Origin of the sequence: Pseudomonas frederiksbergensis (assembly GCF_001874645.1) — a bacterium.
Classification (GTDB): Bacteria; Pseudomonadota; Gammaproteobacteria; order Pseudomonadales; family Pseudomonadaceae; genus Aquipseudomonas; species Aquipseudomonas frederiksbergensis_B.
This window is the reverse complement of sequence record NZ_CP017886.1, coordinates 505,745-560,488: the sequence shown is the minus strand read 5'-3', so window position 1 is coordinate 560,488 and position 54,744 is coordinate 505,745. Positions and strand designations below refer to the sequence as shown.

The 54,744-nt window shown below is 57.9% G+C and carries 59 protein-coding genes, 1 tRNA gene and 1 pseudogene (2 of these 61 only partly in view); 27 read left to right on the top strand and 34 right to left on the bottom strand.

The features are described from left to right. A protein-coding gene (locus BLL42_RS02800) for an NADP-dependent isocitrate dehydrogenase (protein ID WP_071550692.1) crosses the window boundary here: on the bottom strand, window positions 1–1,036 show its beginning. Its footprint begins 1,190 nt before the window's first position; the window shows 1,036 of its 2,226 coding nt (coding positions 1–1,036); the start codon lies at window positions 1,034–1,036; its stop codon lies off the left edge, out of view. A gap of 504 nt (window positions 1,037–1,540) precedes the next feature. On the opposite strand from BLL42_RS02800, the gene icd reads away from it, so the two are divergent. Both icd and BLL42_RS02785 read left to right on the top strand, forming a co-directional pair. Beyond that, on the top strand, window positions 1,541–2,797 hold the full coding sequence (icd, locus tag BLL42_RS02790) for an NADP-dependent isocitrate dehydrogenase (RefSeq protein ID WP_071550691.1): 1,257 nt from the start codon (window positions 1,541–1,543) through the stop codon (window positions 2,795–2,797). 128 nt (window positions 2,798–2,925) lie between these two features. After that, window positions 2,926–3,951 (top strand): IS110 family RNA-guided transposase, encoded by a 1,026-nt coding sequence (locus BLL42_RS02785; protein ID WP_071550690.1) that lies wholly within the window; start codon window positions 2,926–2,928, stop codon window positions 3,949–3,951. 283 nt (window positions 3,952–4,234) lie between these two features. Here the strand turns inward: BLL42_RS02785 and cspD are convergent, their stop codons facing one another. Continuing rightward, window positions 4,235–4,498, bottom strand: a complete 264-nt coding sequence (gene cspD / locus BLL42_RS02780) for a cold shock domain-containing protein CspD (RefSeq protein ID WP_071555685.1) — start codon at window positions 4,496–4,498, stop codon at window positions 4,235–4,237. Between the two features lie 226 nt (window positions 4,499–4,724). Between cspD and clpS the strand changes: the two genes are divergently transcribed. Both clpS and clpA read left to right on the top strand, forming a co-directional pair. Beyond that, the gene (clpS, locus tag BLL42_RS02770; RefSeq protein WP_071550688.1) at window positions 4,725–5,108 is read left to right on the top strand and encodes an ATP-dependent Clp protease adapter ClpS; all 384 of its coding nucleotides are present in this window, start codon (window positions 4,725–4,727) and stop codon (window positions 5,106–5,108) included. Between the two features lie 29 nt (window positions 5,109–5,137). Then, window positions 5,138–7,408 carry an ATP-dependent Clp protease ATP-binding subunit ClpA gene (gene clpA, locus BLL42_RS02765; protein ID WP_071550687.1) on the top strand — a complete coding sequence of 757 codons (2,271 nt, stop codon included), beginning with the start codon at window positions 5,138–5,140 and terminating at the stop codon, window positions 7,406–7,408. Between the two features lie 921 nt (window positions 7,409–8,329). Here the strand turns inward: clpA and infA are convergent. From infA to trxB, 4 genes are all read right to left on the bottom strand, one after another. Further along, window positions 8,330–8,548 carry a translation initiation factor IF-1 gene (gene infA, locus BLL42_RS02760; protein ID WP_002553999.1) on the bottom strand — a complete coding sequence of 73 codons (219 nt, stop codon included), beginning with the start codon at window positions 8,546–8,548 and terminating at the stop codon, window positions 8,330–8,332. A gap of 111 nt (window positions 8,549–8,659) precedes the next feature. Continuing rightward, the gene (locus BLL42_RS02755; RefSeq protein WP_071550686.1) at window positions 8,660–9,367 is read right to left on the bottom strand and encodes an arginyltransferase; all 708 of its coding nucleotides are present in this window, start codon (window positions 9,365–9,367) and stop codon (window positions 8,660–8,662) included. Window positions 9,368–9,425: 58 nt separating this feature from the next. After that, window positions 9,426–10,106, bottom strand: coding sequence for a leucyl/phenylalanyl-tRNA--protein transferase (gene aat / locus BLL42_RS02750; protein ID WP_071550685.1), 681 nt, complete (start codon window positions 10,104–10,106; stop codon window positions 9,426–9,428). A gap of 64 nt (window positions 10,107–10,170) precedes the next feature. Further along, a complete protein-coding gene (gene trxB / locus BLL42_RS02745) occupies window positions 10,171–11,121 on the bottom strand; it encodes a thioredoxin-disulfide reductase (protein ID WP_071550684.1) in 951 nt (316 codons plus the stop codon). A gap of 343 nt (window positions 11,122–11,464) precedes the next feature. On the opposite strand from trxB, the gene ftsK reads away from it, so the two are divergent. Genes ftsK through cysG form a run of 6 tightly spaced genes read left to right on the top strand, consistent with a single transcriptional unit; the run spans window position 11,465 to window position 18,974 of the window. Continuing rightward, window positions 11,465–13,870 (top strand): DNA translocase FtsK, encoded by a 2,406-nt coding sequence (gene ftsK / locus BLL42_RS02740; protein ID WP_071550683.1) that lies wholly within the window; start codon window positions 11,465–11,467, stop codon window positions 13,868–13,870. 58 nt (window positions 13,871–13,928) lie between these two features. After that, the gene (gene lolA / locus BLL42_RS02735) at window positions 13,929–14,552 is read left to right on the top strand and encodes an outer membrane lipoprotein periplasmic chaperone LolA (protein WP_019689841.1); all 624 of its coding nucleotides are present in this window, start codon (window positions 13,929–13,931) and stop codon (window positions 14,550–14,552) included. A 33-nt stretch (window positions 14,553–14,585) separates the two neighbouring features. Next, entirely contained in the window at window positions 14,586–15,908 is a 1,323-nt protein-coding gene (locus BLL42_RS02730; RefSeq protein ID WP_071550682.1) for a replication-associated recombination protein A, read from the top strand. Beyond that, window positions 15,908–16,282 carry a fluoride efflux transporter CrcB gene (crcB, locus tag BLL42_RS02725; protein ID WP_071550681.1) on the top strand — a complete coding sequence of 125 codons (375 nt, stop codon included), beginning with the start codon at window positions 15,908–15,910 and terminating at the stop codon, window positions 16,280–16,282. Before BLL42_RS02730 ends, crcB begins: the two co-directional genes overlap by 1 nt. A 16-nt stretch (window positions 16,283–16,298) precedes the next feature. Beyond that, the gene (serS, locus tag BLL42_RS02720; protein ID WP_071550680.1) at window positions 16,299–17,579 is read left to right on the top strand and encodes a serine--tRNA ligase; all 1,281 of its coding nucleotides are present in this window, start codon (window positions 16,299–16,301) and stop codon (window positions 17,577–17,579) included. Beyond that, the gene (gene cysG / locus BLL42_RS02715) at window positions 17,580–18,974 is read left to right on the top strand and encodes a siroheme synthase CysG (RefSeq protein ID WP_071550679.1); all 1,395 of its coding nucleotides are present in this window, start codon (window positions 17,580–17,582) and stop codon (window positions 18,972–18,974) included. A 102-nt stretch (window positions 18,975–19,076) separates the two neighbouring features. Here cysG and BLL42_RS02710 read toward each other — a convergent pair whose 3' ends face one another. The 9 genes from BLL42_RS02710 to BLL42_RS02670 form a co-directional block, all read right to left on the bottom strand. Then, complete coding sequence (locus BLL42_RS02710) at window positions 19,077–20,078, bottom strand: glutathione S-transferase family protein (RefSeq protein WP_071550678.1); 1,002 nt, start codon at window positions 20,076–20,078, stop codon at window positions 19,077–19,079. 88 nt (window positions 20,079–20,166) lie between these two features. After that, the gene (locus BLL42_RS02705) at window positions 20,167–21,150 is read right to left on the bottom strand and encodes a glycosyl transferase family protein (protein ID WP_174553346.1); all 984 of its coding nucleotides are present in this window, start codon (window positions 21,148–21,150) and stop codon (window positions 20,167–20,169) included. A gap of 14 nt (window positions 21,151–21,164) precedes the next feature. After that, window positions 21,165–21,500, bottom strand: a complete 336-nt coding sequence (locus BLL42_RS02700) for a TusE/DsrC/DsvC family sulfur relay protein (protein ID WP_071550676.1) — start codon at window positions 21,498–21,500, stop codon at window positions 21,165–21,167. Continuing rightward, the gene (gene tusB / locus BLL42_RS02695) at window positions 21,497–21,796 is read right to left on the bottom strand and encodes a sulfurtransferase complex subunit TusB (protein WP_071550675.1); all 300 of its coding nucleotides are present in this window, start codon (window positions 21,794–21,796) and stop codon (window positions 21,497–21,499) included. Before tusB ends, BLL42_RS02700 begins: the two co-directional genes overlap by 4 nt. Beyond that, entirely contained in the window at window positions 21,796–22,158 is a 363-nt protein-coding gene (gene tusC, locus BLL42_RS02690; protein ID WP_071550674.1) for a sulfurtransferase complex subunit TusC, read from the bottom strand. Before tusC ends, tusB begins: the two co-directional genes overlap by 1 nt. A gap of 3 nt (window positions 22,159–22,161) precedes the next feature. Continuing rightward, window positions 22,162–22,554, bottom strand: coding sequence for a sulfurtransferase complex subunit TusD (tusD, locus tag BLL42_RS02685; protein ID WP_071555684.1), 393 nt, complete (start codon window positions 22,552–22,554; stop codon window positions 22,162–22,164). A 65-nt stretch (window positions 22,555–22,619) separates the two neighbouring features. Beyond that, window positions 22,620–23,324 (bottom strand): YoaK family protein, encoded by a 705-nt coding sequence (locus tag BLL42_RS02680; protein WP_071550673.1) that lies wholly within the window; start codon window positions 23,322–23,324, stop codon window positions 22,620–22,622. A 3-nt stretch (window positions 23,325–23,327) separates the two neighbouring features. Then, a complete protein-coding gene (locus BLL42_RS02675; protein ID WP_071550672.1) occupies window positions 23,328–23,657 on the bottom strand; it encodes a DUF6388 family protein in 330 nt (109 codons plus the stop codon). A gap of 59 nt (window positions 23,658–23,716) precedes the next feature. After that, window positions 23,717–23,965 (bottom strand): hypothetical protein, encoded by a 249-nt coding sequence (locus BLL42_RS02670; protein WP_019689854.1) that lies wholly within the window; start codon window positions 23,963–23,965, stop codon window positions 23,717–23,719. 209 nt (window positions 23,966–24,174) lie between these two features. On the opposite strand from BLL42_RS02670, the gene BLL42_RS02665 reads away from it, so the two are divergent. Further along, complete coding sequence (locus BLL42_RS02665; protein ID WP_071550671.1) at window positions 24,175–24,513, top strand: hypothetical protein; 339 nt, start codon at window positions 24,175–24,177, stop codon at window positions 24,511–24,513. A gap of 11 nt (window positions 24,514–24,524) precedes the next feature. Here BLL42_RS02665 and BLL42_RS02660 read toward each other — a convergent pair whose 3' ends face one another. Further along, on the bottom strand, window positions 24,525–24,968 hold the full coding sequence (locus BLL42_RS02660; protein ID WP_071550670.1) for a GNAT family N-acetyltransferase: 444 nt from the start codon (window positions 24,966–24,968) through the stop codon (window positions 24,525–24,527). Between the two features lie 312 nt (window positions 24,969–25,280). On the opposite strand from BLL42_RS02660, the gene BLL42_RS02655 reads away from it, so the two are divergent. Continuing rightward, complete coding sequence (locus tag BLL42_RS02655; protein WP_071550669.1) at window positions 25,281–25,916, top strand: lytic polysaccharide monooxygenase auxiliary activity family 9 protein; 636 nt, start codon at window positions 25,281–25,283, stop codon at window positions 25,914–25,916. 153 nt (window positions 25,917–26,069) lie between these two features. Further along, window positions 26,070–26,663, top strand: coding sequence for an NUDIX domain-containing protein (locus BLL42_RS02650; protein ID WP_071550668.1), 594 nt, complete (start codon window positions 26,070–26,072; stop codon window positions 26,661–26,663). Window positions 26,664–26,923: 260 nt separating this feature from the next. Here BLL42_RS02650 and BLL42_RS02645 read toward each other — a convergent pair whose 3' ends face one another. The 5 genes from BLL42_RS02645 to BLL42_RS02625 all read right to left on the bottom strand — a co-directional run bounded on the left by BLL42_RS02645 (window position 26,924) and on the right by BLL42_RS02625 (window position 31,704). Next, complete coding sequence (locus tag BLL42_RS02645; RefSeq protein WP_071555683.1) at window positions 26,924–27,130, bottom strand: hypothetical protein; 207 nt, start codon at window positions 27,128–27,130, stop codon at window positions 26,924–26,926. Between the two features lie 91 nt (window positions 27,131–27,221). Next, a complete protein-coding gene (locus tag BLL42_RS02640; protein ID WP_071550667.1) occupies window positions 27,222–27,935 on the bottom strand; it encodes an SOS response-associated peptidase family protein in 714 nt (237 codons plus the stop codon). A 74-nt stretch (window positions 27,936–28,009) separates the two neighbouring features. Next, a complete protein-coding gene (locus BLL42_RS02635; RefSeq protein WP_071550666.1) occupies window positions 28,010–29,044 on the bottom strand; it encodes a DUF2955 domain-containing protein in 1,035 nt (344 codons plus the stop codon). Beyond that, entirely contained in the window at window positions 29,034–30,173 is a 1,140-nt protein-coding gene (locus BLL42_RS02630) for an HlyD family secretion protein (RefSeq protein WP_071550665.1), read from the bottom strand. Before BLL42_RS02630 ends, BLL42_RS02635 begins: the two co-directional genes overlap by 11 nt. After that, window positions 30,166–31,704 carry an efflux transporter outer membrane subunit gene (locus BLL42_RS02625; RefSeq protein ID WP_071555682.1) on the bottom strand — a complete coding sequence of 513 codons (1,539 nt, stop codon included), beginning with the start codon at window positions 31,702–31,704 and terminating at the stop codon, window positions 30,166–30,168. The genes BLL42_RS02630 and BLL42_RS02625 overlap by 8 nt, the downstream gene beginning before the upstream one ends. Window positions 31,705–31,930: 226 nt before the next feature. Between BLL42_RS02625 and BLL42_RS02620 the strand changes: the two genes are divergently transcribed. Then, window positions 31,931–32,455: a transporter suffix domain-containing protein gene (locus BLL42_RS02620; RefSeq protein ID WP_071550664.1), complete on the top strand. Its 525-nt coding sequence runs from the start codon at window positions 31,931–31,933 to the stop codon at window positions 32,453–32,455. 27 nt (window positions 32,456–32,482) lie between these two features. Here the strand turns inward: BLL42_RS02620 and BLL42_RS02615 are convergent, their stop codons facing one another. From BLL42_RS02615 to BLL42_RS02605, 3 genes are read right to left on the bottom strand one after another with little or no spacing between them, the layout of a single operon-like run. Further along, a complete protein-coding gene (locus BLL42_RS02615) occupies window positions 32,483–33,103 on the bottom strand; it encodes a TetR/AcrR family transcriptional regulator (RefSeq protein WP_071555681.1) in 621 nt (206 codons plus the stop codon). Beyond that, a complete protein-coding gene (locus BLL42_RS02610; RefSeq protein ID WP_071550663.1) occupies window positions 33,090–33,941 on the bottom strand; it encodes a 3-hydroxybutyryl-CoA dehydrogenase in 852 nt (283 codons plus the stop codon). Before BLL42_RS02610 ends, BLL42_RS02615 begins: the two co-directional genes overlap by 14 nt. 16 nt (window positions 33,942–33,957) lie before the next feature. Then, a complete protein-coding gene (locus BLL42_RS02605; protein ID WP_071550662.1) occupies window positions 33,958–35,142 on the bottom strand; it encodes an acetyl-CoA C-acyltransferase family protein in 1,185 nt (394 codons plus the stop codon). A 133-nt stretch (window positions 35,143–35,275) separates the two neighbouring features. Between BLL42_RS02605 and BLL42_RS02600 the strand changes: the two genes are divergently transcribed. Beyond that, the gene (locus BLL42_RS02600) at window positions 35,276–36,298 is read left to right on the top strand and encodes an AraC family transcriptional regulator (RefSeq protein ID WP_071550661.1); all 1,023 of its coding nucleotides are present in this window, start codon (window positions 35,276–35,278) and stop codon (window positions 36,296–36,298) included. A gap of 90 nt (window positions 36,299–36,388) precedes the next feature. Here BLL42_RS02600 and BLL42_RS02595 read toward each other — a convergent pair whose 3' ends face one another. The 6 genes from BLL42_RS02595 to BLL42_RS02570 form a co-directional block, all read right to left on the bottom strand. Beyond that, the gene (locus BLL42_RS02595; RefSeq protein WP_071550660.1) at window positions 36,389–36,802 is read right to left on the bottom strand and encodes a VOC family protein; all 414 of its coding nucleotides are present in this window, start codon (window positions 36,800–36,802) and stop codon (window positions 36,389–36,391) included. Window positions 36,803–36,903: 101 nt separating this feature from the next. After that, the gene (locus BLL42_RS02590; protein ID WP_071550659.1) at window positions 36,904–38,367 is read right to left on the bottom strand and encodes a GDL motif peptide-associated radical SAM/SPASM maturase; all 1,464 of its coding nucleotides are present in this window, start codon (window positions 38,365–38,367) and stop codon (window positions 36,904–36,906) included. A gap of 152 nt (window positions 38,368–38,519) precedes the next feature. Then, the gene (locus tag BLL42_RS02585) at window positions 38,520–39,110 is read right to left on the bottom strand and encodes a DUF1842 domain-containing protein (protein ID WP_071550658.1); all 591 of its coding nucleotides are present in this window, start codon (window positions 39,108–39,110) and stop codon (window positions 38,520–38,522) included. Window positions 39,111–39,164: 54 nt separating this feature from the next. Then, entirely contained in the window at window positions 39,165–39,797 is a 633-nt protein-coding gene (locus BLL42_RS02580) for a DUF1842 domain-containing protein (RefSeq protein WP_071550657.1), read from the bottom strand. A 38-nt stretch (window positions 39,798–39,835) separates the two neighbouring features. Continuing rightward, window positions 39,836–40,024, bottom strand: coding sequence for a DUF1843 domain-containing protein (locus BLL42_RS02575; protein WP_071550656.1), 189 nt, complete (start codon window positions 40,022–40,024; stop codon window positions 39,836–39,838). 301 nt (window positions 40,025–40,325) lie between these two features. Continuing rightward, a complete protein-coding gene (locus BLL42_RS02570; RefSeq protein WP_071550655.1) occupies window positions 40,326–41,867 on the bottom strand; it encodes an FAD-dependent oxidoreductase in 1,542 nt (513 codons plus the stop codon). 210 nt (window positions 41,868–42,077) lie between these two features. On the opposite strand from BLL42_RS02570, the gene BLL42_RS02565 reads away from it, so the two are divergent. The 4 genes from BLL42_RS02565 (at window position 42,078) to BLL42_RS02550 (ending at window position 46,047) form a co-directional block, all read left to right on the top strand. Beyond that, complete coding sequence (locus BLL42_RS02565) at window positions 42,078–42,602, top strand: cupin domain-containing protein (protein WP_071555680.1); 525 nt, start codon at window positions 42,078–42,080, stop codon at window positions 42,600–42,602. A gap of 202 nt (window positions 42,603–42,804) precedes the next feature. Beyond that, entirely contained in the window at window positions 42,805–44,094 is a 1,290-nt protein-coding gene (locus BLL42_RS02560) for an NAD(P)/FAD-dependent oxidoreductase (protein WP_071550654.1), read from the top strand. Between the two features lie 25 nt (window positions 44,095–44,119). Further along, the gene (locus BLL42_RS02555) at window positions 44,120–44,677 is read left to right on the top strand and encodes a helix-turn-helix domain-containing protein (protein ID WP_071550653.1); all 558 of its coding nucleotides are present in this window, start codon (window positions 44,120–44,122) and stop codon (window positions 44,675–44,677) included. Between the two features lie 23 nt (window positions 44,678–44,700). Next, window positions 44,701–46,047 (top strand): glutamine synthetase family protein, encoded by a 1,347-nt coding sequence (locus BLL42_RS02550; RefSeq protein ID WP_071555679.1) that lies wholly within the window; start codon window positions 44,701–44,703, stop codon window positions 46,045–46,047. Window positions 46,048–46,095: 48 nt separating this feature from the next. Here the strand turns inward: BLL42_RS02550 and BLL42_RS02545 are convergent, their stop codons facing one another. Together BLL42_RS02545 and BLL42_RS02540 are read right to left on the bottom strand one after the other, a co-directional pair. Further along, window positions 46,096–46,770, bottom strand: coding sequence for a DUF3313 domain-containing protein (locus tag BLL42_RS02545; protein ID WP_071550652.1), 675 nt, complete (start codon window positions 46,768–46,770; stop codon window positions 46,096–46,098). A 118-nt stretch (window positions 46,771–46,888) separates the two neighbouring features. Further along, complete coding sequence (locus BLL42_RS02540; RefSeq protein WP_071550651.1) at window positions 46,889–47,098, bottom strand: hypothetical protein; 210 nt, start codon at window positions 47,096–47,098, stop codon at window positions 46,889–46,891. Window positions 47,099–47,218: 120 nt separating this feature from the next. Between BLL42_RS02540 and BLL42_RS02535 the strand changes: the two genes are divergently transcribed. From BLL42_RS02535 to BLL42_RS02525, 3 genes are all read left to right on the top strand, one after another. Then, a tRNA-Cys gene (locus BLL42_RS02535) sits at window positions 47,219–47,292 on the top strand. A gap of 259 nt (window positions 47,293–47,551) precedes the next feature. Next, entirely contained in the window at window positions 47,552–48,076 is a 525-nt protein-coding gene (locus BLL42_RS02530; RefSeq protein WP_071550650.1) for a GIY-YIG nuclease family protein, read from the top strand. A 294-nt stretch (window positions 48,077–48,370) separates the two neighbouring features. Then, window positions 48,371–49,252, top strand: coding sequence for an AbiTii domain-containing protein (locus BLL42_RS02525; RefSeq protein WP_071550649.1), 882 nt, complete (start codon window positions 48,371–48,373; stop codon window positions 49,250–49,252). 103 nt (window positions 49,253–49,355) lie between these two features. On the opposite strand, the gene BLL42_RS02520 is transcribed toward BLL42_RS02525, so the two are convergent. Then, entirely contained in the window at window positions 49,356–50,378 is a 1,023-nt protein-coding gene (locus BLL42_RS02520) for a site-specific integrase (protein ID WP_071550648.1), read from the bottom strand. Between the two features lie 64 nt (window positions 50,379–50,442). On the opposite strand from BLL42_RS02520, the gene BLL42_RS02515 reads away from it, so the two are divergent. Continuing rightward, entirely contained in the window at window positions 50,443–50,985 is a 543-nt protein-coding gene (locus tag BLL42_RS02515; RefSeq protein WP_071550647.1) for a lysis protein, read from the top strand. A gap of 60 nt (window positions 50,986–51,045) precedes the next feature. Here BLL42_RS02515 and BLL42_RS02510 read toward each other — a convergent pair whose 3' ends face one another. After that, window positions 51,046–51,447, bottom strand: coding sequence for a hypothetical protein (locus BLL42_RS02510; protein ID WP_071550646.1), 402 nt, complete (start codon window positions 51,445–51,447; stop codon window positions 51,046–51,048). 453 nt (window positions 51,448–51,900) lie between these two features. Between BLL42_RS02510 and BLL42_RS30380 the strand changes: the two are divergent. The 4 genes and pseudogenes from BLL42_RS30380 to BLL42_RS02490 form a co-directional block, all read left to right on the top strand. Beyond that, window positions 51,901–51,987, top strand: a pseudogene (locus BLL42_RS30380) (lysis protein); the annotation flags it as partial. A 628-nt stretch (window positions 51,988–52,615) separates the two neighbouring features. After that, entirely contained in the window at window positions 52,616–53,347 is a 732-nt protein-coding gene (locus BLL42_RS02500; protein ID WP_071550644.1) for a hypothetical protein, read from the top strand. Further along, window positions 53,344–53,985, top strand: coding sequence for a hypothetical protein (locus tag BLL42_RS02495; protein ID WP_071550643.1), 642 nt, complete (start codon window positions 53,344–53,346; stop codon window positions 53,983–53,985). Before BLL42_RS02500 ends, BLL42_RS02495 begins: the two co-directional genes overlap by 4 nt. Before the next feature lie 52 nt (window positions 53,986–54,037). After that, window positions 54,038–54,744 carry the 5' portion of a hypothetical protein gene (locus BLL42_RS02490; RefSeq protein ID WP_071550642.1) on the top strand. The gene runs 472 nt beyond the window's last position, so the window shows 707 of its 1,179 coding nt (coding positions 1–707); it begins with the start codon at window positions 54,038–54,040; the stop codon falls past the right edge of the window.

The following is a 54,744-nucleotide window of genomic DNA, read 5'->3' as shown; positions in this document are numbered from 1 at the left end:
CGCTCGGCACGTGCAGGTTGGTGATGCCTTTGTCGGAGTTGACCATCGCCAGCGACGGACGAGCGGCGTAGACCGCCTGAATATCGGCTTCGATCTGCACTTGCTGCTCGGCTGGCAGGGCCTTGATGCGGGCGTACAGGTCGCCGATGCCGTTGTTCAGGTTGAAGCCGATCTGTGCCAGCACGTCAGCGTGTTTGGTCAGGGCGTCTTTATAGAACTCGGCAACGATCTGGCCGAACATGATCGGGTCGGAGACCTTCATCATGGTGGCTTTCAGGTGAACCGACAGCAGTACGCCTTTTTGCTTGGCGTCTTCGATTTCAGCGGCGATGAAGCTGCGCAGGGCGTTTTTGCTCATCACGGCGCAATCGAGGATCTCACCGGCTTGCACGGTGGTTTTTTCTTTCAGGACGGTGGTGCTGCCATCCCGAGCGATCAGTTCGATTTTCACGGCGTCAGCGGCGTCGATCAGGGCGGCTTTTTCGCTGCCGTAGAAATCGCCGGTGCTCATGTGAGCGACGTGAGACTTGGAGTCTTTTGCCCAGGCACCCATTTTGTGCGGGTGCTTGCGAGCGTAGTTCTTGACCGACAACGGCGCGCGACGATCGGAGTTGCCTTCACGCAGAACCGGGTTTACCGCGCTGCCCTTGATCTTGTCATAACGGGACTTGGCGTCCTTGTCAGCGTCGCTGGTGATGGTTTCCGGGTAGTCCGGCAGTGCATAGCCCTGGGCTTGCAGCTCTTTGATCGCGGCCTGCAGTTGCGGAACCGAGGCGCTGATGTTCGGCAGCTTGATGATGTTGGCTTCAGGCGTGACGGCCAGGGCGCCCAGTTCGGCGAGGTGGTCGGCTACGGCTTTGTTACCCAATTGCTCGGGGAAGCTGGCCAGGATGCGCCCTGCAAGAGAGATATCGCGGGTTTCCACGGCGATATCAGCGGAGGCGGTGAAGGCCTCTACGATAGGCAACAGTGAATAGGTGGCGAGGGCTGGGGCTTCGTCGGTGAAGGTATAGATGATCTTCGAGCGGTTGGGCATATTCGGATTAACTCTCTTCTTTGCTAAAGCGTGCGCAGAAACTCGAGGGGCGCCGGGTAAGCGCGTTCGTTCAAAGTCATCCATGAGCCGAATGTCGAGGTTTCTTCGCGGTGATGTTGGGTGCATCAGTCGAGCGTCAAGCGGGTGGACTGCGGTAACAGTCCGGCTTATCGGGCGGAAAATCTCGTTGCTATTTATCTAGGAGCAGGAGGTCAGCCGTCGTGACCCTGTGGTCAGCGGCGGCATTATACATAGGTGGCTGGCAATCTGCCGATGGTTCATAGGCAACGATTCTCGTCCATTGGTCTAAAGGTCGCAGGAGGGTGTTGGGGCGTAGAGTTGTTCGCCGTGCTTGAGTTTGGCGCTTTTCCCTTTGCTTTCAGGCTTGTACGTCGCGAACTGTGCAGCTTTGCGGCAGATGGATGGAACATAGGGTTTGCCTGCCGATTTAACTGGGGTACGCTCGGACGAGCCAGATGTTCAATCCAAACAATGGAGTTCAGCATGGGATACAAGAAGATTCAGGTTCCAGCAGTCGGCGACAAAATCACCGTCAATGCGGACCATTCTCTCAATGTTCCTAACAACCCGATCATCCCTTTCATTGAAGGTGATGGTATTGGCGTTGATATCAGCCCGGTCATGATCAAGGTTGTCGATGCTGCTGTTAAGAAGGCTTACGGCGGTGAACGCAAAATTTCCTGGATGGAAGTCTACGCCGGGGAAAAAGCGACTCAGGTTTACGATCAGGACACCTGGCTGCCTCAGGAAACTCTGGATGCAGTCAAGGATTACGTGGTTTCCATCAAGGGCCCGCTGACCACGCCGGTCGGTGGCGGTATCCGTTCCCTCAACGTAGCGCTGCGTCAGCAACTCGACCTTTATGTGTGTCTGCGTCCCGTGCGCTGGTTCGAAGGCGTGCCTAGCCCGGTGAAGAAGCCTGGCGACGTCGACATGACGATCTTCCGCGAGAACTCGGAAGACATCTACGCGGGTATCGAGTGGAAGGCCGGTTCGCCGGAGGCGACCAAGGTCATCAAGTTCCTGAAAGAAGAAATGGGCGTCACCAAGATCCGTTTCGACCAGAACTGCGGTATCGGCGTCAAGCCGGTTTCCCTGGAAGGCACCAAGCGTCTGGCGCGCAAGGCGCTGCAATACGTTGTCGATAATGATCGCGATTCGCTGACCATCGTCCACAAAGGCAACATCATGAAGTTCACCGAAGGTGCCTTCAAAGAGTGGGCCTACGAAGTGGCCGCTGAAGAATTCGGCGCAACCCTGCTCGACGGTGGCCCGTGGATGCAGTTCAAGAACCCGAAAACCGGCAAGAACGTCATCGTCAAGGATGCCATCGCCGACGCCATGCTCCAGCAGATCCTGCTGCGCCCGGCTGAGTACGATGTGATCGCGACCCTGAACCTCAACGGTGACTACCTGTCCGATGCCCTGGCGGCTGAAGTCGGTGGTATCGGTATCGCGCCAGGCGCCAACCTGTCCGACACCGTGGCGATGTTCGAAGCGACCCACGGCACTGCACCGAAGTACGCCGGCAAGGACCAGGTAAACCCGGGTTCGCTGATTCTGTCTGCTGAAATGATGCTGCGTCACATGGGCTGGACCGAAGCGGCCGACCTGATCATCAAAGGCACCAACGGCGCAATCTCGGCCAAGACCGTGACCTATGACTTCGAGCGTCTGATGGAAGGCGCCAAGCTGCTGTCTTCTTCCGCGTTCGGCGATGCGCTGATCTCGCACATGTAAGCGGATTTGCGTTAAATAAAAAACCGGCCAACTCAAATGATGAGTCGGCCGGTTTAATGAGATGGTCACCCCCACACCCTGCGAGGGCTACGCTTTCGCAGGGTGTTTTGTTTTCGGAGGCCATCATCATGAGCGAGTCAGCGCTGATCGGAATCGATCTCGGTAAACACAGTTTCCATCTGCACGGCCAGGACAAATCCGGGCGAGAGGTGTTTCGCAAGAAGCTCTCGCGCCCACAGATGATGCAGTTCTTCGGCAACCTACCGGCCTGTACCGTGGTGATGGAGGCGTGTGCCGGCGCGCATTTTGTCGCTCGTCAGCTGATCGCCATGGGGCATCAGGCCAAACTGATTTCTCCGCAGTTCGTCCGGCCCTTCGTCAAGGGCAACAAAAACGACTTCGTGGATGCCGAGGCCATTTGCGAAGCCGCTTCACGTCCGTCGATGCGCTTCGTCTCGCCTAAAACCGAGGCCCAGCAGACTCTTTCCGTTCTGCACCGCCTGCGCGAATCGCTGGTGCACGACCGCACCAAAGCCGCCAATCAGATGCACGGTTTCCTGTTGGAGTTTGGTATCAGCCTGCCCAAAGGTCTGGCGATCATGAAACGTTTGGCGAGTATCTTGGCCGAGCATGAGTTGCCGGTTCGGCTCACCGGGCTGTTGCAACAACTGCACGATCACTTCGTTTGCCTGGATGAGCAGATCAAGGAACTGGATAAAGAGCTGGCAAGCCAACTGGCCGCCGATGATCTGGGCAGTCGCCTGCTGAGCATGCCGTGTGTCGGCCCGATCACCGCCAGCCTGTTGGCTGTCGAAATGGGCGACGGCCAACAGTACAAGTGCAGTCGCGACTTCGCCGCGTCTGTGGGTCTGGTGCCCAGACAATACAGCACCGGTGGCAAGGCGAATTTGCTCGGCATCAGCAAGCGCGGTGACAAGCACCTACGGCAATTGCTGGTGCAGTGTGCTCGGGTCTACATGCAAAGGCTGGACTACCAGCGCGGCCGTTTGGCCGACTGGGTACGCTCAATGCTGACGCGACGCCACTCGAACGTGGTGGCCTGTGCCTTGGCTAACAAGCTGGCGCGGATCGCGTGGGCGCTAGCGGCCCACCATACGCAGTATGAAGCAGGGCCAGACGCGCTGAACGCCTGACCCTGCGGTTGTTGCAGTACCACGAACCACCCTTCAGGTTTTGCGATAGCTGAACAACGGATGACGTGAACGGCCCACCGGCCTGACGAACAACCTGGCACAAAAATCGGCTTTAGAAAGCCGTCGGTTTTTTCAGGATCGTCAGGCGCGACTCTCATCGTGGCGCGGGGCATGCCCCAAACAGACGCCGGATAGATTTAAGCAAGCCAACCACTTCACCCATTAATCAGTATTGCAAAAACGGGGGTGACCATAGATTTTTATGACTGGATGTTCGGTGGTATCAGCTCAGCACTGTCTCGTGCTGGACGGTCGTTGCTGGCGCGGGCGCGTTGGCCTTTACCGTGGCTGAATCGATGTTGATCGCGTGCAGGCCTTTGGGGCCCTGGATGATCTCGAAACTCACGGGCTGGCCTGCTTTCAAGGTCTTGTAGCCGTCCATTTTAATGGCCGAGTAGTGGGCAAAGAGATCTTCGTCGTTGCCGTCCTCGTTGATGAAGCCATATCCCTTGGCATTGTTGAACCACTTGACCTTACCGCTAGCCATGCTCATATCCCTCTGCAACAGACTCCATCACTGGAGTATCATCCAGTTAATCCGCGTCAAACCCCTGGAAGCAGGGTTGACTCAGCGGACCTTTTTTACCCACTGTGGGCTCTATTGGTTGTAACACTGATTTGCCGATAGTCAAGGTGACCACGCAGTCGGAGTTGAAAAGCTCTGGGGCCGCCCCCACCACTGTATCCAGCTCAACTAACGAACCTTTCTTTCCATGCATGCAATCAGCCAGATTCGACTAACATTCAATCAGGATCGCCCGACTCTCCAGAAAGATCACCCGGAGGGACACGACGACGATTCAGCAGGCATTGCTGTACAGGAGGCTAAGCCTGCGTTACAGGCGCCGCCGATGTACAAGGTGGTTTTGTTCAATGATGACTACACACCGATGGATTTCGTCGTCGAAGTGCTCGAGGTGTTTTTTAACCTGAATCGCGAGCTGGCGACCAAGGTCATGCTGGCCGTTCATACAGAAGGACGGGCAGTATGTGGAGTGTTTACCCGCGACATCGCCGAGACCAAGGCCATGCAGGTCAACCAGTACGCCAGGGAAAGCCAGCATCCGCTACTCTGTGAAATCGAGAAGGACGGTTAACGCCGACCACTTGGGTATGAGGTGAAGCTATGTTAAACCGCGAGCTCGAAGTCACCCTCAATCTCGCCTTCAAGGAGGCGCGTTCGAAACGTCATGAGTTCATGACCGTCGAACACCTCCTGTTGGCTCTATTGGATAATGAGGCTGCCGCCACCGTTTTGCGTGCCTGCGGCGCAAACCTCGACAAACTCAAGCATGACCTGCAGGAGTTCATCGACTCCACCACGCCGTTGATCCCCCTTCATGACGAGGATCGCGAAACCCAGCCAACCCTGGGTTTCCAGCGTGTACTGCAACGTGCTGTCTTTCATGTACAGAGCTCGGGCAAGCGCGAAGTGACTGGCGCCAACGTGCTGGTCGCAATCTTCAGTGAGCAAGAGAGTCAGGCAGTGTTCCTGCTGAAACAGCAGAGCGTTGCACGCATTGATGTCGTCAATTACATCGCTCATGGCATTTCGAAAGTGCCAGGGCATGGCGATCACTCTGAAGGTGAGCAAGATATGCAGGACGACGAGGGCGGTGAGTCTTCTTCTTCAGGCAATCCTCTGGATGCTTATGCCAGCAACCTCAACGAACTTGCACGCCAGGGCCGTATCGACCCGTTGGTAGGGCGTGAAATGGAAGTTGAGCGTGTCGCGCAGATTCTGGCGCGTCGGCGTAAAAACAATCCGTTGCTGGTCGGCGAGGCAGGCGTGGGTAAAACCGCAATCGCCGAGGGCCTGGCCAAGCGCATTGTCGACAATCAGGTCCCTGATCTGTTGGCCAACAGTGTGGTTTACTCGCTCGATCTGGGCGCGTTGCTGGCGGGGACCAAATACCGCGGCGATTTCGAAAAACGCTTCAAGGCGTTGCTCAATGAGCTGAAAAAACGTCCGCAGGCGATCCTGTTCATCGACGAGATCCACACCATTATTGGTGCGGGCGCCGCTTCTGGCGGCGTCATGGATGCTTCGAACCTGCTCAAGCCGCTGCTGTCGTCGGGTGATATCCGTTGCATCGGCTCGACCACGTTCCAGGAATTCCGTGGAATCTTCGAGAAAGACCGTGCCTTGGCTCGGCGCTTCCAGAAGGTCGATGTGTCGGAGCCTTCGGTCGAAGACACCATTGGTATCCTGCGCGGCCTGAAAGGGCGCTTTGAGCAACATCACAATATTGAATACAGTGATGAGGCCCTGCGTGCCGCTGCCGAACTGGCATCGCGCTACATCAATGACCGGCACATGCCGGACAAGGCCATCGACGTGATCGACGAGGCGGGTGCCTATCAGCGTCTGCAGCCAATCGAGAAGCGTGTGAAGCGCATCGAGGTGCCTCAGGTCGAGGATATTGTGGCGAAGATCGCGCGGATTCCGCCAAAACACGTCACCAGCTCCGACAAAGAGCTGCTGCGTAACCTTGAGCGCGATCTGAAGTTGACGGTGTTTGGTCAGGATGCGGCGATCGATTCCTTGTCCACCGCGATCAAGCTGTCCCGCGCCGGCCTGAAGTCGCCTGACAAACCGGTCGGTTCGTTCCTGTTTGCCGGCCCTACCGGTGTCGGTAAAACCGAAGCGGCCCGGCAACTGGCCAAGGCGTTGGGGATCGAGCTGGTTCGCTTTGACATGTCCGAGTACATGGAGCGCCACACCGTTTCGCGTCTGATCGGTGCACCTCCAGGCTACGTCGGGTTCGACCAGGGCGGCCTGCTGACTGAAGCGATCACCAAACAGCCGCACTGCGTGCTGTTGCTCGATGAGATCGAGAAGGCGCATCCGGAAGTCTTCAATCTGCTGTTGCAGGTCATGGACCACGGTACGCTCACCGATAACAATGGGCGCAAGGCGGATTTCCGTAACGTGATTGTCATCATGACGACCAACGCCGGTGCCGAAACCGCAGCTCGGGCTTCTATCGGCTTCACGCATCAGGATCACTCGTCTGACGCGATGGAAGTGATCAAGAAGAGCTTTACGCCGGAATTCCGTAACCGTCTGGACACCATTATCCAGTTTGGTTGCCTCAGTCATGAGGTCATCAAAAGCGTGGTGGACAAGTTCCTTACCGAACTGCAGGCGCAGCTGGAAGACAAGCGTGTACTGCTTGAGGTCACCGACGCTGCACGCAGTTGGCTGGCGGCTGGTGGCTACGATGCGACTATGGGTGCGCGACCAATGGCTCGCTTGATCCAGGACAAGATCAAGCGTCCGCTGGCAGAGGAGATTCTCTTTGGCGAGCTGGCCGAACATGGCGGTGTGGTGCACATCGACATCAAGGATGGCGAGTTGACGTTTGACTTCGAGACCACAGCAGAAATGGCCTGACAGCCTTGTAACAAAAACGAAAGGCGCCTGATGGCGCCTTTTTGCTGTCTGCGGTTTGGGTTTGGGTTTGGGTTTGGGTTTGGGGTGTATATCCATTGCTGCGGTAACGGCTGCTGGTGGTTTCGCTCTTACAGCGAGTCACTTTTGACAAGCGCCTCAAAAGTAACCAAAAAGTATCGCCCCGAGCGTACGGCGCCTCGCTAAAGCTCGGCGTTCCCTCGTTTCGGCATTCATCAGGAGGCATCGCCTACGGTCTGCTTCGCGACGACCTCCTCTCGATGTGTCCGGCTACGCCGTACGGCGCTACGCGCCAACCTCCTGATGAACACCTCCACTCGGCCTTCCGAAGGGGCGGGTAAAGCAAGATCAAAAGCAAAGCACGGCGACCTACCGGCCGGCCTGAGTGGTTGGGGTGTGTTTGGCTTTGGATGCTACGAAGAGGGTGGGGGCGATCGAATACCTGGAGCAAGGCTTGCCCGCGATGACGGCCTGAGTGTTGGTCGATTTCTGGTGGATGTGCTCGATGCGGAACGCTTTGGCTTTTGATGTTGATCTGCTTTTGATTTCTCGCCCCTTCGGCAGGCCGAGCGTAGGTGTTCATCAGGGGGGTAGGCGCGCAGCGCCGTTCGACGGAGTCGAACACATCGAGAGGAGGTCGTAGCGAAGCAGACCGTAGGCGATGCCCCCTGATGGATACCGTAGCGAGGGGACACCGAGCCTTGGCGAGGCGCCGTACGCCGGGGCGAAGCCTTTTGCTTACTTTTCGGCGTTTGGAAAAGTGAGTCGCTGTAAAAGCGAAACCGCCAGCAGCCCTAACCGCAGCAACGGATATGCCCCCAACCGACGGGCCAGTCAAAGCCTTGAACAAATCCTGCGCAAACAAAAACGCCCGGCAGAGCCGGGCGTTTTGTATTGACTTGATTAGCGAGCGCGGTAAGTGATGCGCCCTTTGCTCAAGTCATAGGGCGTCAGCTCGACGCGCACTTTGTCACCGGTAAGAATACGAATGTAGTTCTTGCGCATCTTGCCGGAAATATGTGCGGTTACGACGTGCCCATTTTCCAACTCCACACGAAACATGGTGTTGGGCAGGGTGTCGACGACAGTGCCTTCCATTTCGAAGCTGTCTTCTTTCGACATGCAGTAAAGCCCTCGGTATCCAATGAATGGCCCGGTGCAACTGCGCCAGGCAAAAGCGGCGTGCATTGTGCCCGAAAAGTGGGGTTTAAGCCAAGGGCTTTAGGGCTGAACCTAGTTCAGTACCACCCAGCGCTGATTAATCAACAGCTCTATGGGGCGATATTGGGTCTTGTAGTTCATTTTTTTGCAGTTTTTGATCCAGTATCCGAGGTAGACGGCGTCTAGTCCCAGGCGCCGGGCCTCGTTGATTTGCCAGAGAATCGCGTAACGCCCCAGGCTGCGACGATCTTCATCAGGCTCATAGAAGGTGTAAACCGCCGACAAACCGTTGGGCAGCAGATCAGTCACGGCAATCGCCAGAAGACGGCCTTCGAGACGGAACTCATAGAATCGTGAAAACGGCAGGTCGCGGACCAGAAAGGTCGAAAACTGATCGCGGCTGGGTGGGTACATGTCGCCATCGGCGTGGCGTTGCTCGATATAGCGCTGGTAAAGGTCGAAATATTCTTCGCTGTAACCCGGTTTGGCCGGGTGAACCTGCAGGTCGGCATTGCGTTTGAAAATGCGTTTCTGCTGACGGTTAGGCAAAAAATGCGCAATGGGTATGCGTGCAGGCACGCACGCATTGCAATTTTGGCAATGCGGCCGGTACAGGTGATCGCCACTGCGGCGAAAACCCATTTCCGACAGGTCTGCATAGACATGCACATCCATGGGCTGGCTAGGGTCGAGGAACAGCGTGGTGGCCTGTTCATCGGGCAGATAGCTGCAAGAGTGGGGCTGAGTGGCATAAAACTTGAGGCGCGCCAACTCGGTCATGAATCAACCCTCGGGAATAGCTGTTCAATTAAGTGTAAGCCACGGGCGCAAAAGTCGCTTAGCAAACCCATGGAGCGCGGCCGGGTTGATCAAGGTGTTGCTGAAGATAGCCAGCAAACTCTCGGCGCGGGATAGCCCGGGCTCCAAGGCTGTGCAGGTGATCGGTCGGCATCTGGCAGTCGATCAGCACGAAGCCGGCGTCCTTGAGGTGATTGACCAGCGTGGCGAAGCCGAACTTGGAGGCGTTGTCGGCGCGGCTGAACATCGACTCACCGAAAAACAGCTGTCCCATGGCCAAGCCGTAGAGCCCACCCACCAGCAGCCCTTGGTCCCAGACTTCTACTGAGTGGGCGTATCCGCGAGCGTGCAGCTCCATATAGGCGGTTTGCATCGCATCGGTGATCCAGGTGCCGTCTGCGTAGTCCCGCGGTGCTGCGCAGGCGCGTATGACGGCAGGGAAGTCCTGGTCGAACGTCACTTCGTAGCGCTTTTGGCGCAACAGCTTGCCGAGGCTGCGAGAAACATGCAGTTCGTCGGGAAACAATACGGTGCGTGGATCCGGTGACCACCAGAGGATCGGCTGCCCCTCAGAGAACCAGGGGAAACAACCGTGGCGATAAGCCTGGATCAGCCGGTCAGCGCTCAGGTCGCCGCCAGCGGCAAGCAGGCCGTTGGGGTCGCGCATGGCTTTTTCCAGCGGCGGGAATTTCAGGGAGTCGCGTTGTAACCAGGTCAGCATGGCATCCAGGCTTGCAGAAGGGGAGGGCAGCGGCAGGCCTGGGCCTGCCGCAATGAATGTCCTATCAGTTGTCGTCGAGGTACTTTTCAGCGTCCAGTGCCGCCATGCAACCGGCACCCGCGGAGGTCACCGCCTGGCGGTAGACATGGTCGGCCACATCGCCGGCTGCAAACACCCCTTCGATCTCGGTGGCGGTGGCGTTGCCTCCGCTGCCGCCCCGGACTCGCAGGTAGCCGTTATGCATCTCCAGCTGACCCTGAAACAGGTCGGTATTGGGTTTGTGGCCAATGGCGATGAATACGCCGGTCAGCGCCAGGTCTTTCATCTCGCCGGTCAGGCTGTCGCGCAGGCGTGCACCGGTTACGCCGCTGGCATCGCCCAGTACCTCTTCAAGGTTCTGGTTCCAGTGCAGGCGGATGTTGCCATTTTTGGCGCGTTCGAACAGTTTGTCCTGAAGAATCTTCTCTGCGCGCAGCTTGTCGCGGCGATGGATCAGGTGCACTTCCTTGGCGATGTTGGCCAGGTACAGCGCTTCTTCAACGGCCGTGTTGCCGCCGCCAATCACCGCGACCACCTGATTGCGGTAGAAAAAGCCATCGCAGGTGGCGCAGGCAGAAACGCCTTTGCCGGCAAAGGCGTCTTCAGAGGGCAATCCCAGGTATTGCGCCGAGGCGCCGGTCGCGATAATCAGTGCGTCGCAGGTGTAGGTGCCACTGTCGCCGGTGAGTCGGAACGGTTGCTGCTGCAACTCTGCGGTGTGAATGTGGTCGTAGACGATCTCGGTGTCGAAACGCTCGGCGTGTTTTTGCATGCGCTCCATCAACACTGGGCCGGTCAGGCCCTCGACATCGCCTGGCCAGTTGTCGACTTCAATGGTGGTGGTCAATTGACCGCCGGCTTGCAGGCCCGTGATAACGGTCGGCTTGAGGTTGGCGCGAGCGGCATAAACAGCGGCGCTGTAACCGGCAGGGCCGGAACCCAGAATGATCAGGCGTGAATGCTTAGCTTCGCTCATAAAAACACCTCATAAGCCTTTGTCACAAAAGAGAATGCATGCTCAAATTGAAGCGCGCGCAACGTACTTTTGGCTATGCTACACCTTAGCTGCTCTGGCGTGGCATCGTGCGGGTAAACCCGTACAATGCCGGTCTGTATCGGGATGTTCCGAATTCTTCGTTATAAAAGATCGTCCGAACGCGGCCCGAACCTTCGGCAGCTCCTACGGATTCAGATTTCGATGTCAGAGTGTTAAAAGTAGTCACTGTTGCGCTTGTTAACTTTGTTACCTGCCCGGATTGGGCAGTTTTTTGTAGTCAATCAACAGTTGGACGCGCTACAGGCGCAGGAAAAGACGCGTTTTGAAGAAATCCACCGCAGCACCTAAAACAGTAGTTCCACTCTGGCGTCAGCATCTGCACTACCGGCTCAAGGAAGGTGCACTGATCGCCATCGGTGCCTTGTGCCTGTTCCTGATGATGGCCTTGCTGACCTATGGCAAGGACGATCCGGGCTGGAGTCATAACAGCAAAATCGACGATGTACAGAACTTCGGCGGGCCGGCCGGCTCCTACAGCGCCGATATTCTGTTCATGGTGCTGGGTTACTTCGCCTATATCTTCCCGCTGTTGCTGGCGATCAAGACCTATCAGATCTTCCGCCAGCGCCACGAGCCGTGGCAGTGGAGCGGCTGGCTGTTTTCCTGGCGCCTGATCGGCCTGGTGTTTCTGGTGTTGTCGGGCGCCGCCCTGGCGCATATCCATTTCCACGCCCCGACCGGTTTGCCGGCTGGAGCCGGCGGTGCATTGGGTGAAAGCCTCGGCGATCTGGCGAAGAACGCGCTGAATATACAGGGCAGCACCCTGATGTTTATCGCGCTGTTTTTGTTCGGTCTGACCGTGTTTACCGACCTTTCGTGGTTCAAGGTGATGGACGTCACCGGCAAGATCACCCTCGACCTGTTCGAACTGTTCCAGGGGGCCGCCAATCGCTGGTGGGCTGCGCGCACCGAACGTCAGCAACTGGTTGCGCAATTGCGTGAAGTGGACGATCGGGTGCACGACGTCGTGGCACCGACCGTGACCGACAAACGCGAGCAAGCCAAGGTCAAAGAGCGCCTGATCGAGCGTGAGCAGGCCCTGAGCAAGCACATGTCCGAGCGCGAGAAGCAGGTTCCGCCGGTCATTGCTCCAGCGCCGCCCAAAGCGCCGCTGCCAAGCAAACGCGTCGAAAAAGAGAAGCAGGCGCCGCTGTTCGTTGACAGTGCGGTGGAAGGCACCTTGCCGCCGATCTCGATCCTCGACCCGGCAGAAAAGAAACAACTCAACTATTCGCCTGAGTCGCTGGCTGCGGTCGGCCATCTGCTGGAAATCAAACTCAAGGAGTTTGGTGTCGAGGTTTCGGTGGATTCGATTCACCCAGGCCCGGTGATTACCCGTTACGAAATTCAACCGGCGGCCGGGGTAAAAGTCAGCCGTATTTCCAACCTGGCCAAAGACCTTGCGCGTTCGCTGGCAGTGACCAGTGTGCGGGTGGTGGAAGTGATTCCCGGCAAGACCACGGTCGGCATCGAGATTCCCAACGAAGACCGGCAGATCGTGCGCTTCTCCGAAGTGCTGTCGACGCCGGAATTCGATGACGCCAAGTCGCCGGTCACCTTGGCCCTGGGCCACGACATCGGCGGCAAGCCAGTCATCACTGACCTGGCAAAAATGCCTCACCTGCTGGTGGCCGGTACTACCGGTTCCGGTAAGTCGGTGGGTGTGAATGCGATGATTCTGTCGATTCTGTTCAAGTCGGGCCCGGAAGACGCCAAGCTGATCATGATCGACCCGAAAATGCTTGAGTTGTCGATCTACGAAGGCATTCCGCACCTGCTGTGCCCGGTGGTCACCGACATGAAGGACGCCGCCAACGCGTTGCGCTGGAGCGTGGCCGAGATGGAGCGTCGCTACAAGCTGATGGCGAAGATGGGCGTGCGTAACCTGTCGGGTTTCAACCAGAAGGTCAGAGAGGCGCAGGAAGCCGGTACACCGCTGACAGATCCGTTGTACAACCGCGAAAGCATCCACGATGAAGCGCCGCTGCTGACCAAGCTGCCAACCATCGTGGTGGTGGTCGACGAATTTGCCGACATGATGATGATCGTCGGCAAGAAGGTTGAAGAGTTGATCGCGCGGATCGCCCAGAAAGCCCGTGCGGCCGGTATTCACTTGATCCTTGCGACCCAGCGTCCGTCGGTGGACGTGATCACCGGTCTGATCAAAGCCAACATTCCGACTCGTATGGCGTTCCAGGTATCGAGCAAGATCGACTCGCGAACCATCATCGACCAGGGTGGCGCCGAGCAATTGCTGGGGCACGGTGACATGCTCTACATGCCGCCGGGCACCAGTCTGCCGATTCGGGTTCACGGCGCGTTCGTTTCCGACGATGAAGTTCACCGGGTGGTTGAAGCCTGGAAACTGCGCGGTGCTCCGGAGTACAACGACGATATCCTCGCCGGTGTCGAAGAGGCCGGTAGCGGCTTTGACGGTGGCAGCGGCGGTGGCGACGATGACAGCGAAACCGATGCGCTGTACGACGAAGCGGTGCAGTTCGTGCTGGAAAGCCGTCGCGCCTCGATCTCTGCGGTTCAGCGCAAGCTTAAGATCGGCTACAACCGCGCTGCGCGCATGATCGAAGCCATGGAAATGGCCGGGGTCGTGACCTCCATGAATACCAACGGTTCGCGTGAAGTACTCGCCCCAAGCCCAATGCGCGACTGACCGGTGCCGCGTGAGGTCACGCGGCACACCATTCAAACGAATCTCAAAGAGGACTCCCATGCGTCTTATCCGCATGTTGCTGCTGCCGGTACTGGCTTTAACCACGCTCTCGGCCCACGCCGATGACAAGGACGTGGCGCGTCTGACTCAATTGCTCGAAAAATCGCAAACCCTGACCGCACGTTTCTCCCAGCTGACCCTCGACGGCAGCGGCACTCAGTTGCAGGAAACCGCTGGCGAGATGTCCTTGCAGCGTCCGGGCCTGTTCTACTGGCACACCGATGCGCCACAAGAGCAACTGATGGTTTCGGATGGCAAGAAAGTGTCCTTGTGGGACCCGGACCTGCAACAGGTCACCATCAAGAACCTTGATCAGCGCCTGACCCAGACTCCAGCCCTGTTGCTGTCCGGTGACGTCTCGAAAATCAGCCAGAGCTTCGCCATTACGTCCAAGGAAGCCGGCGGCGTGATCGACTTCACGCTCAAGCCCAAGACCAAGGACACGCTGTTCGACAGCCTGCGCCTATCGTTCCGCAACGGGATGGTCAATGACATGCAGATGATCGACAGCGTTGGCCAGCGCACCAATATCCTGTTCACCGGGGTCAAGGCCAACGAGCCGATTCCAGCCTCCAAGTTCAAGTTCGACATCCCCAAGGGTGCCGACGTGATCCAGGAATAAAGAGCCAAGAATAAGAGGTTTCAAGCGCAATCCATGGACTTGTTTCGCAGTGCCCCAATAGCTCAGCCACTGGCCGCGCGCTTGCGCGCGGCCAATCTGGACGAGTATGTCGGTCAGGAACACCTGTTGGCCCGCGGCAAGCCGTTGCGTGAGGCGCTGGAGCAGGGTGCCTTGCACTCGATGATTTTCTGGGGGCCGCCGGGCGTGGGTAAAACTACCCTGGCGCGGCTGCTCGCGGAAGTCTCGGATGCGCACTTCGAAACCGTCTCTGCGGTGCTGGCCGGGGTCAAGGAGATCCGCCAGGCCGTGGAAGTTGCCAAACAGCAGGCCGGGCAATATGGCCGTCGAACCATTCTGTTCGTCGACGAAGTGCATCGCTTCAACAAGTCGCAACAAGATGCCTTTCTGCCGTACGTTGAAGACGGCACGCTGATTTTCATCGGCGCGACCACCGAAAATCCGTCGTTCGAACTGAACAACGCACTGTTGTCTCGTGCGCGTGTTTACGTGCTCAAAAGCCTCGACGAAACCGCACTGCAAAAACTGGTGCAGCGGGCGTTGACCGAAGAACGTGGCCTGGGCAAGCGTCAGCTGAGCCTCGGCGATGACGGCTTCAAGATGCTACTCAGCGCCGCTGACGGTGACGGCCGGCGTCTGCTGAACTTGCTGGAGAACGCCTCCGACCTGGCTGAAGACGGCACGGAAATCGGCGTCGAGCTGCTGCAAAGCCTGCTCGGCGACACCCGGCGGCGTTTCGACAAGGGCGGCGAAGCGTTTTACGACCAGATCTCTGCGTTGCACAAATCGGTCCGCGGTTCCAACCCGGACGGCGCGCTGTACTGGTTCGCGCGCATGCTCGACGGTGGCTGCGATCCGTTGTACCTGGCCCGGCGTGTGGTGCGCATGGCCAGCGAAGACATCGGCAATGCCGACCCGCGTGCCTTGAGTCTGTGCCTGGCGGCGTGGGATGTGCAGGAGCGGCTTGGCAGCCCTGAGGGCGAGTTGGCGGTCGCGCAGGCGATTACCTATCTGGCCTGTGCGCCGAAAAGCAATGCGGTTTATATGGGCTTCAAAGCCGCCATGCGCAGCGCTGCCGAGCATGGCTCGCTGGAAGTCCCGCTGCATTTGCGCAATGCCCCGACCAAGTTGATGAAGCAGCTCGGTTATGGTGACGAATACCGTTATGCCCACGACGAACCGGACGCTTATGCTGCCGGCGAAGACTACTTCCCGGAGGAGCTGGCGCCGCAGCCGTTCTACCGTCCGGTACCGCGTGGCCTCGAACTGAAGATCGGCGAGAAGCTCAACCATCTTGCCCAACTTGACCGTCTTAGCCCGAAACAGCGGAGAAAGTAGTGATTCGAACTATTCTTGCGGTGTCCGTGGCTGGCATCGCTGGTACATTACTGCGTTTCGCAGCCGGCAATTGGGTCAACGCCCATTGGCCGCGGTATTTTTATGCGGCGACCCTGGCCGTCAATCTGGTGGGCTGTCTGATCATCGGTTTGCTTTACGGGCTGTTTCTGATGCGCCCTGAAGTGCCGATTGAAATTCGCGCTGGCCTGATCGTCGGTTTTGTAGGCGGTCTGACGACTTTTTCATCCTTTTCACTGGATACGTTACGCTTGCTGGAAAGCGGGCAGGCACCGATAGCCTTCGGTTATCTGGCCATCAGCGTATTCGGCGGGCTGCTCGCGACGTGGGCTGGCCTATCCTTGACCAAACTTTGATAAACGAGAGACCGACATGCTCGATTCCAAACTGTTACGTAGCAACCTTCAGGACGTAGCGGACCGCCTGGCATCCCGTGGCTATATCTTGGATGTTGCGCGCATCGAAGCGCTGGAAGAACAGCGCAAGACCGTCCAGACCCGCACCGAAGCACTGCAGGCTGAACGTAATGCGCGTTCCAAATCCATCGGTCAGGCCAAGCAGCGTGGCGAAGACATCGCGCCGTTGATGGCGGACGTCGAGCGCATGGCGAACGAGCTCGGTGCCGGCAAGGTCGAGCTGGACGCAATCCAGACCGAGCTGGACTCGATCCTGCTGGGTATTCCGAACCTGCCGCACGAATCCGTGCCAATTGGTGACGACGAAGACGGCAACGTCGAAGTGCGCCGCTGGGGTACGCCGACCACCTTCGACTTCGAGGTCAAGGACCACGTCGCGCTGGGCGAGAAGTTCGGCTGGCTGGACCTCGAAACCGCCGCCAAGCTGTCCGGCGCCCGTTTCGCCTTGCTGCGTGGGCCGATTGCCCGCCTGCACCGCGCACTCGCGCAGTTCATGATCAACCTGCACATCAACGAGCACGGCTACGAAGAGGCGTACACGCCTTATCTGGTTCAGGCGCCGGCCCTGCAGGGCACCGGTCAACTGCCGAAGTTCGAGGAAGACCTGTTCAAGATCAGTCGCGAAGGCGAAGCCGATCTGTACCTGATCCCGACGGCTGAAGTGTCGCTGACCAACATTGTTTCGGGCGAAATCATTGACCCGAAACTGCTGCCGATCAAGTTCGTCGCCCACACCCCGTGCTTCCGTAGTGAAGCCGGTGCGTCGGGTCGTGACACGCGCGGGATGATTCGTCAGCACCAATTCGACAAGGTCGAAATGGTCCAGATCGTCGAGCCGTCGACTTCTATGGAAGCGCTGGAAGGCCTGACCGCTAACGCTGAAAAAGTCCTGCAACTGCTGGAACTGCCATACCGCACCCTGGCGCTGTGCACCGGCGACATGGGCTTCAGCGCGGTCAAGACCTACGACCTGGAAGTGTGGATTCCGAGCCAGGACAAGTACCGTGAAATTTCGTCGTGCTCCAACTGCGGCGATTTCCAGGCCCGTCGCATGCAAGCGCGTTTCCGTAACCCGGAAACCGGCAAGCCAGAGCTGGTTCACACCCTGAACGGTTCCGGTCTGGCGGTCGGTCGTACCCTGGTGGCGGTGCTGGAAAACTATCAGCAGGCCGACGGTTCGATCCGCGTGCCAGCCGTGCTCAAGCCGTACATGGGCGGCCTTGAGGTCATCGGCTAAATGGAATTTCTGCCGCTGTTTCACAACCTGCGCGGCAGTCGTGTGTTGGTCGTCGGTGGAGGGGAGATTGCCTTGCGCAAATCCCGTCTGCTGGCCGATGCCGGTGCGCTGCTGCGGGTCGTTGCACCCGAGATCGAAGCCCAGCTGCGTGAGCTGGTGCAGAACAGCGGCGGCGAGCTGGTGTTGCGCGGCTATCGTGAGTCGGACCTCGACGGTTGCGGGCTGATCATTGCCGCCACCGACGATGAACCACTGAATGCGCAAGTCTCCAAAGACGCTCATCAGCGTTGCGTGCCGGTCAATGTGGTGGACGCGCCGGCCTTGTGCAGCGTGATCTTCCCGGCGATCGTCGACCGTTCGCCGTTGGTGATTGCCGTTTCCAGTGGCGGCGATGCGCCGGTGCTGGCGCGGTTGATCCGCGCCAAACTGGAAACCTGGATTCCCTCGACCTACGGTCAGTTGGCCGGGTTGGCGGCGCGTTTTCGCAATCAGGTCAAAGGTCTGTTCCCGGATGTGCAGCAGCGTCGGGCGTTCTGGGAAGAGGTTTTCCAGGGACCGATCGCCGATCGTCAACTGGCCGGGCAGGGCGCCGAAGCTGAGCGTTTGTTGCTGGCGAAAATCAACGGCGAATCCCCCAATGCCTCAGGTGAGGTGTATCTGGTTGGCGCAGGGCCGGGTGATCCGGATTTGCTGACCTTCCGCGCCTTGCGGCTGATGCAGCAGGCTGACGTGGTGTTGTATGACCGTCTGGTGGCACCGGCGATTCTTGAGCTGTGCCGTCGTGATGCCGAGCGGATCTATGTGGGCAAGCGCCGCGCCGATCACGCCGTGCCTCAGGATCAGATCAACCAGCAATTGGTGGACCTGGCCAAACAGGGCAAGCGTGTCGTGCGATTGAAGGGCGGTGATCCGTTCATCTTTGGCCGTGGTGGTGAAGAGATCGAAGAACTGGCGGCCCATGGCATTCCGTTTCAGGTTGTGCCGGGTATTACTGCCGCCAGCGGTTGCGCGGCCTATGCCGGGATTCCGCTGACTCACCGTGATTACGCGCAGTCTGTGCGCTTTATCACCGGCCACCTGAAGGATGGCACCTCGGATCTGCCGTGGAGCGATCTGGTCGCGCCCGCGCAAACCCTGGTGTTTTATATGGGGCTGGTGGGATTGCCGATCATCTGCGAGCAGTTGATCAAGCATGGTCGTTCGGCGGACACGCCGGCGGCATTGATCCAGCAGGGCACGACCCCTAACCAGCGCGTCTTCACCGGCACGCTGGCCAACCTTCCACAGCTGGTGGCGGAGCATGAAGTGCATGCGCCGACATTGGTGATTGTGGGGGAAGTGGTGCAGCTTCGCGAGAAACTCGCGTGGTTTGAAGGCGCCCAGTCGCAAGTTTGAGTGTCGTCAGTTGAAAAGATCGCAGCCTTCGGCAGCTCCTACGGAATGTTCCCATGTAGGAGCTGCCGCAGGTTCGGGCCGCGTTCGGACGATCTTTTGATCTTAATGTCTTAGCCAAACCCCTTTCCCGCTCAACCGTCCCCGATCATGCGCGGCAGTGAAATCCTGCGCCGGTCCCTTCGGCACAATGCCGGTCGGATTGATCGTGCGATGGCTCGCGTAGTAGTGCCCCTTGATGTGGGCAAAGTCCACGGTGTCGCTAATTCCCGGCCACTGATACAGCTCGCGTAGCCAGTTCGACAGGTTCGGGTAATCGGCGATCCGCCGCAGGTTGCATTTGAAGTGACTGTAGTACACCGCGTCGAAGCGAATCAGCGTAGTGAACAGGCGAATGTCCGCCTCGGTCAGGTACTCGCCCGTCAGATAGCGCTTCTCGCCCAGCCGGTTTTCCAGCCAGTCGAGTTCACTGAACAGCTGATCGAAAGCTTCTTCATAGGCCGTTTGCGACGTGGCAAACCCTGCCCGATACACGCCGTTGTTCACCGCCGGATAAATCCGTGCATTCAGCTCATCGATTTCAGCGCGCAGCGGCTGCGGGTAGAAGTCCAGGCCGTTGCCGGTCAGACCGTCGAAGGCGCTGTTGAACATGCGGATGATTTCCGCCGATTCGTTGCTGACGATGCGTTTTTGCAGGTGATCCCACAGCACCGGCACCGTTACGCGGCCGGTGTAGTCGGCGGCGTCCGCGGTGTAGCGCTGGTGCATGAACGTGAGGTGGTCGAGTTTGTCGCCACTGGAGCCGAAGGCCTTGTCGAAGGTCCAGCCGTTTTCCAGCATCAGCCAGCTGACCACCGACACATCGATCAGGCTTTCCAGGCCTTTGAGCTTGCGCAGGATCAGCGTGCGGTGCGCCCAGGGACAGGCGAGCGAGACGTAGAGGTGATAGCGACCGGCTTGCGCAGGGAAGCCGCCTTCGCCGCTGGGGCCGGGTTTGCCGTCGGCGGTCAGCCAGTTGCGGCGCTGCGCTTGTTCACGCTGGAACGCGCCGTCCTTGCTGCTTTCGTACCACTGATCACGCCAGTGCCCTTCAATCAGCAAACCCATTTCGAACTCCTCGGCTGTTAAACGTTGGAGTTCAGTTTAATCGGATGGGTTCGAACAAAAAGCGCAAAGGTTGAGCGTTAATGATCGATTAAATAGATTTGTTGCGAGCATCCCAGAACTGCTGAGCTCTGACGAAGGCTTCATCACGCGGCGTCCCGAGGCCGCGCAAGGCCAGGGCCATGGTCGAAATCAACGCCAATTGGGGATAGCTGTCGAGCACATCGCCGCGCCATACGGCTTTCAAGTGTTCAGGATCGAGGCTCGCCGGTTTGACGTGACGTTGAGCCGATAGCTGCGGCCATTCCTCGTCCCAGCGCTCACCGCCGGTGGTGCCGTACAAGTGACTGTCGGCGTCCGGGTTGATCTCGATTTCGCCGCCATCGCCCTTGATGACGATCACGTTATCGCCGAGCAAGCCGCTGGCGTCGCGATGCACACCCTGATAACCGGGGTGGAAGATACTTTGCAGGCCACAGCGCGCGCCCAGAGGATTGAGAATCCGTGCCAGCGAGTGGATCGGCGAACGCAGACCGAGGGTGTTGCGCAGGTCGATCATGCGTTGCAGTTGCGGCGCCCAGTCGCCCAGCGGAATGAACGCCAGATGGCCTTGTTCCAGCGCCGAACCCACTTGCTGCCAGTTACGGCACAACGGGATCTGCAACTGTTCGAGCAGTTGCTCGCTGTAGAGCCGTCCGGCGGTATGCGCGCCACCGCCGTGCATCAGGATCCGCACACCGTTTTGCGCCAGGCACTTGGCCGCCAGCAGGTACCACGGCAGGTGACGCTTTTTGCCGGCGTAGGTCGGCCAGTCCAGATCGACATTCAGCGCGGGTGCGTTCAGCCGCTCGCGCAAGGCCTCGGTGAAGCCCGCCAGCTCTTCCGGGCTTTCTTCCTTGTGCCGCAATAGCATCAGGAAGGCACCAAGTTGTGTGTCCTCGACCTCGCCGTCGAGCAGCATGCCCATGGCCTCGCGGGCCTCTTCGCGGGTCAGGCTGCGGGCGCCGCGTTTGCCTTTGCCGAGAATCCGCACGAACTGCGCGAAAGGGTGTTCGGCAGGCGTTTCAGTGATCAGTGGGGCGAAATCGGTCATAGACAATTCGTCGGTTTGGGCAGGCCCGCCAGCTTGGCGGCGAGTTTGGCGGGAGTGCCTTTGAACAATCGGTTCAGGTGAAGGCTGTTGCCCTTGTCCGGGCCCAGCTTCAGCGCGGTGTATTTGATCAGCGGGCGAGTGGCCGGCGACAACTGGAACTCCTGATAGAAGCCGCGCAGCAGCTCAAGGATTTCCCAGTGCTCGGGGCTCAGCTCAAGTTCTTCGGCGGCGGCCAGGGCCGCGGCGACTTCGGCGGACCAGTCACCGAGCTCAACCAGGTAACCGTCCTTGTCCAGATCGATGCGACGAGCGCCTACGGTGAGCGAATTCATAACCAGCTGTTGACCTTGTCGTAGTGAATCGACAGTTCGACGAAGGCCGGATAATCGACGCTTTTGACCCAGTCGGGCACCTGCAATCCGCGGGCCTGAACGTCTTCGTCGAGGACGAACAGACGCAAGGTGTCGCGCCGTGCTTGCAGCGCACTGAGTGGCGCTGTGCCAGGTTGCAAGGCGTAAACCGCATCACCGCTGAGCAGAACGCCATCACTTGCGCCCAGCACGCGCAGGCAACTGGTCAGCCGGTTATCGGTAAACGGTGAGTGAGACAACACATGCAAAGTCGACATCAGAGGGTGATCACTTGGTCATAACGGTCAATAACGGCCGAGATCTGTTCAGCGGCCAGCACGTGCAACGGTTCGAGGCTCAAGGCCGTCGGCTCCAGACCCCGTGCGGTTGCACTCTCGCCACACACGTAGACATCTTCTATACCAAACAACCCAAGCGCCTGCAGGTTGGCGCTGAGGTCTTTTTGTTGCACGGCTTTGGCGTCCTGCCGGATGGCCAGCTGGAATACGCCGTCATCGAGAAACAGCAGGCCGATCGGCAAGTCGAAGGCGCCGCCGGCGAGTACGATATCCAGCGCTTCACGGGCGCTTGGGCCAGACCAGGGCGCCTGCCGGCTGATAATCAGCAAGGATTTAGGCATGTTTCATGGCCCTCCAAAACAGATCAGGCGATCGGCGTCTTGCACCGCATCGTGCAACTGCCCGAGCCCGGATAATTCCCACGGTGCACTGACATTGATTGCCGTTCGCTGATAACGCTTGGCTTCTTCTTCATCCAGCACGCCACGGCGCAAGGCGGCAGCAATACAGACCACGCCGTCGAGTTGGTGCTCGCTGACGAAGGTGCGCCATTGCAGCGCCAGGTCCTGTTCATCCTGTGGCGTGACAACGTTGCTCGACGCGTTGTAAACGCCATCCTGATAGAAAAACAGCCGCACGATCTCGTGCCCACCGGCCAGCGCTGCCTGAGCAAACAGCAGGGCGCGGCGCGAGGAGGGCACGTGTGCGGCGGAAAACAGCGCAATGGCGAACTTCATGGCGAACTCTGACAACAAATCTGCGGCCATGATAAAGCTTTATCGCCGGTGCGGCGAAGGGCGATTCAGCGCGGCATGTAGCCCAACTGCCAGCGCCGTGGAATTTTCAGTGAAACAAGCCCAAGCACGCCGGCCAACAGGCCACTGGCGTACAAGGCTTGCAGGCCGAGACGGTGTTCGAGCACCGCACCGATGATGGCGCCGGCAAACATGCCGGTCCAGGGGATCAACTGTACTCGCCAGCCATTGCGGCGTTCGCCAAGCAACCAGCGTCCCAGACCGCGACCGAAGCGTGACAGGGCGCCGGTGACATAGGTCAGCCCGACCGGAAAGCCGTTGACCTGTTCGACAGCGGCGTTGAGCATCCCCATGGCGATGATTGCCGCCAGCAGCGCCGGATATTTAGCCTCGAATGGCCACGCAGCGGCGCCGCATAACAGGGTAGCGACGCACATCATCAATGGCAGTGCGCGTCGACCGCCCATGCGGCTGACCACAATGCCCAAGGCGTTGCCGGCGATGAACATGGCGACCAGCACCAGCAAGCGCAGGGTCATGCCCAGATCACCGTCGCTGATCGCCACCGCCAAGCGCGTGGTGTTGCCGCTCATGAAGGAGACGAAATCGCCGGTGGCCATGAAGCCAATAGCGTCGGTCATGCCGGCCAGCACTGACAGGCTTGCCACCAGGCACATCCCTATCCGACCGCGCCATTTCTGCACGTGCAGCAGGCCGGGTGTATGGGCGCGATTGGGCGAGGACGGCAGCATTTATCAGTTCTCAAGACCATGCAGTTTGCAATATTCCTTCCAGTCCATGCCGGCCATTTGCGCCACTTCCTTGTGCACCTCCAGCCGTTGGGCTTCATAGTCCTCAACTGTGGGCGCGGTCAATTGCAACGTCAGCTCCCAGGCAAACAGGCCCAGACGCTCGGCCTCTGCTTCGTAGGCTTCATGCAATCGCTCGTTGCGATACTGCACCATGGTTTCGCCCTTGGCCTGGGCGGCCAGAGGGTTCAGGTGATCGAGTTCTTCGCGTAACGCCGGTCGTGCATTGAGAAACCGTTGCAGCGCCAGTTCGTGTGGCGATTCGATGGGGGCCATGGACCATCCTTGTCAAAGGGAAAGTATGAGCGTCTTGACGGCGTTTGCCTTGACGCGGGTCAGGAGGTCTTTTTCTTGTTGGCTTTGGCCTCGGCGGCCAGGCACTCGAGTGCAAACTGTTCGGTGTAGGTCATCTGGATCGGCGTGGTTTCACCTTTGACGGTTCTTTCGCCATCGAGGATGTAGCGAATGCGCTTGTCGGTCACGCCGATGCGTTTGGCGATCCACGACGGGGTCTGGCCGATCTGGCTGATCAGTTTGTCGGCGTAGTCGGTGGAAGGTTTGTAGAACTCGGCATTGGGGGTCATAGGCTTTCCAGAAGAAGGTTCGCGGGCGAGGCGCCCATAATGGCGCGATAGGGTGCGGGAAACGGCGCGGGCTGTCGCGATCTATATAAAGTAAAGCATGAAGTAAAGCAGAGCGGCACCGAGGGTGGGTATGAGGAACCGCTTAGTCTGGCGCTTCGGGACTGCCGCTTGCGGTGATACAGTCAGTGTTTTGCGAATAAGGAAACACAATGCGTATTTTGATGGTGGCACTGGCCGGTGTGTTGCTGGCGGGTTGCGCGGGATCGACGATGAAACAAGCGCGCTCCCAGACCCCTTACAAGACCCTCTCCTCGAACAAGCCTGATCTGGTCGTCGCCCAGTGCGTGCAGTTTGCCTGGCAGGACGAGGCGGTGTTCGGTGTCGACGCCAGTGGCTACCTGCAACCCGGCGAAGCCGGTGGCTTTACCGTTTACACCCGCTCGGCCGAATCTTTCATCGACGTGCAAGGCGGCGCATTGAAGTACTACGCCATTCAGGACAATTGGGTTGCCAAGCGCCGGCTGGCAGCACTGGCAACCTGTTTGTGAGTCAGTGAAGCTCAGGTATTTTGTTCGGTGGTCGTCAGGCGTTTCTGAAAGAAGAAGCGCTTACTGCCCAGCGGATAGTCGGCTATCTGCCCAACCTCGGTAAATCCCAGCTTCTTGTAAAACTCCGGTGCCTGGAATTCGAAGGTGTCGAGGTAGATCCCAATGCAGTTCTTCTCCCGTGCCAGCTCCTCGGCCATTTGCATCAACCGTGAGCCGGTGCCCTGACCGCGTGCCTGCTCGGGCACTGACAACAAGTCGATGAACATCCATTGGTAAAACAGTTTTGCATAGAGCCCGCCGAGGATCTCGTCGGTCAGCTCATCACGAACCAGCAGGGCGATATCCTGCGGGTGGCCTTCGCCAGCGTTGGCGACGTTGTAGGCTCGCAGCGGTTTGAGAATCGCCTGACGTTCTTCGGGTAGCGGGTTTTGCGATAACTCGATGCGCAGTTTCATTCGTGACGTCCTTGTAACGGTTTTGGGGGGCAATCGATGCCGAGATTACCGCGTGCCGTTCTCCAAGTGAATGCCTGTGGCGTGTAACCCTCCTGAGACGAATCGTTCTGATTGCGGGTTCGTGCTGTAGTACTTTTGCCAGTCAAGACGTAGGAATTCATACATTTAACTGTATGGATAGCCAGTATTTATTGGGTTCGGCTCGAAAACGCGACTGGAACGCGGAAAAAGCGGCCATGGACTTCATCTGTCATTCGGTTAGGTTGAAAGCGTTCCTCAGGAAGGAACGTTCTCAATCAACGGAGTGAAAAAATGAACAAGCCACAAACACAAGCGCAACTCAAACACGGTCGAGTGACTACCCCCGCCAGCCGCGGCTCTGTCGCTATGGAGGTCGGCCTCCTGGAAGGTTGGCAGGTCAATGAAATGGAAGGCGGAAAGAACTTCCCTTCATTGACCGCCGGGCCTTTCCCCGCACCGTACCAGTCAGACAGCGACAGTGTTGCGCCACCGGCGGATGGTTTCATCCTCAGCGGTGGCAAGGCTGATGCTCGTGACTGCATCAACTACACCAACGAAGAAATGAGCAAAAAGCTCAATCGTCCATTTACCTGGCCACTGCTGAGCGTGAACCCTGGTCAGACCTTTCATGTCACCTGGCAGTACACCGCACCTCACACCACCCGCGGCTACAGCTGGTTTATCACCAAGGACGGCTGGGACCCGAAACAACGGATCAGCCGTGCGCAACTCGAGGCCAAACCGTTCGCTGACGACTTCTACACCCAGGTGCCTTACTACGCACACAGCAGCGAACTCAAAGCCAAAGTCGAACATGAAGTGAAATTGCCAGCAGGCAAGAAAGGCCATCACGTCATTGTGCTGCTGTGGATTGTCGCCAACACCGGCAATGCGTTCTATCAAGCCTTCGACGTGGACTTCCAGTAAGGCCAGGTTCGTTGCGTGATACCCAACAGGTTCTAAAGGATTAGAGCCGAAGCCCGGCAGCGATGCCGGGCTTTCTTGGTTTCAGCCGTCGCTGTGGCCGTCACTCTGATGGAATACCATGGCGCCCTCTGACAGCAAACAGGATGGATTGTCATGTCGAACACGGCCGAGCGCGTCAACATCATCGAGTCCCAGGTGTTGTCCCACAACGGGTACCTGCTCAAGAAAATCACCTTCGATTACCTGCGCAACAATGGCGTTTGGCAGCGACAATCCCGTGAGGTCTACGACCGTGGCAATGGTGCAGCCATTCTGCTGTTCAACCGTGCGCAAAAAACCATCGTTCTGACCCGCCAGTTCAGGTTGCCGGTCTTCGTAAACGGCCATGACGGATTGCTGGTTGAGGTGGCTGCGGGGTTGCTGGAGGGCGCCTCACCGCAGGAGCGCATTCGCGCCGAAGCGGAGGAGGAAACGGGCTATCGCGTTCACGATGTACAGAAGGTGTTCGAGGCTTACATGAGCCCGGGGTCGGTGACCGAGAAGCTGCATTTCTTTGTGGCTGAATATGATGCCGCTTCACGCGTCGGATCGGGTGGTGGGCTTGAGGTGGAAGCTGAAGACCTCGAGGTGCTGGAACTGACATTCGATGAGGCACTTGAGGCGTTTTACAGTGGGCAGATCGTTGACGCGAAAACCATCATGCTGCTGCAGTACGCGGCGATGAAGGATATTTTTGCGGCGGTTTAGACCTGGATTTTCTGCAGGGAAAAAAAAGCCCGCGGGAGGGTGCGGGCCAAGTGTTTCTTGAATGAGCGGCCGGAAATATAAGCGCTAAGGGCCGAAATCACTGTGAAAGATGTTTCATATGTACGCGTCGGGCCTTCGACTCCAACACACGGTGACGTGATCGTCTGGGGAGCGTGTCGGTCTTTTTTCAGCAGCCTCAAACGAGAAGGAGCCCGCTTGTTGCGGGCTCTATTGTCAGGCGTGATCAGCAGCGGCAGCGACTAAGGCTTGTCGTTATCGGTCGACTGAGGTTTGCGTCGATCCTTGCCGGCAGGACTGCCGGTGTTCAGAAGTCTTCTCTCCACCAGCACATTTTCAAGTGCCTGGCGGTCTGAAGGTTCCAGCTGATGTTCCCTTTCTTTGAGCTCAAGCAGGATCGGGCTGGACCAAGTACGGTAGGTCCGCTCGGCCATTCGAATCGGGTTCATTTTCGTCTCCCAGACCAAGTGCTCGCTAACAGCACGGCGCGTTTCCATATCGCGAAAATCCTAGTCGAGAAACCTCGGTGTCGCCACCCGATCACCCATTGCTTTTGTGCTCGCCACTGATGATTTTGCCGATCGGTGTGAGGAGATCAGGTCTCTGGTTTCTCACGTTGCCTATCGCCATATCCACCTTGAACCACTCGAAGGTTTTGGCAGCCTCGCCCTGGTGCAGCACCATCTGCTCGGCGCTCTCCTTAGGCATTGCCAGGTTGAGCCATTCTCGGGCCAACTCCGGTGACAGAACCACCGGCCGCCGATCATGTAGATCGACCAGGCCACCGCCACTGTCTGCGGTGAAAATCACAAACCCATCGTCCTTCTTCGGTTCCCGGCCACCCGCGGGATACTGACCAATGGCGGCGCAGAGTATGGGAGCCCGATCCCTGCGTCGGACAAGATAAGGCTGTTTATTCGGGCCGCCTTCATAAACCCATTCGAACCAGTTATCGATGGGGATGATGGCGCGGTGCGGCCAGATCGCCCGGAAGAACGAGCCGTGTGCGACTTTCTCGACCCGGGTATTGATCGGTACAGAGTGGTCTTTCGACCAGGTCGGTCGCCATCCCCAAGGTACCCGGTCAGCGTGCAAGGTTTCGCCTTCGAGGTGGAAGAGCGCGACCTGGGTCGATGGCGCGACGTTGTACAGACCCAGAGGCTGGTCGCCCACAGTGTTGATCAGGGCATTGGGCATGCTCAGCGCCGCGACGAAGTCGTGGATGCCTCGGTACTGTGAAAGTCTTCCACACATTGGAAAATCCTCCGGTGGCGATTTCAGCTTAGTCGAGTCATGCCGGGAGCGACGTGAGGGGATCTATAAACTCGCTAGTGATCGGGTTGTGTGACGCTACGATTCTGCCGCTGCTGATCGAGCAGCTGGACCATCAGGCAGGCATAAAGCGTCACGGCGATAAACAATCCCATGCGCACGGCGAAGGCCGTGTAAACGTCCTTGCCCGCCAGACTGTCCTGGACTGACTGCCCCAGCAGGATGATCAAAGTGATCATGCTGTTGAGCCAGAACCCCGGGCTTTGCCGGGTCGGGCTCAGGGCATAGAGTTTGCGCGCCAACAGCAAGCCGAACAGCAGCATCCACAGGAAGAACATCCAGAGGTGCACAAACAGGCTGAGCGCACACCAGAACAGGATTGCCAGCAGTCCACCGAGCAGGGTCGAGCCGAGTAGCTCGCGACCCGCGTTACGGGCCGTCGTCGTGGAACTCTGTTGGCCAAGACTGACCGCCTTCAAGATGATCGGCAGGTAACTGGCGGGATCGATCAGGGCTAACAAGAAGGTCGGGAGCACGATCAACGTGGCGCGCAGTGCTACCCTGGCGACCTCGTCGGTCGGCAGGGCCGGGGCGGCCGGTGGCGACGCAGCATTGGCAGGTTCCGGAAACAGCCAATGACTGAAGGACACCACCATCACGGCAAGGAGCAGACCTTTGACCAGTGCGCCGATGACCATGATGGCGAGGCCGAAATCGGCGGTGCCAGCCGAAGGGATCATGGTCAGGCCGATGATCAGAAGGGTGACGATCAGGTTGTTGGCGCCGCGTAAACCTGCGCGAAAAACCAGAAATAGACCCGCACCAATCAGCAGGACACCACTGAGCGGGTAATAGCGCAGGATCGGGATCAACAGCAAACCGACGCCAGTGGTCAACATCGCGACCAGAGCAAGGGTCAGTCCGGCCTTGAAGGGCAGCGGGTGGTTGAGTGTGGCAAGAAACAACAGGCCAAGCACCGGCGCGAGAAAGGGGATCGGTAATGCCAGACCGAAGCTGGCGGCGAGGCACAGCGCAGTGCCCATGGCCAGACGCAGCGCACGTTGAACCCGGGGTGCACGCTTAGTAGGCATAGGACAGCCAACTCATTAGTCCGAGAAACAGATGGCCGAGCGGGTTCAGCGGATTACGTTGGGTGGGGAATGCCATGACTTCGGCTTGCCCGCCAGCGCGGATGGCGCGACTGTCACGCAGCGTGTTCAGTGAGCCCTCGGAAAACTCGATAATCACCGGAAAGCGCTGTGCCGGGCGCAGCCAGTCGCGGCTGTTCTGCACGCTGGGCAGGGTGCCGGGCGCCGTCGGCTGACCCACACTGACGCCGTAGCCGACACTGCGCACGCGTCCCTCGAAGACCTCGCCCGGCAGAGCGTCCAGTACGATGCCAACCGGGGTGTCGGGCTTGACCAGACCCAGGTTGTTCTCGGTCATGTCGGCACTGATCCACACATCGTGAATGGCGATCAGGGTCATGACCGGGCTGCCGACCGTTGCAAACTGTCCGACGTCGGTACGCAGATCGGTGATCAAGCCGGCCGAGCGCGCGCGTATCTGCGTATTGGCCAGGTCCAGTTCGGCTTTTGACAGTGCAGTGGCGGCGCTGCGCAGCAGGGCGTTCTCTTCCTCGCTGCCCCCTTCTTGCTCACGTGCGCGTTGAACCTCGGCGCGGGCGGCGGCTACCTGGCTGACCGCCTGTTCGCGGTTGGCGCGAGAGACTTCGAGCAGGCGCACGGAAATGGTTCCCCGGTCTTCGCGATACAAACCTTCAAGCCGTTGATTGTCCTGCCGCGCCTTGAGTTCGTTGGCCTGGGCTGCCCGCAAGGAGGCTTGCGCCGAGGCAATACCGGCGGTGCTGGCACCGATTTGTCGGCGCGTCGACTCCAGGTCTGCGCGGGCGCGGTCGACAGCAATCTGATACGGCTGCTGATCCACCTCGAAGAGCACGTCGCCGGCCTTTACGTCTTGATTGTTGCGCACCTCTACGCGGGTCACTCGGCCCGCCACTTCTACGGCTACTGGAATGACAAAGGCGCCCACACGGGCCTGTTGTGTATAAGGCGTTAAGCGGTCAGCCAGCAGGTACCAGGCCAGGCTGAGGACGATCAGCAGCATCACCCACTTGATGCCTTTTTTCGTGGGGTCGGCGACAGGCTCTGGCGCCGTGGGTGGCGATGCCTCGGGGGGGAGCGGTGAGGCTTCACTCATGGTTTTTTACCTTGTTTGGCGTGGGCGGACCAGGTTGTGAAGTGGCAGGTTCATCCAGCAGGTAGCCCCAGTCCGTGCGGCGTTCCATTTGTTGACGAGTGGTTTGATCAACCTTCGACTGGGCGCTGTACCAACCACCGCCAAGCGCTTTGTATAGGGCAATCAGATTGCTGACGGCGTCGCTGCGGCTGATAAGGTAGTTGTCCTGTTGCTGGAGCAGTGCGCTTTGAGCATCCAGCACCCGCTGGAAGTCAGAGTAGCCTTCACGGTATTGGGCGCTGGCCAGGACCAACGAGCGCTTGGCGGCGACCTTGGCTTCGCGCAGGATGCGCTCGCGCTCAAGTGATTTGTTCAGACCGCTGGCCGCATCATCGGCCTCGCGTGCGGCCTGGCGGACAGTGTCGCGATAGACCTCGATCAACTGTTGCAGACGAGCATCCTGCACCCGCACGTTGTTGCTGATCTTCCCGTGGTCAAACAGGTTCCAGCTCAGACTAGGGCCGCCGACCAGGTCCAGGTTGTTGGGCGTTCCACCCAATGAATTACCTGACCAGACGATGCTGCCCAGCAGGGTCAGCGACGGATAGAAATCCGTTTCGGCCACCCCGATCAGTGCCGACTGGGCGGCAACATTGAGCTCAGCGGCGCGCACGTCCGGCCGACGCAGCAGCAGATTGGCCGGCACGTCCTGTAGCACGGCGCGGTCGACCAGCGGGATCATTCCCATGTTCTCGACCAACTCCGGCAGCGCATTGGGCGGTTGCCCGATCAGCACGGCCAATGCGTTGCGGGTGCGTTGCACCTGGTCTTCGAGGCTGGGAATGTTGCTCAGGGTGCCCAGGTACTGGGTCTTGGCCTGTTGCAAGTCGAGCTCGGCATTCTGGCCGCTGTTGAACAGCTTTTCGGTGATCTCAAGGCTGCGCTTTTGCTGCGCGGTGTTTTCGCGGGCGACACGCAAGCGCGCTTCAGTGGTGCGAAATGTGAAGTAGGTGTCCGCCACCTGGGCACGCAGCAACACCAGTGCGTCTTCATAGTTGGCCTGGGCGGCAAAATAGCTGGCATCGGACGACTCGATGGCGCGACTGAAGCGTCCCCAGAAATCCAGTTCCCAGCCGATGTCAAAGCCCGCACTGTATTGCCAGAAATGGCTGTTCTGCGGGTTGCTCCCACCGGATTGGTTGCGGTTGACGTACAAGCTGTCGGCGCTGGCTTGTTGCAGTTGCGGGTACCGTCCGGCCTGAGCAATACCCAATTGGGCGCGAGCTTCCATGACCCGCAGGCCGGCAACCTTCAGGCTTGAGTTGTGAGCATCCGATTCGGCAATCAGCTGGTCGAGGACCGGGTCGCCGAAGACCTTCCACCACTGACGAACATCGGGGTTCAGGCGTTGCTGGCTGGCCTGTTCAAGCGTCGGGCTGTTCCAGTGTTTTGTCCATGCTTCACCGGGTGATTGAAAATCCGGCCCCAGGCGCACGCAGCCGCTGAGGCCGAGCGCGCCTAGCAGTAGGAGCTGACCCGGCCGCATCAGCATGGCTGTACGTGAATGCATCAGGTCTTTTCCAGCTAAGGACGATCACAGGAGCATAGTTGTCCGAATAGCAAGTGGGGTTTTCTTGGACCAGTCGGCAATCACAACGTGGACCTGCGAGATGAGGCTGATGGCCACTTCGACTTTGGAAAATCAGTCTCGCTAGGTAACTGCTACGCTTTTTAGGCACCCTCAAATCAGTGGCCGAACAAGAAGAGGTCCTAAAATCATGGATAGCACCCAAGGCGCAGTTAAACAGCACTCATCCGCTTGGCGCTTCAAATTGGGCATCGTCATTATCTGTTTGATGCTGGGGTGCTGGCTGATGGTGCCACTCGCCGCAGCGCTCGATGTGCCCGGCACAAAGATCGCGGCGCTGACCGGCATCTTGTTTATCAGCAACAAGGTCTTGTTGATCCTGGTCATCGCGGTCATGGGCAAGTCCGGCTTTCAGCAGTTGAAACGCAGCGTGTTCGGATACGTGTCCGCGCTGGTGCCCACCACAGAATTCGAAGTGGGTCCCACTCGTCACAGCGTTGGGCTGGTCATGTTCTGCCTGCCACTGATTTCGTCATTTCTTGAACCTTACATCGATAGCATCTGGCCTGGGCTCAGACCGAATATCTGGCAGCTGCAGTTGCTGGGCGACCTGATGTTGGTCGGCAGCTTTTTCGTGTTGGGTGGAAACTTCTGGGATAAGGTGCGCGCGTTGTTTATCCGAACCGCGCGGGTCAGCAATGCAGGTGCTGCCTGAGATCGAAATGAATCTGGAGCGCGCTTTTCAGGCAACCTTTGTCTGAACATCTGGCAGATCACCGGAAGCATGGCCCAGTAAACGTTCAATGGCTCCGCTCAGCAGGTTCTCCAGCAATTCGTTGCGCTCCCAATCATCCAGCGGGTGCAGCGCCAGCCAGCTGGGGGCGTTGTTGAGCACGCTGGCAATAGCGTGCCCGGCGGCCAGTAGCCCTTGTTCACTGAGTTGAGGCGTGGGACAGAGGATCATCAGCAATTGCCGTTCGTAATGTTCCTGCAACTGCCGAACACGCGCTTGCTGATCCTCGTTCAGACAACCGCTGTCGCGCTCCACCAGGCGAAAATGCCAGGGCATTTCCCGATGCAGGTTCAGGTGTGCATGGATGACGTTTTGCAGGCAGCCGCGCAGGTCTCGCGGCTGTCGCTCGATGCGTCCTAGGGTTGCCAGCAGTTCCTCGTAAAACTCTTCGATCAAGTCGAGCAGCAAGTGCTGCTTGCTGGGGTAATGGTGATACAGCGAGCCTGGGGCAAGCCCCAGGAAGGCTGCCAGCTCACGCATGCCGACCTGGCCAAAACCCTTGCTGGCGAACAGCTCCAGGGCCTTGTCCCGGCTCTCGGCGAAGCGTGAGCAACGCTCAGCCATAGGTATGAAAGCCACGGCCGGTCTTGCGCCCCAGATAACCCGCGGCGACCATTTCCTTGAGCAGCGGAGCGGGGCGGTACTTGCTGTCGTTGAAGCCGTCGTAGAAGGCCTCCATGATCGCCAGCAAGGTATCCAGGCCAATCAGGTCGGCCAGTGCCAGCGGACCTATTGGCTGGTTGCAGCCCAGGCGCATGCCCGCGTCGATGTCATCGGCACTGGCCAGGCCTTCCTGAAACACCAGGATCGCTTCATTGACCATCGGCACCAGAATCCGGTTCACCACAAACCCCGGACGGTTACCGGCGGTGATCGCCGTCTTGCCCAGGCGTTGCGCCAATTCCAGGGCCAGGGCGTGCGTGGCGTCGCTGGTTTGCAGGCCACGAATCACTTCGATCAAGCCCATTACCGGCACCGGATTGAAGAAGTGCAGGCCGATGAAACGCGCCGGCGAACTGACACTGGCGGCGAGCTCGGTGATGGACAGCGATGAGGTGTTGGAAGCAATGATGCAGTCTGCGCTGACCTGAGCGGCGATCTGCTGCAACACCCGCCGTTTCAGTTCGAGGTTTTCAGTGGCGGCCTCGATCACCAGTTGCACATTGTGCAGGGTGCAGTAGTCGGTGCTGGTGCGGATCTTGTCCAAAGCCGCGAGCTTTTGCTCCTCGGTCAGCGACGCCTTGGCAACCTGCCGGTCAAGGTTCTTGCCCACGGTTGCCAGAGCCTTTTGCAAGGCGCTCTCGGAGATGTCCAGCAAGGTCACGTTGAAACCGGCCAGTGCGCAGATTTGCGCAATGCCGTTGCCCATGGTGCCGGCGCCGATGACGCCAATGTTCTGCAGATTCATGTTCGTGTCCTTGTGATCAAACTCGTTCGAACAACACGGCGATGCCTTGGCCGCCGCCAATGCACATGGTCGCCAGGGCATAACGGCCTTGAGTGCGGTGCAGTTCGTGAATGGCTTTGGTCGCGATGATCGCGCCGGTGGCGCCCACCGGATGCCCCAGGGAGATGCCCGAACCGTTAGGGTTGACCTTCTCTGGATCGAAGCCCAGCTCTTGCGCCACGGCATAGGCTTGGGCAGCGAAGGCTTCGTTGGACTCGATGACGTCGAGGTCGGCAACGGTCAGGCCTGCGCGTTTGAGCACCAGTCGGGTGGCGGGAATCGGACCCAGGCCCATCATTGAAGGCTCAACGCCGGCGTGGGCATAACCCACCAGTCGGGCCATAGGCTTGAGGCCTTGTTCCTGAACGAGTTGCCCGGTGGCCATGATCAGTGCGCCGGCACCATCATTGAGACCAGACGCGTTGCCGGCGGTGACGCTGCCGTCTTTTTTGAAGGCAGGTTTCATGCTGCTCAGTTGCTCAAAGCTGACCCCAGCCCTTACATGTTCATCCGTCGCAAACGAAACTGTCCCTTTGCGGGTCGCCACTTCGATCGGCACGATCTGCCCGGCAAAACGCCCTTCGGCAATCGCTCGCGCGGCGCGTTCTTGACTGACCAGCGCCAATTCATCCTGGGCGTGACGAGAAATGCCATAGTGCTCGGCGATGTTTTCCGCGGTGATGCCCATGTGGACGCCGGAAAACGGGTCGTGCAGGGCGCCAAGCATGTAGTCGATGCCCTGCAAATCACCCATGCGTGCACCCCAGCGTGCCTGTGGCAACAAGTAGGCACCGCGGCTCATGGACTCGACGCCACCCGCCAGCGCGGCCCCTGCATCCCCCAGCATCAAACTCTGCGCGGCACTGACAATCGCCTGCAAACCCGAACCGCAGAGACGGTTGACGTTAAAGGCGGGCGTTTCTTTCGGCAGACCGGCATTCATTGCCACGGCCCGGGAAATGTAGGCGTCGCGCGCCTCGGTCGGGATCACATGACCCATCACCGCATGACCGATGTGTTCCGGCGCCAGGCCTGATCGTTCAATGGCTGCGCGGCAAACGTCGGTCGCCAACTGGATAGGTGGCACATCCTTGAGTGAGCCGCCAAAGCTGCCGATGGCAGAACGGACTGCGCTCACCACAAAAATATCGGAATGGTTCATGTTGGTTCCCTGAAAAAAGTCTTTTTTGTTGGGCACGAGTCTAGAATCAGCAGCGCCGCCGGCCTATGCCAGAACTGTTCAAGGGTGATGGCGTTTTTTGCCACTTTCAGATGATGAGGAGCGAGACGATCACATGCGGGAAACGGATTCGGTGGCGGTCTACTTCATGTATCCAATGATCCATGCCCTGCGTGAGGATCCGCAGCGTCTGCGGTCGGTACTTGAGCAGGTGGGGATCGATCCGGTCCTGATGGATCAACCGACGGCACGGGTGCCGGCCACTGCTTTTGCGGCGTTATGGCTGGTGCAGATTCGTGAGTTGGACGACGAGTTCTTTCAGTTGGATTCTCATGGCATGCCACCGGGCAGTTTCGCCTTGATCTGTCGGGCATTGATTCAGGAACCGACACTGGAAAAAGCCATGCGTCAGTGTCTGGCCAATTTCTCACTGTTCCTGCGTGATTTTCGCGGCACGTTGAATGTGCGTGGCAAGCGAGCGGTCATCGGCTTGCAGACCCGGGCGCAAAACACCGATGTCGCGCATTTCGGTGAAGAGACGTTTCTGGTGTTGATGATCAGTCTGCTGTGTTGGCTGGGCGGGCGACGCATTCCCATCGATCGTGCAGACTTTCGTCATGAGCGTTTGTCGCTCAGTGATGATTCATTGCTCTGGGGCGCCAATCTGACCTTTGGCGCCGAGCGCACCGAGATCGAATTCGACAGTCGTTATCTGCAATTGCCGGTGGTTCAGGACCTTGTGTCACTCAAGGCCTTTTTGCGCAGTGCGCCGCAGTGGCTGGTGATTCGTTTCCGTAACCAGCATGGCCTTGCATCGCAGGTCCATCAACGTTTGCGCAACAGCCATTACAGCCAATGGCCGACCCTGGAGGCTTTTGCCATCGAACAGCACCTGAGCCCCAGCACCGTTCGCCGAAAACTGGAGCGTGAAGGCTGTTCATTCCAGGAGATCAAGGACGAAGTGCGCCGCGGTGTTGCCTTTGAACAGCTGCGCCAGAGCCAATCGAGCATCACGGTGATTGCCGAGCAGATCGGTTTTCAGGAGCCCAGCGCGTTCCATCGGGCGTTCAAGAAGTGGACCGGTGAGAGTCCGGGTCGTTATCGGGCGAGGTTCCAGGGCAAGCGCCTCGATACCTGACGTGTACATAGCCAAAACGCCACTCATCGAGTGGCGTTTTTACTGGCGCATGATCGGTCGACAGCGCTGAAAAGAGCGGTATCAGCTCGCTTACTGGTCTGCTTCGCAATTGACCATCCATGGCACCCCGAAACGGTCAACCAACATGCCGAAGCGTGCGGCCCAGAACGTCGCCTCCAGTGGCATTTGAATGGTGCCCTGGTCTGCCAGCGCAGTAAAAATTCGCTCGGCTTCAGTGATGCTGGTGACATTCAGCGAGACGGAGCAACCGCTGATGCCGTGGTAGGGCCGCTCGGGCGTGGTGTCGGACCCCATGAGGACCTGGTCGCCGACCACCAGCCGGGTATGGATGATTAGGTCATGGTAACTCGCGGGCATGTGATCGCGAGCCGGCGACTCGCCGAAGGTCATCATGATTTCAAGGGTGCCTTGCAGGCATTGTGCGTAGAACGTGAAGGCTGCTTTGCAATCACCGTTGAAGATCAGGTAGGGATTGATTTTCATGCTCAGCTCCAGGGACGCAGGGGGAAAGGGCACGGCTAGTTCCAGCATGCCCTGCTAGGTCAAACCAGAGGGCAACTCGCCCCCTGGTACTCAGGCATCTGCTACACCAAGGTATTTTGCGGCAACCCCAGCAGGCCTGTCAGCGTATTGATGATGGTTTGTTGCCGGGCTCGGTTTACCTGGTGCTCGGCTTCTGCGGCGGCGACATCGGCGGCGCAGTGTGGGCAGGTCACTTCGTGCGCATGGATGTACTGCAAGCAGCCACGACACAGTGCCAGTTGCGGCGGAATACGTCCTTCGTCAGGCGATTTCTGGCCCTGGTTCGCCCAGGCCAGTTTGATCACCTGACCGCTGTCGCTGACGCTGTTGACCTTCTCGCCGGTATCGATGCGTTCGGTAATCAGGTCAAAACGTCCGACAGCGAAGGACGCCTTTGCCGCGTCCTCAAGTTTGACAATTCGCTCCCGTAGACCTTTTTTCTGAAGGTCCAGCGCGCGGTAATGACAGTAGGGGTTGTTGCCGGGTTTGCCGAGCAGGGAGTGCGAGGTCCAGGTGCAGCCGCCGCGGCAGACATCGTTGTAATAGCAGCTTCGGCAGTAGCCCCACAGGTCGTCGACGCCGCGCAGGCGGCCAAAGTGCATGCCTTCGCTGTAATGCCAGATATCGTGCAGGCTCATATTGCGGACGTTGCCGCCCGAAAACCCCACCGTTGCCAATGACGGGCAGCCTTTGACGGTGCCATCGGCCTCGAGTGCCAGCACGGTTTGCCCGGCGGCGCAGCCGCTCCAGTGCACGCGCTCGTCGCCGAAACCACGCCACATGTGCTCATAAGGGCCGTAGTAACCAATGTTGTTGCCCACGTTCATCAGCAGGCCGCGATCGACACCTTCGCGATAGAGACGCGCCAGTAACGGCATCACTTCAAGCAGTTGGTAGGGCTGCAACAGCAGCTCCGGGTGATCGACGGCATTGCCCATGGCGACCGTCAGCTGGATCTGCCAGTGAGTGGCGCCGAGTCCGATGATCAAGTCCATCAGTTCGGGCAAGTCGGGCAGGGTGGCGGCGCCGATTTGGGTGTTGACGCTGACCGCAAGCCCTGACTGTTTGGCGCGTCGCAGGGTGTCCACAGCCTTGTCGAACGAGCCCGGAACGTTGCGCACGGCGTCATGCAGCGGGGCCAGCCCATCCAGCGAAACACCGACGCCATTGAGCCCGGCATCCACCGCGGCCTGCATTTTCGCGGGCGTCAGGTTGCGCCCACCGGTTTGTATCGCGCAATACATGCCGTGATCGTGGATGGCCTGGATCAGCCGGGTCCAGTCCTTGCGCAGATAGGCTTCACCACCGATCAAGGTGATCTCGCGGGTGCCGAGTGCCGCAAGGGAATCGATGACGTCCAGGCATTCCCGGGTGTTCAGTTCGTCAGGACGTCGATGGCCAGCGCGTGAGCCGCAATGCAGGCATTTGAGATCGCAGGCCAGGGTGATTTCCCAGACCACATGGACCGGCACGTAGCGTTTGAGGTCGGTTTCACTGAGGTAGCGGGCAGGGCGATTGTCTGACATGGGAAATCCTTGCGCACAGACACATGCGCGGCACGAATCCATCGAAGTGTTCGCGCCTTCCTGGGTATCAATGGCGCGAGCGGATTTACCTTAGTGGTTGAAAGGTACCGGGCTCGGCCACCGGTGATTTGGCCAAGCCCGGGCATTGCCGGTTAGCGAGCTTCCAGACGGGCGATTTCTGCGTGCAATTGCTCCAGTGCGCTGCGCAAGGCGCCACTGCTGGCCAGTTGCTGTTCACCCTGGCTTACCACGGACTTCAGTTGTGCCAGGTCACCGCTGGCCTGCGCCTGTTGCACGGCGACCGCGTAGAGCGGCAAGTGAGGATGGTATGGATGTTCCGTCTGCTCCTGGCGCAGAGCCGGGGCCTGACTGACGGCGGCGTGTGTCACTGCAGTCCAGTGGTCTTGAGCGAAGTACTTGTAGGAGGCAAAACCGCTGGCCCAATCGGCGCCTAAAATACCCTGCAGGCCGAAGGTCTGGGCTATTTGGCTGGTAGGACCACTCGGGCTGCCTTCGAGGGTGAGGATGATGTGGTTTTCCGCCTCAGGGATCAGTTTGGCCTCGGAGTACTCACCCCATACCCGGGCTCGGAAGTTGAGGGGTGGGTAGGTGCTTTGAAAAATGCTCGCAACGCCGCTGACTTTCTTGTTGACGGTATCCACCAGCAGATCCAGGGTTAAAACCGGTGCGCCAAGTAGCGAGTTGGTAACGTTGAGGCGCGTGTGAAAAAGTCCAATTGACATGGTGCAACTCCCTTAATTTGTATTCAGGACAAGCCAGGCACGTTCAGTTGTCGCTCAGCGGCGTTCCAGCCGGCTGATTTCACCCTTGGCTGCCTCAAGCGCACCCTGCAGCTGGGGTTGCTGGTCCAGTTGTTGTTTGGCAAGGCTCGCCAGACTTTTCATCTGGGCCAGGTCACCGCTGGCAATGGCACCCTGAATCGGCGCGGCGTACAGCGGCATGATCGGCGGATACGGCAGGATTACCGGGCCCGGTTCCAACGGCAGTGGATGGGCGTAGGAGGGCACCGACTCGACCAGATGGGCGGGCGCATTGACCTTGACCCAGCGCTGACCATTGAAGTACTCGTAGTTGGCGACGCCTGCTTTCCAGTCGTTACCGACCACCAGATGCAACTTGAAATTCACGATGGAGTTCGAACCCGGGCCGCCATTGTTGCCTTGAACGGTGATCAGGATTTTGCTGACACCAGGCTTCATGACCGTCAGGTAGGTGTACTCACCCCAGACATCGGAATGCACATCCAGCGGTGGGTTGGTGGCCTGAGTGATGGCGGCAGTACCGCTGACCGTTTGCTCAGGTGTAAAAACCAGGAGATTGAGTGCCAGGTTTTGTGCGCCCGCTGCTGAAGTACCGATTTGATAGCAGAGTGGAAATAAACCGACAGGGTGTTGATTAGAACCAGACATAATTGCCTCCATTGCAATAGGTAGAGTGGAAAAAAGCGTTAGTGCTTTTCCAGGCGAGCGACTTCCTTTGCCAACTTTTCGTAAGCGGTACTTAGCTCTTTGGGTTCTGGCTTGGAGGTATCGCGTTGTTTTAATAAAGCCTTCATTTGCGGCAGCTTGCCTTCCGAGATCGCGCTTTGGATGGCGACCCCATAAGGGGGGGCCGGGTGACGAGTTGAGGTGCTCATAACGAACCCTTCCGTGGTTGTGCGAGTACTGCTGTCATCAGCAGTTTTTGCAGTTAAGCAGGCGTTGATAAATATGCAATGGGCAATGGGCTAGTACCGTTGTTAAATTTTATTTCCTTAATAGCGAGGTGTTAGAGAGTTGGCTGTTTGATATTAAGATTGGCGATGAGAGGGGCTTGTTCAATTCATTCCTCATAAGCGGGGCAAGTTTTTATCGCCATTGATAATGAATTTCTGCAGTTGTTTTCTTGCGCAGTCATTGGACGATGGTTCTAATAATTACCTCGCCTTTTGTAGATGTTCAGCCTTGTTGCGCGGCCATTCGTCGAATGATCTGCAAGGCTTCTTCGCGCAGCAACGGCTGTTTCATCCGCTCGGCCAGCAACGCCATTTGCCGCGAGTATTCGCAGGCGACCACCGCCTCGACCTGTTCCCCCTTGCACAGCAACGCGATGAAGGCGTATCGCTCGGGGTTGCCGTCGAAGACGATCCGGTCCCATTGGTCGGCGTGACCGAGCATCTCGAAGGTCTTGTCGAAGTGATACGTCCAGAAGAACGGCACATCCGCGTAGCGAGTTTCACTGCCCAACATGTTTTGCGCAGCGATCCGCGCCTGCTGCTGGGCCAGACGCCAGTGCTCGATGCGTGTGGGGACACCTTGCAACGTGAAGGACGCGATGTCGCCGGCGGCCCATAGGCCAGGCGCAGCGCGCATGCCTTCGTTTACCGGTAACCCGCCGTCGTCGTCCAGTTCAACGCCTTCAAGCAGATCGGTGACCGGGCTGACGCCGATGCCGATCAATACCAGGTCGGCGGGAAGTCGTTGACCATTTTCGAGCAGAACAGCCTCGACATTGTCCTGACCCTCGAACGCGCTCGGCTGGGTATTGGCGTGAAAGACCACGCCGTTATCTTCGTGCAGGGACAACATCGCCATGCCGATGCGCTCACCGAACAGTCTGCTGAACGGTATTGCATGGTGCGTGACCACACTGACGTCCAGGCCATGGCGGCGCAAGGCCGATGCCGATTCCAGGCCGATGAAGCCGGCACCGATGATGACTGCACGGGTACCGGGTTTTGCAATCTGGAGAATGCGCTCGACGTCCGCTCGTGAGCGCAACGCCAGGATGTTGTGCAGATGCGCACCGTTGACCGAAAGCGGTCTGGGCTCGCCACCACTGGCCAGGAGTGCGGCGTCGTAGTCGAAGGTGCGTCCATCAGCCAGGGAGACCCTTTTGGCGGCCACATCGAGACGGATGACCTCACCTTGAACACGCTCGATTTGCTGTTCGCTGTAAAAGCGTTCATCCAGTAGCGGTGGAGTTTCTTCTGCGGACATTTCCCCGGAAAGGACGTATTTGCTCAGGACCGTCCGGTCATAGCCAGGGGCCGTTTCGCGATCGATCAACACCAGGCGACCGGCAAAGCCTTGTTCACGCAAGGCGGCTGTTGCCGCTGTGCCCGCAGCACCTGCACCGACGATCACAAAGCAGCGTGAATCAGGGGCACGATTCGCTTCGAGGGGTGCAAGCGGCTGGTCGTCAACGTAGACATCGCCATCGACGACCTTGACCGGATAGCGGGTCAGTCCATTCAGGGCTGGCGGTTCGCACAATTGGCCGTCCTCGACCGTGAACATCGCCTTGTGCCACGGGCAAATCAGCTGTCCATTGCAGACGATGCCTTCGTCCAGTGGGGCCTGCGCATGCGGACATTCGCCCTGATAGGCGTAGACCCGTTCACCGGCCCGCAACAGCACGATCTTCAGTGAACCGATTGCTACGCGAGTACCACGGTCTTCCCGAAGGTCGGTAAAAAGGGCCACGTTATGCAAGGACATGACAACTCTCCGGGGCGGGATTTTCCGTTGGCGTCGGCAGCGGCAGGGAGATTAAGTGAAACTGCGGCCCCGTTTGGCAGGCTCGACTCTTACAGTAAAGCAGTGAAAGCGAGTGGCCATCGAAGCCCTTCGTCAAGGCTCCCAGGATCGCTTGCGATCCGTTACACGCTATGCAAACGTCATGATTCAACCTGACTGATGGCCTTTCACATGACTGATAGCAGCTCCGGCAAACAGACTCCCAGCGCTCAAGACATCGTGGCCGCACTCGATCTGGAACCTCATGTGGAAGGTGGTTTTTACCGCAGAACCTTTCAGTCTGATCAGCAGGCCATGGTCGAGACCGCAGGTGGTCGGCGTTATGCGATGACCTCGATCTATTACCTGCTGACGGGCACGTCTCCCGTCGGCCACTTTCATTTGAACAAGTCCGACATCGTTCACTACTACCATGTGGGCGATGCGATTCAGTACTTCCTCATCTACCCGGATGGCACATTGAAAACCGTGCTGATGGGCAATGACGTCAGCGCCGGGCAGTGCCTGCAACTGCACGTGCCGGGCGGTGTCTGGAAGGCATCGCAACTGATGGATGGACCGGCAGCGTACGGCCTGATCAGTGAAGCCGTTTCGCCAGGGTTCGATTTTGCGGATATGCAATTGGGTAGTCGGCGCAGACTCAGTGAGCTGTTTCCTGAACATTCGACATTGATTGAAACGCTGACGCGGGGATAACGCCTGTCTGCCCCAAAAGATCGCAGCCTGCGGCAGCTCCTACGCCAACCAGTCGAAACCGTACGCAAATCCGCAGGCTGCGATCTTTTAGGGTTGCCAACGCACTCATCCGGTCTGCGAGGGATGGCAGGGTGTTGCATTGGTGAAATTTATTCTGTAGTTTTTCATGAAATTATAAAAACATAATTTCATGGATGCCCGAATGTTTCAGCAGTCCTCGCAGCATGTCGCCAGCTATTACGCCCACAGTTGCGCTGATCGCCTGTTGGGTCGAGCCGCACTGGAAGGTGAACACACTGCCGAGGTGCTGATCATCGGCGCTGGCTTCAGTGGTCTGCATACGGCCTTGCGCCTGGCCTTGGCTGGTAAGCGCGTGACATTACTGGAAGCCAGTCGTGTTGCCTGGGCTGCCTCGGGGCGCAATGGTGGGCAGGCGATTCTCGGCTGGTCGTGTGACATGCCGCCCTTGGAGGCTGCGCTGGGTTATGAGCGCGCGCGGCGCTTGTGGGACGGCATGCGCTGGGCGGCGCAGGAGCTGCGCGAGTTGCCCGTGCGCCATGGTTTCGACTGCGATTATCGGCCCGGCCACTTGTGGACGTCGGTCATGCCGCGTCGGATCAGTCTCCTGACAGAGTGGCAACGCGAGGCCAGCCACAAGTGGGGCCACGATGGCCTGCAATTCATAGCGCGTGAGCAGTTACCGCAGTGGGTCGCCAGTGAGCGTTATCAGGCAGGGCTCTATGACCCCGAAGGCGGGCATCTGAACCCTCTGAAACTGGCGCTCGGCCTGGCCGCCGCCATCGAGCGAGCTGGCGGCTGCATCTACGAGCAGAGCAAAGCGCTGAGCTATCGCGAAGAAGGCGATCAGTATGTGGTCACCACTGAGCGCGGGTGCATTCGGGCAAATGTCCTGGTGCTGGCCTGCAACGCCTATCTCGATCAACTCGATCCGGAACTTGCCAGCTGCGTGTTGCCGGTGGGCACTTATCAGGTGGCCACCGCGCCGCTGACCGCAGAGCAAGCCACCGAGCTGCTGCCGAGTAATGTCTGCGTCACCGATAACCAATTCGTCCTCGATTATTTCCGTCGCACACCGGATAACCGCTTGTTGTTCGGTGGCGGTTGCACCTATCTGGGTGGGATGCCCAAAGACATCGCGGCCGCGACACGGCCCTATCTGGAACGGGTTTTCCCGCAGCTCAAAGGTGTCGAGTTGGAGTTTTCCTGGGGCGGGCATATCGACCTTACCCTCAAACGCACCCCTGACATTGGTCGGCGCGGCGACCTCTACTGGCTACAGGGCTATTCCGGGCATGGTGTGCTCCCCACGCTGGCCGGGGCTCGCGCCGTGTCCGATGCGATTCTCGGTCAGCCGGATGAGCTGACCTTGTACCAGGGGTTGAGTAATGGCAGCTTTCCCGGCGGTAAATACCTGGCAGCGCCCTTGGAGGCCATCGGCAAGGCCTGGTACCGACTGCGCGACAGCATTTGATGAGGCATTTTTCGGAATTCCTGGCATGAACAAGCAAGAAGAAATCGCCGCGTTAGCGATCCTTATCCACGATCTGCGCAAGCACAAGAAATGCACCCTCAAGGAGCTGGCCGACAAAATCGACCGCTCGGTCGGCTTCCTTTCGCAAGTCGAACGGGGCTTGTCACGGCCTACCGTGGCGGACCTGACCGCGATCAGTGAGACCCTCGGGGTGCCAACCACCTATTTTTACAGCTTGCCGAAACCCAAGGTGTTGCCTTGGGTGACCCGGCCGGATGAGCGCCGCACGCTGTACTACGCCAACGGGATTACCGACATTCTGGTCTCGCCGAAAATCAGGGCTTCCTTCTCGATGCTTGAAAGCCAACTGGAGGCCGGTGCCAGCAGTGGCGAGCGGCACTTGAGCGACAGCTCGGAGCAGGGCGGCTACGTCCTGGAAGGCGCGTTGACGCTGTGGTTGGGTGATGACGATGAGCCGGTCACCTTACAGGCCGGCGACAGTTTTCAGCTCGACAGTCACACGCGTTGTCGCTATGGCAACCTCACTGACCAGCTCACGCGAGTGCTTTGGGTTTACACCTGATAACAACAAAAGGAACAACGATGATGGATGCTGCCTGCTCTGATCTGCTGGCTGAAGTTCGTGCTTTTCGCCAACGCTACCCCGAGGTGCGGTATGTCGACCTGATTTCCCTGGATATTCCAGGGCATTTTTACGGCAAACGCTATCCGGTAGAGATGCTTGAGAAGGTGGCTGCCGGCAGTGCACTCAAGTTGCCGCAGAACTGCGTATTACTGGGCGTGCAGGGTGGGCTGTTCAAAATCGGCGACTACTGTTTTAACGACGGCGACCCGGACGCTCTGCGGCGCCTGGTGCCAGGCACGCTCAAGCCGGTGAGCTGGGAATCAAAGCCGCTGGGTCAGATGCTGATAACCTCGGATGGGACTGAAAAGCCGATCGTCTTCGAACCACGCGAGGTCCTCGCGCAAGTGCTGGAGCGGTTGCGTGGTAAAGGTATTCATCCGGTGGTGGCGTTCGAGCTGGAGTTCTATCTGTTCGATAAACAGCTGCGCGATGGGCAGCCGCAGTACCCCCGCGATCTGCTGTCGGACGATGCCGATGATCAACCGAACATGCACATCGAGCGGCTGTCGCGTTTTTCGCCGGTGCTCGACGAAATGGTCGAAGTGGCGAGGGCGCAAGGCATCGATACCACGGTGATCACGGCCGAGCTTGGGCCAGGTCAGTTCGAGATCAATTTCGGTCACCTTGATGACAGCCTGCGTGCCGCCGACTGGGCGGCGCTGTTTTGCCGTAGCACCCGTGGCGTCGCGCTCAAGCACGGTTACCGCGCCAGCTTCATGGCCAAGCCTTACTTGCAGCATCCGGGTAGCGGCATGCATGTGCATGTCAGCCTCTATGACGCTGAGGGTAAAAACCTGCTGGCGGCCAACCAGCAGCAAGCACTGCGGCATGCGGTAGCCGGCTGCCTGGAACTGTTACCGCATTGCATGCCGATCTTCGCGCCGAACCAGAACGCCTTCCGTCGTTTGGGCGGTACGGTGAACGCGGCGACACGTGCCAGCTGGGGATTTGAGGATCGCGATGCGTGTGTGCGGATTCCCGATTCGGATTCGAAAAATCTGCGCATCGAGCATCGCCTGGCAGGCGCGGATGCCAACCCGTATCTGGTTCTGGCGGCGATTCTGGTGGGGTTGGAGCAGGGGCTGGAAGCCGGTCGGGAGCCAATCACATCGCTCAATGAAGACCGCAACAGCGGGATCGATTTCCCGCTGGAAATGCTCGAAGCCGTGCGCGCCATGCAGCATCAGCCACAACTGCGCGCGGGCTTGGGGGCGGAGTTTGTTGATGTGTACTGCGAGAACAAGCGCCAGGACCACCTGGCCTTCTTGCAGGAGATCAGTGCGCGCGAGTACCGCTGGTATCTGTAATGACCGCCGACTCAGCCTTGTGGGCTGAATCGGCCCTGTACCCTGTTGTTATCGCAGAAATGCCTGCAAGTCGCTGTTCAGTTTCTGGATCGCTGCTTTGAAGTCGTTGGCGGTAACCTGCTGGCTTGCATTCTTCAACTGTTTACCAAAGACCTTGCGTACGACTTTGGCCACGGTTTGGCCATTGCTCGCGTCAACCATCTCGGCTTCGAGGTACAGCTCGGTGTCTTGGTCGCGGTGGCCGCTGGCCGCCTGAGTCGCGCCGACCACGGCAGCGACCGGAACCACCTCATACCATTTCATGCCTTCGTTGGACGCGCTGACCCCGGTAATCGCGGCCCTTATGACCAGGACTCGCGAACCGGCAGGGGCCGACTGAACATTGGGCACCACGCGGTACTTCTGGCTCAGTACGCTTTTGGCGTTATCCGTCATGTAGGTTTGCAACTGGTCCAGGGTCTGACGGTTGACCCGTTCATTGGGCTTGGGCGCCGGGTACAGTTCCAGTTGCTTGAAGGCTACGGTGTCATAGGCTTTCGGGTTCCAGGACGGGGTGACCCAACGCATGGCTGTCTCGCCGCTGGGGGTGGTCACTTCTTGCAGGTTGTTGTAGTTGGAAAGAAACCCTGAGTACTGTTCTTTTTCGGTAATTTTTGAAGTGCAACCGCTGAGCAGCAGGCTGGTCAAGGCAACACCGACAAGCAACTTTCTGGACAGGTTCATATTTTTACTCCATGGGTTGAGACATTTTATTCAGGTCGCCTTGTAAATAGCTCAGGCCGCCAGGCACCTGGTGATGGTCTGGTTCACGCTGAGTTTCTCATTCACGTTCGTGACAGTCTCAAGTCAGGCCCAATCGCAGTCCGCCCGAAACCTGGACCTCTTGCGAATCAGCGTAGGTATGAATGGCGAAATATCCAGTAGTCATGCTCATGGACACATTGCCCTGGAACGCCATCGGTGGGTTGCAGAGCGCATTCGATAGCGTGCATAGAATTTTTTTCTCCCCGTCCTTGACATGCCCGGCGAACACGTCCAGAATTGCGTCCATTCCTGATTCAGGAACGAGAAAAACCCTTTAGATATCAAAGGGTTGGAAATAGATAACAATCCAGTTTCCCTCTCCAGTTTGTATGCGTTTGATGTTGTTTTTAAGGCATCGGACGTTTGAGGCCGAGTAGCAAAATGGTTATGCAGTGGATTGCAAATCCACCTACGCCGGTTCGATTCCGACCTCGGCCTCCACTCTTAAAAACCCCGTAGCTCAACGAGTTACGGGGTTTTTTATTGCCTTCAGGAAAATGAGGTGTTCCGCAATTTTCGGGCATTGTTCCGCAACTGCGAACGATGGGAGCACCTGTGAACGGAGTGATGGCAGGCTGCAATCGGCCGTCATTCGTCGTTTCAGCTCAAGTACTCCAGGACACCTCCACCGCATCGGTTGTCTAGAATCAGCTCTTCGCGCTACCTTTGACGCCCACCACATATCGCCAGTCATTACCCAATGCCATTACACGAATGTCCGCACACATTTGAAGAGCTTGCTGCAACTGTCTTGCCGGCGCATATGAGCCGAATGCGGGTCTCTTTGGCTGATCCGAGGGAGATGGAGGTATTTGCAGAGCCAGGTGTAGGTGTTAAAACACTGCTCAAGAATTTCGGGCTACCTCAGGACTTCTCAGGCTGCTACGTTCTACTAGACAAAGACTCTCCCATTTATGTTGGCATTTCTAGAGGCGTGATTGGTCGCCTTCGGCAGCACGTCTTCGGCAAGACGCATTTCGATGCAAGCTTGGCATTTCGCATCGCTATGGCGAAGCATCCTGATCGGACTATAGCTAAACTAACGCGCTCCGAGGCAATGGAAGACCCTTTGTTTGGCACTTCATTCATGGAGGCGCAAGTCTATTTACGCTCCTTACAAGTTGCGGCTATAGCCATCGAGAATGCTCTTGAACTGTATGTTTTTGAGCCATACTGCGCGGTAGATCTAGACACCCATCAGTGGAATTCTTTTGAGACCCATTAAGTCGATTACACAAGATAATGGTGGCCGCTGAGCGGCTGAGTCAGCGAATGGCAGCTCTGGGGTGTGGATTCAACCGCAACGAATTGCTGGAATCGAGGATCGACGGAGCAACCATACCAATGACAGCACGAATTACTGGCCCAAGATCTTTCCTGTCAGTCTCGTGCCGAAATTAGAATGATGCCTTGCGGCTATTCACACTGATATGCTCGGCTTCAGGCGGTGATCAATCGATAGCAAGGGCCGCCCTTGCACGCAGAGGGAAATGCCGCAGTATGTCTCGGCCTATCGTATATGCAGCTTCAAGAACTGGCGTCGAGTAGCGACCACGACATCAGCGAGTTGCTGCGTAAGTCGCTAATGGTGGCGACCAAGCTTGGCTTGTCTGAGTTTCGCGACTGGATTATGGCCGAGCTCAACGGCTATTCGGGTAAATCGCGAGAGATGCTTCCTGACTATCGTGTCATCCACGGTCAGTTACAGGTGCAAAATCCTTACCATGGACTGCAGCCTTTCCTAGTGCCACAGCAGTTGCACGATAGGGTCACGGAAATCAACATCACCGAGTCAGTGGCGTCAATTCATCAACTTATAACTGGTCCAGAACAAGGGCATATTGTGTCCTTCTTCACTCCAGACCAAGAGCGGATGTTGATGTCGTTACAACAGAGCATTGTGCCCCTTCGCCCAGTACGCGTCGTAGGTGCCAATAAACTGTTAGCCATTCTCAACACCGTCCGAACCCGTATCTTGGAGTGGGCACTATCTCTAGAGAGTGAAGGGATTTTGGGTGATGGGCTCTCCTTCTCCGCCAGCGAAAAGAAAACGGCCATGCAAAGTCAGAACATCCGCATTGAAAATTTCCAAGGCATCCTGGGCAATGTGCAAGACAGCTCGGTCACCCAGACCAACACCCAAACAATCACGCCGTCTGATTTCTCATCATTGGCCCGCTATCTGACTACTAAAGGCCTCAATGAAGACCAAATTCGTGAGCTTGAAATCGCTGTGCAGGAAGATCCAGAACCTCGTTCCGACAAAGGTTTTGGCCCGCGTGTCAGCGCCTGGATGGGCAAAATGGTAACCTTGGCAGCCTCGGGTGGCTGGGAAGTCGGTGTGGCGACAGCAGGAACACTGCTGGCGACCGCGCTAGGTAAGTTCTACGGCTTGGGGTGAAGTTTTTCGGGCGGATGATCGAATTGCTTGATTGGTGAAAGTCCACTTCGGGTTGATTCGTGCCTTTCAGGGATAGCCGGTGGCGACCCTTTGCGACCCGTAGTTATTTTGTGGGTCGCACGATTTCGCCCACGCGACGATAAACTTTTTTCGTCATTTCCTGCGTCGAGTGCCCGAGCAGTCGACTGGCATGACCAATGTCGTCGATCTCACTCGCTGCCTTTGGCCGAATATCGCGAAACTGGAACTGGCGGATTGCGGCGGCAAGCGTTACATCACCTTCCGCTGCGGCCTTCGTGGCTGCTTTTTCTCGGGCTTCATCCCATCGATTCCTCAGCATGGCGTAACTCATTCGCAGGCCCGCCTGGTTGGTGATTAGACTTGAACTTCTGATGCCGGCCATGGCTTTTCGCTCGAGCAGGGCATCGAGGAAGATGCTGAGGTTTGATGCATCTGTCCCGTCGTGTAGGCGGATGCGCAGGCGTTTCTCGGTCTTGCCCTGGCCCACCATCAGGAATCCGTTGTTGAGGTCGGCAGTCGACGCTTTGAGCACATCGGCGGGGCGCTGGCCGGTCAGGTAGGCCAGGTCCATGGCGTCTTTCAGCTCGTGCGGTGCCTCTGCGTACACGGCATCCAAAACGATTTGGCCAGCGTAGAAATCGCGGGGTGTCTCTTTGTTCCTGCGCAGGCGAGCGCAGGGGTTGGTCTTTTCGGTGAGGCCCCATTCGCGGGCAAAGGTGAATATGGTGGAGAGGAGGGCGATTTCGCGGTTGGCGTGCACCTTTGCTGTCCGTGCGTCGCGATACTGGGCGATCACTTGTGGGGTGACTGCGTCGACGGGGGCTGATCCGAACGCGTTGCGTAGTTGTTTGAGGCCTTTCAAGTAGTCCTTTTGGGTGCCGGACTTCAGTCCTGGGATGACCTTTTCTTCGTAGTCGTCGAATAGCCTGCCCATCAGGTGGGCAGGCTTGGGTGTGGCTTTGCGATCCAGGCGCGCCCATTCGACCTTGGCCTCATCGAGGTCGCCGCCGAGCGGGATCTCCACTCGGTTACCGTCGGCGTCCCGGCCGTTGTAGTAGCCCACCCAGGTGCTGCCGTTCTTTCTCTTGCGGGTGCGGCGGATCATCCGTGGCGGCTGGTCCCGGCTTGCCGGATCGGCTGGAGTTGTGGGGGCGGGCGAGGGCAGTGCTATGCGTGTCGTCGACTTGATTTCTGCGCCTTATCGGTTGTTAGCCATTGGCGTGCTGCTGGCCGCATTGGTTGGTGGTTCTGCTGCGTCGGCCTGGAGGGTTCAGGACTGGCGTTACGGCCGGCAGCTTGAGCAACAAGCCCGCCTGCAGGCCGACACTCTCAACCAACTGGCCCAGGCGTCGGCCACGCAACAGCGTATTGAGCAGGACAAGCGCCTGGCACTCGAACAGCGGCTTTCAGCCAGTGAACAAACCCATTATCGAGTCTTGAGCGATGTCCAGCGTGATCAGGGTCGCTCGCGCGATCGCCTTGCCACTGCTGATTTGCGCCTGTCAGTCCTACTCGACGCCACCGATTCAACCAGCGGCACCGCAGTGTCAGCCGCCACCACAACCAGCGGCGTGGTTCATGGAGCCGCAAGAGCCCAACTTGACCCAGCGCATGCTCAACGAATTATCGGCATCACCGATGCCGGCGACCAAGGATTGATCGCCCTGGCTGCCTGTCAGGCCTATGCCATGGAAGTCTCAAAAAACAAGTAAAGCGGCACTTTGATAAGATGGAAGTCTATCCGAGGGTCGTATTATAATTTAGGGGGATTGTTATTTTTTCTGGTACAGCCTGTATTGGAATCCAGCAAAAATAATGGCTGCTGAGATATACAGGAGTTGTATGTTTAAGTTGGTGGCTCCGCTCCAGAACTTGATGATCCAGCCGAAAGTTGTTAATGATATTGCTGTTGCTACTATAGCAACAGTTTTCTTGACCAAACCTCTGCCGGATTGTGAAGGGCGGTGGGTGTAATAAGGTAGCTGCAAGGCGTATAGGAATACCTGGGCCAGCAATGTGATGGCTATTGCTGATAGCGGTATAATCAAAGAATCAGCTTCGCTGCTGTATTTGCCTGATGAATAGTTACTTAATAATGCACCTGTGCATGCGATTGTGATGGCAAGCAAAATCAGTGGGTATGAGATTGCGATTATTTTATCTGTTCTGTTCATGTATGTTCCAAGGGGCTTGGTGTTGTAGTTATCAATCTAACGAAACATTACCAACGCCGACCAGCGTTGATTTGGTGAGTTTCGTAAATGTCTATCTCAAATGCCGTTCCGTCAAAGGCTGCCCCCAAGGTTGTTGCGGTCTCTGCAATAATGCCGCGATTACTGGCATTGAAATCAAACTTTCCTTATTAAGAAATAGAATGAATGAAATTGTTGGTGCATTTTCATAGGCTCAATAGATAATCGACTATCGAGATTGCGTATCATTCTTGATAGTGGGGGTCTACGCAAGATCGCGATCGCGGAGAGATGTTGCAAACTGTTTCAGTCTGCGGGAGTTGTTGGGCCGAATTAAGGGAGCATTCCAACTGAGGGCCGAGGTTTCCTGTAACCCTCGACGGAAGGCTTGATTCGCGTAAGAGTTCAAGTTGGTTGTCGTATGGCCAACAAAATATCGACGCCACCGATATTGGCGACACGGGACTGATCGCCCTCGGAGCCTGTCAGGCCTATGCCAAAGAAGTCTCAACACCGGAGTAAAAAAAGAGCGGCCGGGGTGGATGCGTCAACATCCAACCCGGCCCCCGTCCCTGCAGATTGTCCCTGCAAGTCCAGCCAAGGCTCTTACTCCGTGCACGAAGCGCGGCGAGACTAGCACCTGTTGTTGCGAACTGCCTACGTAAGTTCTGAGCCAAACACAAACAGCACCAACGAAATGAAGATGAAGTCGTTCTTCTGCAGAATGTTTGTCTACAGGCCCAACTATCACGTCGGTGATGCGTCTGGTCCGTTCATGGCTGGAGCCTCGGTTCTGTGGCGACTAAATGATTTATTGGGCCGGACCGTTCTTATCCCCGATTGCAATTCTGAGAATCTAGGCTAACGTTGGATTCGTCTACACCCATTATCCAGTACGAGCATGGAGCCAAAGCACTATGGATACAGTTAAGTCTACGCAGGAAGGCGTGGCAGCTGTGGCTAACCACGCCATCTACGCGGCACACCAAGGAGCGCTCGCCGTCGGAGGCGCAATAATTGGTAACGTCATGGAGAGAGGTTTCGGTTCGTTGGTGGCTGACAGGCGACGGTGTGAGGTGAACGTTATCCCGGATTGAGAACAGACAATGGCGAGTTATGCCATGTAGGTAAAATATCCTGGAGCGTTCTGATGCCCAATTCGATAGATGATTGCGTCTTCCCCTTGCCGAACGATGCGGGTGCGATATACGAGATATCGTTAGATCAATGGAATGCCTTCAATAGCCAAGCCGCCGTGGTCGTCGAGGCCCGGCAAATCGCCCAGCAAATCATCAAATTCATTCCGAACTATCCAACATTACTGCCAGTCTGTGTCAAATGGCGGCCCAAGACATACCCGGCGTTGATCTCAAATGCAGTGCTGGTTGGAGTCTTCGCCGCTACTGTGCCGCCCGTGCTGTTGAAAATCCAAAGTGATGTCGCCGCACTGCCAGACACTGCCCCGGTGCCTGCTGGACAGTTGTTTATGTGGCGGGTGCAGTTTGAGGCATTCGCCGACCATGCCAATGTTGTGAACGACAATGTCGTCGCTCTGGCGCCAGACGTCGCCAGCTTTGTCTCGGAGAACCGGCAGGCGGATATCTCGCTCGGACAAATCGCCAGTTCGCTGCCGCCTGAGTGGCAGTCGATCGCGGGCCCTCTCGACACTTTATCCAGTGGTTTGACCAACCTCCAAGGGGGCTGGTCAAGCATCTTGTCCCAGCTTAAAGCGCTATCGAACGGGAGCGCACATTTAGCCACCGCCGGCCAGGTCCGCGCTGCAGTCGCAATGGCGATCCCTGCTTGGAACTCGCTTAACAGCAGTGCAATCGCCTTCGATCAGCATGCCAGCAACTCCCGCCTAATAGGAACGAACAGATGATTGCTAACCAGATCACCCTCAGCGGCTCTTTGAAGGCAGCAAATCCCGGCGCTGTACTTTCAGGCCAACTTGTCCCTCTCAACAATATCGGAAACTTGCGCGTGAAATACAACTGGCTGTATTCGGCGCTGAATTGCGACCCGAGCGACGAGACCCCATTTTACTGGGTCATCAGCAAGATTGATGGTGACAAGAATGTCAGTCTGTCCCCGCAGCAGCCTTTTTCAGGCATGACACTCTATGCGAGTGTCCGTCCGGATTACAGTAATGCAGTCCAGGTTCAAGCCCCCTTTTCGGCAGATTGGATCACTGCTATCGGTGGTGATGAAACAATGACCTTGACCGAAGAAGGCTTGCTGACCATCGCCTTGCGGGGGACGAACCAGAGCTATTTGTGCGCAGACAGTTCACCAACCTCGCATGGCGATCATAGCGGGTATCTTTTCCATAGCAGCGCCGGCTCGATCAGTTCTTCATCTAGCTTCTTCGTCGTCGTCAACAAGGTCTTTCAAGATGTCGGCATCCCACTCGCGAGCGAGCTTGATCCTTCTGAACTTGCGGCGGCTATGCAAGCTCAGGGCGCTGACGATCCCTGTGCGTTAACACAACGCATTCTTTCTCTGGCAAAAAACACCTAGCCTGAACTTTCACCCTTGGCATAAATCAGTTTTTCAACTCCGGAGCACTACTATGAATCTGTTCATTGAGCCGCCTGCTGCCCTCTTAACAAAGATCATCAACCCTCTATCCGGGGCAGGCGACTACGCTTTCCCGCTTCAGACCGCAGCATGGATAAAAATGCAGGCGGTGGTGAGAGCCGCTATCGCCTTTCCCGTGACAAACGACGACTTTAATAACCTTTATGGAACGTTCACCGACAAGGCTGAAGTTACCTCAGCATTAGCGCTACTCGGCAAGATCCAGGAGACCGCAAGTCAATACGGCAACCCATTGACGCTGATCAGCCAATTGGCCGCATTCCAGAAGGCGAACACCCCGCCTGACTCGATCTACGGTCACGCTGTCTGGCTTGCCGCCCAAACAATCACCAGCGCGCAGCAAATCGTGTCGCTACTGCAGGAAGGTCTGACTGATATCGGCAACACGCCTGACCCACAGACTCGCATTACTGAACTGAGCGAGTTGCTCACAGGCGAGGGCGGGATTTCTTCCTATGCTACTAGCTTGAATGCTTCGATTGGTGTCTTCCAAGCCAAGACCATGAGCTTCTACGAGACGCTGAACGGCCAGCTCACCGGCCCAACCGATTCACTGAAAGTCTATCTCACCCAGGAAAACAACATCCTTACCGATGCGACGAGCGTCCTTGGCAGCGATAAGACCCAAGTGGACACGCTGAACAGTACGATCGATGACCTCAATAAGGAATATATTGG

Excerpts from the sequence above, each read along its gene's own strand:
- icd (WP_071550691.1), top strand. The coding sequence starts at position 1,541 with ATGGGATACAAGAAGATTCAGGTTCCAGCAGTCGGCGACAAAATCACC.
- BLL42_RS02785 (WP_071550690.1), top strand. The coding sequence starts at position 2,926 with ATGAGCGAGTCAGCGCTGATCGGAATCGATCTCGGTAAACACAGTTTC.
- cspD (WP_071555685.1), bottom strand. The coding sequence starts at position 4,498 with ATGGCTAGCGGTAAGGTCAAGTGGTTCAACAATGCCAAGGGATATGGC.
- clpS (WP_071550688.1), top strand. The coding sequence starts at position 4,725 with ATGCATGCAATCAGCCAGATTCGACTAACATTCAATCAGGATCGCCCG.
- clpA (WP_071550687.1), top strand. The coding sequence starts at position 5,138 with ATGTTAAACCGCGAGCTCGAAGTCACCCTCAATCTCGCCTTCAAGGAG.
- infA (WP_002553999.1), bottom strand. The coding sequence starts at position 8,548 with ATGTCGAAAGAAGACAGCTTCGAAATGGAAGGCACTGTCGTCGACACC.
- BLL42_RS02755 (WP_071550686.1), bottom strand. The coding sequence starts at position 9,367 with ATGACCGAGTTGGCGCGCCTCAAGTTTTATGCCACTCAGCCCCACTCT.
- aat (WP_071550685.1), bottom strand. The coding sequence starts at position 10,106 with ATGCTGACCTGGTTACAACGCGACTCCCTGAAATTCCCGCCGCTGGAA.
- trxB (WP_071550684.1), bottom strand. The coding sequence starts at position 11,121 with ATGAGCGAAGCTAAGCATTCACGCCTGATCATTCTGGGTTCCGGCCCT.
- lolA (WP_019689841.1), top strand. The coding sequence starts at position 13,929 with ATGCGTCTTATCCGCATGTTGCTGCTGCCGGTACTGGCTTTAACCACG.
- BLL42_RS02730 (WP_071550682.1), top strand. The coding sequence starts at position 14,586 with ATGGACTTGTTTCGCAGTGCCCCAATAGCTCAGCCACTGGCCGCGCGC.
- serS (WP_071550680.1), top strand. The coding sequence starts at position 16,299 with ATGCTCGATTCCAAACTGTTACGTAGCAACCTTCAGGACGTAGCGGAC.
- cysG (WP_071550679.1), top strand. The coding sequence starts at position 17,580 with ATGGAATTTCTGCCGCTGTTTCACAACCTGCGCGGCAGTCGTGTGTTG.
- BLL42_RS02710 (WP_071550678.1), bottom strand. The coding sequence starts at position 20,078 with ATGGGTTTGCTGATTGAAGGGCACTGGCGTGATCAGTGGTACGAAAGC.
- BLL42_RS02700 (WP_071550676.1), bottom strand. The coding sequence starts at position 21,500 with ATGAATTCGCTCACCGTAGGCGCTCGTCGCATCGATCTGGACAAGGAC.
- tusB (WP_071550675.1), bottom strand. The coding sequence starts at position 21,796 with ATGTCGACTTTGCATGTGTTGTCTCACTCACCGTTTACCGATAACCGG.
- tusC (WP_071550674.1), bottom strand. The coding sequence starts at position 22,158 with ATGCCTAAATCCTTGCTGATTATCAGCCGGCAGGCGCCCTGGTCTGGC.
- tusD (WP_071555684.1), bottom strand. The coding sequence starts at position 22,554 with ATGAAGTTCGCCATTGCGCTGTTTTCCGCCGCACACGTGCCCTCCTCG.
- BLL42_RS02680 (WP_071550673.1), bottom strand. The coding sequence starts at position 23,324 with ATGCTGCCGTCCTCGCCCAATCGCGCCCATACACCCGGCCTGCTGCAC.
- BLL42_RS02675 (WP_071550672.1), bottom strand. The coding sequence starts at position 23,657 with ATGGCCCCCATCGAATCGCCACACGAACTGGCGCTGCAACGGTTTCTC.
- BLL42_RS02670 (WP_019689854.1), bottom strand. The coding sequence starts at position 23,965 with ATGACCCCCAATGCCGAGTTCTACAAACCTTCCACCGACTACGCCGAC.
- BLL42_RS02665 (WP_071550671.1), top strand. The coding sequence starts at position 24,175 with ATGCGTATTTTGATGGTGGCACTGGCCGGTGTGTTGCTGGCGGGTTGC.
- BLL42_RS02660 (WP_071550670.1), bottom strand. The coding sequence starts at position 24,968 with ATGAAACTGCGCATCGAGTTATCGCAAAACCCGCTACCCGAAGAACGT.
- BLL42_RS02655 (WP_071550669.1), top strand. The coding sequence starts at position 25,281 with ATGAACAAGCCACAAACACAAGCGCAACTCAAACACGGTCGAGTGACT.
- BLL42_RS02650 (WP_071550668.1), top strand. The coding sequence starts at position 26,070 with ATGTCGAACACGGCCGAGCGCGTCAACATCATCGAGTCCCAGGTGTTG.
- BLL42_RS02645 (WP_071555683.1), bottom strand. The coding sequence starts at position 27,130 with ATGAACCCGATTCGAATGGCCGAGCGGACCTACCGTACTTGGTCCAGC.
- BLL42_RS02640 (WP_071550667.1), bottom strand. The coding sequence starts at position 27,935 with ATGTGTGGAAGACTTTCACAGTACCGAGGCATCCACGACTTCGTCGCG.
- BLL42_RS02635 (WP_071550666.1), bottom strand. The coding sequence starts at position 29,044 with ATGCCTACTAAGCGTGCACCCCGGGTTCAACGTGCGCTGCGTCTGGCC.
- BLL42_RS02630 (WP_071550665.1), bottom strand. The coding sequence starts at position 30,173 with ATGAGTGAAGCCTCACCGCTCCCCCCCGAGGCATCGCCACCCACGGCG.
- BLL42_RS02625 (WP_071555682.1), bottom strand. The coding sequence starts at position 31,704 with ATGCTGATGCGGCCGGGTCAGCTCCTACTGCTAGGCGCGCTCGGCCTC.
- BLL42_RS02620 (WP_071550664.1), top strand. The coding sequence starts at position 31,931 with ATGGATAGCACCCAAGGCGCAGTTAAACAGCACTCATCCGCTTGGCGC.
- BLL42_RS02610 (WP_071550663.1), bottom strand. The coding sequence starts at position 33,941 with ATGAATCTGCAGAACATTGGCGTCATCGGCGCCGGCACCATGGGCAAC.
- BLL42_RS02605 (WP_071550662.1), bottom strand. The coding sequence starts at position 35,142 with ATGAACCATTCCGATATTTTTGTGGTGAGCGCAGTCCGTTCTGCCATC.
- BLL42_RS02600 (WP_071550661.1), top strand. The coding sequence starts at position 35,276 with ATGCGGGAAACGGATTCGGTGGCGGTCTACTTCATGTATCCAATGATC.
- BLL42_RS02595 (WP_071550660.1), bottom strand. The coding sequence starts at position 36,802 with ATGAAAATCAATCCCTACCTGATCTTCAACGGTGATTGCAAAGCAGCC.
- BLL42_RS02590 (WP_071550659.1), bottom strand. The coding sequence starts at position 38,367 with ATGTCAGACAATCGCCCTGCCCGCTACCTCAGTGAAACCGACCTCAAA.
- BLL42_RS02585 (WP_071550658.1), bottom strand. The coding sequence starts at position 39,110 with ATGTCAATTGGACTTTTTCACACGCGCCTCAACGTTACCAACTCGCTA.
- BLL42_RS02580 (WP_071550657.1), bottom strand. The coding sequence starts at position 39,797 with ATGTCTGGTTCTAATCAACACCCTGTCGGTTTATTTCCACTCTGCTAT.
- BLL42_RS02575 (WP_071550656.1), bottom strand. The coding sequence starts at position 40,024 with ATGAGCACCTCAACTCGTCACCCGGCCCCCCCTTATGGGGTCGCCATC.
- BLL42_RS02570 (WP_071550655.1), bottom strand. The coding sequence starts at position 41,867 with ATGTCCTTGCATAACGTGGCCCTTTTTACCGACCTTCGGGAAGACCGT.
- BLL42_RS02565 (WP_071555680.1), top strand. The coding sequence starts at position 42,078 with ATGACTGATAGCAGCTCCGGCAAACAGACTCCCAGCGCTCAAGACATC.
- BLL42_RS02560 (WP_071550654.1), top strand. The coding sequence starts at position 42,805 with ATGTTTCAGCAGTCCTCGCAGCATGTCGCCAGCTATTACGCCCACAGT.
- BLL42_RS02555 (WP_071550653.1), top strand. The coding sequence starts at position 44,120 with ATGAACAAGCAAGAAGAAATCGCCGCGTTAGCGATCCTTATCCACGAT.
- BLL42_RS02550 (WP_071555679.1), top strand. The coding sequence starts at position 44,701 with ATGGATGCTGCCTGCTCTGATCTGCTGGCTGAAGTTCGTGCTTTTCGC.
- BLL42_RS02545 (WP_071550652.1), bottom strand. The coding sequence starts at position 46,770 with ATGAACCTGTCCAGAAAGTTGCTTGTCGGTGTTGCCTTGACCAGCCTG.
- BLL42_RS02540 (WP_071550651.1), bottom strand. The coding sequence starts at position 47,098 with ATGGACGCAATTCTGGACGTGTTCGCCGGGCATGTCAAGGACGGGGAG.
- BLL42_RS02530 (WP_071550650.1), top strand. The coding sequence starts at position 47,552 with ATGCCATTACACGAATGTCCGCACACATTTGAAGAGCTTGCTGCAACT.
- BLL42_RS02525 (WP_071550649.1), top strand. The coding sequence starts at position 48,371 with ATGCAGCTTCAAGAACTGGCGTCGAGTAGCGACCACGACATCAGCGAG.
- BLL42_RS02520 (WP_071550648.1), bottom strand. The coding sequence starts at position 50,378 with ATGATCCGCCGCACCCGCAAGAGAAAGAACGGCAGCACCTGGGTGGGC.
- BLL42_RS02515 (WP_071550647.1), top strand. The coding sequence starts at position 50,443 with ATGCGTGTCGTCGACTTGATTTCTGCGCCTTATCGGTTGTTAGCCATT.
- BLL42_RS02510 (WP_071550646.1), bottom strand. The coding sequence starts at position 51,447 with ATGAACAGAACAGATAAAATAATCGCAATCTCATACCCACTGATTTTG.
- BLL42_RS02500 (WP_071550644.1), top strand. The coding sequence starts at position 52,616 with ATGCCCAATTCGATAGATGATTGCGTCTTCCCCTTGCCGAACGATGCG.
- BLL42_RS02495 (WP_071550643.1), top strand. The coding sequence starts at position 53,344 with ATGATTGCTAACCAGATCACCCTCAGCGGCTCTTTGAAGGCAGCAAAT.